The sequence below is a fragment of the Gloeomargarita sp. SKYB120 genome, from assembly GCA_025062155.1.
Lineage (GTDB): Bacteria > Cyanobacteriota > Cyanobacteriia > Gloeomargaritales > Gloeomargaritaceae > Gloeomargarita.
Genome location: JANXAM010000009.1, coordinates 12,091 through 67,154, shown reverse-complemented (window position 1 = coordinate 67,154; position 55,064 = coordinate 12,091). Strand labels below are relative to the sequence as shown.

63 protein-coding genes (1 of these 63 running past the window's edge) are annotated in these 55,064 nt (G+C 59.0%); 36 read left to right on the top strand and 27 right to left on the bottom strand.

The genetic code is table 11. The annotated features are described in order from the left end of the window. On the top strand, positions 1 to 456 hold the 3' end of the coding sequence (locus NZ705_05225) for a transglutaminase family protein (GenBank protein ID MCS7292363.1). Its footprint begins 1,197 nt before the window's first position; only the last 456 of its 1,653 coding nucleotides appear in the window; its start codon lies beyond the left edge, outside the window; the stop codon is at positions 454 to 456. Here NZ705_05225 and NZ705_05220 read toward each other — a convergent pair. Together NZ705_05220 and sat are read right to left on the bottom strand one after the other, a co-directional pair. Then, positions 437 to 2,251 (bottom strand): caspase family protein, encoded by a 1,815-nt coding sequence (locus NZ705_05220; GenBank protein ID MCS7292362.1) that lies wholly within the window; start codon positions 2,249 to 2,251, stop codon positions 437 to 439. The genes NZ705_05225 and NZ705_05220 overlap by 20 nt on opposite strands. A 4-nt stretch (positions 2,252 to 2,255) precedes the next feature. Then, the gene (gene sat / locus NZ705_05215; protein MCS7292361.1) at positions 2,256 to 3,419 is read right to left on the bottom strand and encodes a sulfate adenylyltransferase; all 1,164 of its coding nucleotides are present in this window, start codon (positions 3,417 to 3,419) and stop codon (positions 2,256 to 2,258) included. A 1,566-nt stretch (positions 3,420 to 4,985) separates the two neighbouring features. On the opposite strand from sat, the gene NZ705_05210 reads away from it, so the two are divergent. After that, entirely contained in the window at positions 4,986 to 5,486 is a 501-nt protein-coding gene (locus NZ705_05210; protein ID MCS7292360.1) for a hypothetical protein, read from the top strand. Between the two features lie 74 nt (positions 5,487 to 5,560). Here NZ705_05210 and NZ705_05205 read toward each other — a convergent pair whose 3' ends face one another. Genes NZ705_05205 through NZ705_05195 form a run of 3 tightly spaced genes read right to left on the bottom strand, consistent with a single transcriptional unit; the run spans position 5,561 to position 7,424 of the window. Next, complete coding sequence (locus tag NZ705_05205) at positions 5,561 to 6,577, bottom strand: ABC transporter ATP-binding protein (GenBank protein MCS7292359.1); 1,017 nt, start codon at positions 6,575 to 6,577, stop codon at positions 5,561 to 5,563. Further along, a complete protein-coding gene (locus tag NZ705_05200; GenBank protein ID MCS7292358.1) occupies positions 6,565 to 7,221 on the bottom strand; it encodes an SEC59/DGK1/VTE5 family protein in 657 nt (218 codons plus the stop codon). Before NZ705_05200 ends, NZ705_05205 begins: the two co-directional genes overlap by 13 nt. After that, positions 7,212 to 7,424, bottom strand: a complete 213-nt coding sequence (locus NZ705_05195) for an NAD(P)H-quinone oxidoreductase subunit O (protein ID MCS7292357.1) — start codon at positions 7,422 to 7,424, stop codon at positions 7,212 to 7,214. The genes NZ705_05200 and NZ705_05195 overlap by 10 nt, the downstream gene beginning before the upstream one ends. A 66-nt stretch (positions 7,425 to 7,490) precedes the next feature. Here NZ705_05195 and NZ705_05190 point away from each other — a divergent pair, with 66 nt between their 5' ends. From NZ705_05190 to NZ705_05165, 6 genes are read left to right on the top strand one after another with little or no spacing between them, the layout of a single operon-like run. Beyond that, on the top strand, positions 7,491 to 10,676 hold the full coding sequence (locus NZ705_05190) for an EAL domain-containing protein (protein MCS7292356.1): 3,186 nt from the start codon (positions 7,491 to 7,493) through the stop codon (positions 10,674 to 10,676). 24 nt (positions 10,677 to 10,700) lie between these two features. Further along, positions 10,701 to 12,086: a UDP-glucose/GDP-mannose dehydrogenase family protein gene (locus NZ705_05185; protein MCS7292355.1), complete on the top strand. Its 1,386-nt coding sequence runs from the start codon at positions 10,701 to 10,703 to the stop codon at positions 12,084 to 12,086. Then, on the top strand, positions 12,086 to 13,027 hold the full coding sequence (locus NZ705_05180) for an SDR family oxidoreductase (GenBank protein MCS7292354.1): 942 nt from the start codon (positions 12,086 to 12,088) through the stop codon (positions 13,025 to 13,027). Before NZ705_05185 ends, NZ705_05180 begins: the two co-directional genes overlap by 1 nt. After that, complete coding sequence (gene galE / locus NZ705_05175; GenBank protein ID MCS7292353.1) at positions 13,015 to 13,998, top strand: UDP-glucose 4-epimerase GalE; 984 nt, start codon at positions 13,015 to 13,017, stop codon at positions 13,996 to 13,998. The genes NZ705_05180 and galE overlap by 13 nt, the downstream gene beginning before the upstream one ends. A gap of 44 nt (positions 13,999 to 14,042) precedes the next feature. Continuing rightward, positions 14,043 to 14,498, top strand: a complete 456-nt coding sequence (locus NZ705_05170) for a DUF29 domain-containing protein (GenBank protein MCS7292352.1) — start codon at positions 14,043 to 14,045, stop codon at positions 14,496 to 14,498. Positions 14,499 to 14,503: 5 nt separating this feature from the next. Beyond that, a complete protein-coding gene (locus tag NZ705_05165; GenBank protein MCS7292351.1) occupies positions 14,504 to 15,649 on the top strand; it encodes a pentapeptide repeat-containing protein in 1,146 nt (381 codons plus the stop codon). A gap of 2 nt (positions 15,650 to 15,651) precedes the next feature. Here NZ705_05165 and NZ705_05160 read toward each other — a convergent pair whose 3' ends face one another. Beyond that, a complete protein-coding gene (locus NZ705_05160; protein MCS7292350.1) occupies positions 15,652 to 17,337 on the bottom strand; it encodes an AarF/ABC1/UbiB kinase family protein in 1,686 nt (561 codons plus the stop codon). Between the two features lies 1 nt (position 17,338). Then, positions 17,339 to 17,632: a hypothetical protein gene (locus tag NZ705_05155; protein MCS7292349.1), complete on the bottom strand. Its 294-nt coding sequence runs from the start codon at positions 17,630 to 17,632 to the stop codon at positions 17,339 to 17,341. 105 nt (positions 17,633 to 17,737) lie between these two features. Here NZ705_05155 and NZ705_05150 point away from each other — a divergent pair, with 105 nt between their 5' ends. The 6 genes from NZ705_05150 (at position 17,738) to NZ705_05125 (ending at position 22,587) form a co-directional block, all read left to right on the top strand. Continuing rightward, positions 17,738 to 19,609 (top strand): AMP-binding protein, encoded by a 1,872-nt coding sequence (locus NZ705_05150; GenBank protein ID MCS7292348.1) that lies wholly within the window; start codon positions 17,738 to 17,740, stop codon positions 19,607 to 19,609. A gap of 70 nt (positions 19,610 to 19,679) precedes the next feature. Continuing rightward, positions 19,680 to 20,849 carry a GuaB3 family IMP dehydrogenase-related protein gene (locus tag NZ705_05145; GenBank protein MCS7292347.1) on the top strand — a complete coding sequence of 390 codons (1,170 nt, stop codon included), beginning with the start codon at positions 19,680 to 19,682 and terminating at the stop codon, positions 20,847 to 20,849. A 253-nt stretch (positions 20,850 to 21,102) separates the two neighbouring features. Next, a complete protein-coding gene (trxA, locus tag NZ705_05140) occupies positions 21,103 to 21,426 on the top strand; it encodes a thioredoxin (protein ID MCS7292346.1) in 324 nt (107 codons plus the stop codon). A 9-nt stretch (positions 21,427 to 21,435) separates the two neighbouring features. After that, the gene (gene rpmB / locus NZ705_05135; GenBank protein ID MCS7292345.1) at positions 21,436 to 21,672 is read left to right on the top strand and encodes a 50S ribosomal protein L28; all 237 of its coding nucleotides are present in this window, start codon (positions 21,436 to 21,438) and stop codon (positions 21,670 to 21,672) included. Then, positions 21,669 to 22,178 (top strand): 2-C-methyl-D-erythritol 2,4-cyclodiphosphate synthase, encoded by a 510-nt coding sequence (ispF, locus tag NZ705_05130; GenBank protein MCS7292344.1) that lies wholly within the window; start codon positions 21,669 to 21,671, stop codon positions 22,176 to 22,178. Before rpmB ends, ispF begins: the two co-directional genes overlap by 4 nt. A 109-nt stretch (positions 22,179 to 22,287) precedes the next feature. Beyond that, positions 22,288 to 22,587: an HU family DNA-binding protein gene (locus tag NZ705_05125; protein ID MCS7292343.1), complete on the top strand. Its 300-nt coding sequence runs from the start codon at positions 22,288 to 22,290 to the stop codon at positions 22,585 to 22,587. A 2-nt stretch (positions 22,588 to 22,589) separates the two neighbouring features. Here NZ705_05125 and recJ read toward each other — a convergent pair whose 3' ends face one another. From recJ to gloB, 3 genes are read right to left on the bottom strand one after another with little or no spacing between them, the layout of a single operon-like run. Next, on the bottom strand, positions 22,590 to 24,845 hold the full coding sequence (gene recJ, locus NZ705_05120) for a single-stranded-DNA-specific exonuclease RecJ (protein MCS7292342.1): 2,256 nt from the start codon (positions 24,843 to 24,845) through the stop codon (positions 22,590 to 22,592). 4 nt (positions 24,846 to 24,849) lie between these two features. Continuing rightward, the gene (folB, locus tag NZ705_05115; protein ID MCS7292341.1) at positions 24,850 to 25,212 is read right to left on the bottom strand and encodes a dihydroneopterin aldolase; all 363 of its coding nucleotides are present in this window, start codon (positions 25,210 to 25,212) and stop codon (positions 24,850 to 24,852) included. Positions 25,213 to 25,214: 2 nt separating this feature from the next. Further along, on the bottom strand, positions 25,215 to 25,985 hold the full coding sequence (gloB, locus tag NZ705_05110) for a hydroxyacylglutathione hydrolase (protein ID MCS7292340.1): 771 nt from the start codon (positions 25,983 to 25,985) through the stop codon (positions 25,215 to 25,217). A 116-nt stretch (positions 25,986 to 26,101) separates the two neighbouring features. On the opposite strand from gloB, the gene pdxH reads away from it, so the two are divergent. The 3 genes from pdxH to ribBA all read left to right on the top strand — a co-directional run bounded on the left by pdxH (position 26,102) and on the right by ribBA (position 28,843). Further along, positions 26,102 to 26,740 carry a pyridoxamine 5'-phosphate oxidase gene (gene pdxH, locus NZ705_05105; protein ID MCS7292339.1) on the top strand — a complete coding sequence of 213 codons (639 nt, stop codon included), beginning with the start codon at positions 26,102 to 26,104 and terminating at the stop codon, positions 26,738 to 26,740. A 140-nt stretch (positions 26,741 to 26,880) separates the two neighbouring features. Then, positions 26,881 to 27,093 carry an NblA/ycf18 family protein gene (locus tag NZ705_05100; protein ID MCS7292338.1) on the top strand — a complete coding sequence of 71 codons (213 nt, stop codon included), beginning with the start codon at positions 26,881 to 26,883 and terminating at the stop codon, positions 27,091 to 27,093. Positions 27,094 to 27,208: 115 nt separating this feature from the next. Then, positions 27,209 to 28,843, top strand: coding sequence for a bifunctional 3,4-dihydroxy-2-butanone-4-phosphate synthase/GTP cyclohydrolase II (gene ribBA / locus NZ705_05095; GenBank protein MCS7292337.1), 1,635 nt, complete (start codon positions 27,209 to 27,211; stop codon positions 28,841 to 28,843). On the opposite strand, the gene mnmA is transcribed toward ribBA, so the two are convergent. The 3 genes from mnmA to NZ705_05080 form a co-directional block, all read right to left on the bottom strand. Continuing rightward, positions 28,806 to 29,885 (bottom strand): tRNA 2-thiouridine(34) synthase MnmA, encoded by a 1,080-nt coding sequence (mnmA, locus tag NZ705_05090; protein ID MCS7292336.1) that lies wholly within the window; start codon positions 29,883 to 29,885, stop codon positions 28,806 to 28,808. The genes ribBA and mnmA overlap by 38 nt on opposite strands. Before the next feature lie 407 nt (positions 29,886 to 30,292). Next, positions 30,293 to 30,694: a SaoD/DsrE family protein gene (locus NZ705_05085; protein MCS7292335.1), complete on the bottom strand. Its 402-nt coding sequence runs from the start codon at positions 30,692 to 30,694 to the stop codon at positions 30,293 to 30,295. A 570-nt stretch (positions 30,695 to 31,264) separates the two neighbouring features. Next, a complete protein-coding gene (locus NZ705_05080) occupies positions 31,265 to 31,744 on the bottom strand; it encodes a phosphomannose isomerase type II C-terminal cupin domain (GenBank protein ID MCS7292334.1) in 480 nt (159 codons plus the stop codon). Between the two features lie 116 nt (positions 31,745 to 31,860). On the opposite strand from NZ705_05080, the gene tpiA reads away from it, so the two are divergent. Next, the gene (gene tpiA, locus NZ705_05075) at positions 31,861 to 32,607 is read left to right on the top strand and encodes a triose-phosphate isomerase (GenBank protein MCS7292333.1); all 747 of its coding nucleotides are present in this window, start codon (positions 31,861 to 31,863) and stop codon (positions 32,605 to 32,607) included. On the opposite strand, the gene bchM is transcribed toward tpiA, so the two are convergent. The 4 genes from bchM to NZ705_05055 are packed head-to-tail and all read right to left on the bottom strand — an operon-like array spanning position 32,585 to position 36,473. Then, complete coding sequence (bchM, locus tag NZ705_05070) at positions 32,585 to 33,298, bottom strand: magnesium protoporphyrin IX methyltransferase (GenBank protein MCS7292332.1); 714 nt, start codon at positions 33,296 to 33,298, stop codon at positions 32,585 to 32,587. The genes tpiA and bchM overlap by 23 nt on opposite strands. 21 nt (positions 33,299 to 33,319) lie before the next feature. Then, on the bottom strand, positions 33,320 to 33,739 hold the full coding sequence (locus tag NZ705_05065) for an acyl-CoA thioesterase (protein MCS7292331.1): 420 nt from the start codon (positions 33,737 to 33,739) through the stop codon (positions 33,320 to 33,322). Beyond that, positions 33,736 to 34,299, bottom strand: a complete 564-nt coding sequence (locus NZ705_05060; GenBank protein ID MCS7292330.1) for an FHA domain-containing protein — start codon at positions 34,297 to 34,299, stop codon at positions 33,736 to 33,738. Before NZ705_05060 ends, NZ705_05065 begins: the two co-directional genes overlap by 4 nt. A gap of 14 nt (positions 34,300 to 34,313) precedes the next feature. Beyond that, a complete protein-coding gene (locus tag NZ705_05055) occupies positions 34,314 to 36,473 on the bottom strand; it encodes a CHASE2 domain-containing serine/threonine-protein kinase (protein ID MCS7292329.1) in 2,160 nt (719 codons plus the stop codon). 101 nt (positions 36,474 to 36,574) lie between these two features. Here NZ705_05055 and NZ705_05050 point away from each other — a divergent pair, with 101 nt between their 5' ends. Next, positions 36,575 to 37,231, top strand: a complete 657-nt coding sequence (locus tag NZ705_05050; protein ID MCS7292328.1) for a response regulator transcription factor — start codon at positions 36,575 to 36,577, stop codon at positions 37,229 to 37,231. Between the two features lie 271 nt (positions 37,232 to 37,502). Next, positions 37,503 to 38,201, top strand: coding sequence for an SDR family oxidoreductase (locus NZ705_05045; GenBank protein ID MCS7292327.1), 699 nt, complete (start codon positions 37,503 to 37,505; stop codon positions 38,199 to 38,201). Positions 38,202 to 38,218: 17 nt separating this feature from the next. On the opposite strand, the gene NZ705_05040 is transcribed toward NZ705_05045, so the two are convergent. Then, positions 38,219 to 38,737, bottom strand: a complete 519-nt coding sequence (locus NZ705_05040) for a thioredoxin domain-containing protein (GenBank protein ID MCS7292326.1) — start codon at positions 38,735 to 38,737, stop codon at positions 38,219 to 38,221. A 113-nt stretch (positions 38,738 to 38,850) separates the two neighbouring features. Here NZ705_05040 and acsF point away from each other — a divergent pair, with 113 nt between their 5' ends. After that, complete coding sequence (gene acsF / locus NZ705_05035; GenBank protein ID MCS7292325.1) at positions 38,851 to 39,927, top strand: magnesium-protoporphyrin IX monomethyl ester (oxidative) cyclase; 1,077 nt, start codon at positions 38,851 to 38,853, stop codon at positions 39,925 to 39,927. A gap of 39 nt (positions 39,928 to 39,966) precedes the next feature. Further along, positions 39,967 to 40,695 carry a PspA/IM30 family protein gene (locus tag NZ705_05030; GenBank protein MCS7292324.1) on the top strand — a complete coding sequence of 243 codons (729 nt, stop codon included), beginning with the start codon at positions 39,967 to 39,969 and terminating at the stop codon, positions 40,693 to 40,695. On the opposite strand, the gene NZ705_05025 is transcribed toward NZ705_05030, so the two are convergent. Then, complete coding sequence (locus NZ705_05025; GenBank protein ID MCS7292323.1) at positions 40,692 to 40,823, bottom strand: hypothetical protein; 132 nt, start codon at positions 40,821 to 40,823, stop codon at positions 40,692 to 40,694. The two genes, NZ705_05030 and NZ705_05025, sit on opposite strands and share 4 nt — an antisense overlap. Positions 40,824 to 40,882: 59 nt before the next feature. Beyond that, a complete protein-coding gene (locus NZ705_05020; protein ID MCS7292322.1) occupies positions 40,883 to 41,884 on the bottom strand; it encodes a glycosyltransferase in 1,002 nt (333 codons plus the stop codon). An 83-nt stretch (positions 41,885 to 41,967) separates the two neighbouring features. On the opposite strand from NZ705_05020, the gene NZ705_05015 reads away from it, so the two are divergent. Continuing rightward, entirely contained in the window at positions 41,968 to 42,633 is a 666-nt protein-coding gene (locus NZ705_05015) for a class I SAM-dependent methyltransferase (protein MCS7292321.1), read from the top strand. Next, on the top strand, positions 42,618 to 43,910 hold the full coding sequence (gene purD, locus NZ705_05010; GenBank protein ID MCS7292320.1) for a phosphoribosylamine--glycine ligase: 1,293 nt from the start codon (positions 42,618 to 42,620) through the stop codon (positions 43,908 to 43,910). Before NZ705_05015 ends, purD begins: the two co-directional genes overlap by 16 nt. 4 nt (positions 43,911 to 43,914) lie before the next feature. On the opposite strand, the gene infC is transcribed toward purD, so the two are convergent. The 5 genes from infC to NZ705_04985 form a co-directional block, all read right to left on the bottom strand. Next, positions 43,915 to 44,421 carry a translation initiation factor IF-3 gene (gene infC, locus NZ705_05005; GenBank protein MCS7292319.1) on the bottom strand — a complete coding sequence of 169 codons (507 nt, stop codon included), beginning with the start codon at positions 44,419 to 44,421 and terminating at the stop codon, positions 43,915 to 43,917. A 147-nt stretch (positions 44,422 to 44,568) separates the two neighbouring features. Beyond that, positions 44,569 to 44,784, bottom strand: a complete 216-nt coding sequence (gene rpsR, locus NZ705_05000) for a 30S ribosomal protein S18 (GenBank protein MCS7292318.1) — start codon at positions 44,782 to 44,784, stop codon at positions 44,569 to 44,571. A 3-nt stretch (positions 44,785 to 44,787) separates the two neighbouring features. Next, complete coding sequence (gene rpmG / locus NZ705_04995) at positions 44,788 to 44,982, bottom strand: 50S ribosomal protein L33 (protein ID MCS7292317.1); 195 nt, start codon at positions 44,980 to 44,982, stop codon at positions 44,788 to 44,790. Between the two features lie 53 nt (positions 44,983 to 45,035). Then, positions 45,036 to 45,392, bottom strand: coding sequence for a YraN family protein (locus NZ705_04990; GenBank protein MCS7292316.1), 357 nt, complete (start codon positions 45,390 to 45,392; stop codon positions 45,036 to 45,038). Then, entirely contained in the window at positions 45,385 to 46,107 is a 723-nt protein-coding gene (locus NZ705_04985; GenBank protein ID MCS7292315.1) for a pentapeptide repeat-containing protein, read from the bottom strand. Before NZ705_04985 ends, NZ705_04990 begins: the two co-directional genes overlap by 8 nt. Before the next feature lie 110 nt (positions 46,108 to 46,217). On the opposite strand from NZ705_04985, the gene NZ705_04980 reads away from it, so the two are divergent. From NZ705_04980 to NZ705_04945, 8 genes are all read left to right on the top strand, one after another. Then, positions 46,218 to 46,541 (top strand): AMIN domain-containing protein, encoded by a 324-nt coding sequence (locus NZ705_04980; GenBank protein ID MCS7292314.1) that lies wholly within the window; start codon positions 46,218 to 46,220, stop codon positions 46,539 to 46,541. A gap of 64 nt (positions 46,542 to 46,605) precedes the next feature. Continuing rightward, complete coding sequence (locus tag NZ705_04975; GenBank protein MCS7292313.1) at positions 46,606 to 46,785, top strand: hypothetical protein; 180 nt, start codon at positions 46,606 to 46,608, stop codon at positions 46,783 to 46,785. Between the two features lie 143 nt (positions 46,786 to 46,928). Next, the gene (locus NZ705_04970; protein MCS7292312.1) at positions 46,929 to 47,084 is read left to right on the top strand and encodes a hypothetical protein; all 156 of its coding nucleotides are present in this window, start codon (positions 46,929 to 46,931) and stop codon (positions 47,082 to 47,084) included. Between the two features lie 457 nt (positions 47,085 to 47,541). Next, positions 47,542 to 47,823, top strand: coding sequence for an N-acetylmuramoyl-L-alanine amidase (locus tag NZ705_04965; GenBank protein MCS7292311.1), 282 nt, complete (start codon positions 47,542 to 47,544; stop codon positions 47,821 to 47,823). Between the two features lie 91 nt (positions 47,824 to 47,914). Continuing rightward, positions 47,915 to 48,805, top strand: a complete 891-nt coding sequence (locus NZ705_04960) for a CapA family protein (GenBank protein ID MCS7292310.1) — start codon at positions 47,915 to 47,917, stop codon at positions 48,803 to 48,805. Next, entirely contained in the window at positions 48,708 to 49,376 is a 669-nt protein-coding gene (locus NZ705_04955; GenBank protein ID MCS7292309.1) for a CapA family protein, read from the top strand. Before NZ705_04960 ends, NZ705_04955 begins: the two co-directional genes overlap by 98 nt. A gap of 267 nt (positions 49,377 to 49,643) precedes the next feature. Then, the gene (locus NZ705_04950; GenBank protein ID MCS7292308.1) at positions 49,644 to 49,862 is read left to right on the top strand and encodes an SHOCT domain-containing protein; all 219 of its coding nucleotides are present in this window, start codon (positions 49,644 to 49,646) and stop codon (positions 49,860 to 49,862) included. Between the two features lie 11 nt (positions 49,863 to 49,873). Next, entirely contained in the window at positions 49,874 to 50,572 is a 699-nt protein-coding gene (locus NZ705_04945; GenBank protein MCS7292307.1) for a helix-hairpin-helix domain-containing protein, read from the top strand. On the opposite strand, the gene secD is transcribed toward NZ705_04945, so the two are convergent. Together secD and NZ705_04935 are read right to left on the bottom strand one after the other, a co-directional pair. Then, positions 50,569 to 51,960, bottom strand: a complete 1,392-nt coding sequence (gene secD / locus NZ705_04940) for a protein translocase subunit SecD (protein MCS7292306.1) — start codon at positions 51,958 to 51,960, stop codon at positions 50,569 to 50,571. The genes NZ705_04945 and secD overlap by 4 nt on opposite strands. 40 nt (positions 51,961 to 52,000) lie before the next feature. Beyond that, positions 52,001 to 52,447 carry a DUF2752 domain-containing protein gene (locus tag NZ705_04935; protein MCS7292305.1) on the bottom strand — a complete coding sequence of 149 codons (447 nt, stop codon included), beginning with the start codon at positions 52,445 to 52,447 and terminating at the stop codon, positions 52,001 to 52,003. A gap of 41 nt (positions 52,448 to 52,488) precedes the next feature. Between NZ705_04935 and NZ705_04930 the strand changes: the two genes are divergently transcribed. The 4 genes from NZ705_04930 to NZ705_04915 form a co-directional block, all read left to right on the top strand. Next, on the top strand, positions 52,489 to 53,433 hold the full coding sequence (locus NZ705_04930; protein MCS7292304.1) for a class A beta-lactamase-related serine hydrolase: 945 nt from the start codon (positions 52,489 to 52,491) through the stop codon (positions 53,431 to 53,433). Positions 53,434 to 53,474: 41 nt separating this feature from the next. Beyond that, complete coding sequence (locus NZ705_04925) at positions 53,475 to 53,702, top strand: 4Fe-4S dicluster domain-containing protein (protein ID MCS7292303.1); 228 nt, start codon at positions 53,475 to 53,477, stop codon at positions 53,700 to 53,702. Between the two features lie 6 nt (positions 53,703 to 53,708). Beyond that, on the top strand, positions 53,709 to 54,809 hold the full coding sequence (locus NZ705_04920) for a M50 family metallopeptidase (protein MCS7292302.1): 1,101 nt from the start codon (positions 53,709 to 53,711) through the stop codon (positions 54,807 to 54,809). A gap of 17 nt (positions 54,810 to 54,826) precedes the next feature. Continuing rightward, positions 54,827 to 55,064, top strand: a 238-nt coding sequence (locus tag NZ705_04915) for a phenylalanine--tRNA ligase subunit alpha (protein ID MCS7292301.1), incomplete at its 3' end; no start/stop codon positions are given.

Genomic DNA, 55,064 nt, shown 5'->3' with positions numbered 1-55,064 from the left:
ATGAAAGGCACCATTGACCCGCCGCACATTGTCCTGCAACGGGGCACGGGTTCCTGTGGGGAATACGTGGGGTTGTTGCTGGCGCTGCTACGGCTCAATGGCATTGCCTGCCGGACGGCGGGACGCTACAAATGCCCCCGAACGCCGGAGTTAAAACACGTTCCCTTGCTGCCCCAGTTCAACCACGTGTGGCTGGAGGTGTATTGGCCCGGGCGGGGCTGGTTGCCCTTGGAATCCAACACCGACCATCTGCAAGACCGGCCCTGGTTGCAGTTGCAGCGGTTTTTCCTGGGCTTGGGCTGGTTTCACCTGGAGTTGGGCCGGGGGATTCGCTTTGAGCGGATTCGTTTGGCGGATGGTTCGCGCCCCGACGTGGGATTGGGGGATTTGGCGATTAACTACATTCGCTGCGTCATTTACGAGGAAATTGCCCCGCCTACCCCACCCGATAAATAAACGTCAAACCGGCCCAGGTGCTGGTGTCCAAGCTGTAGGTGTCTTTGCTGGGGTTGCTCGGGTTGCTGACGCTGTGCAAGTGCTGGAGAACCGCTTGGGCCAGGGACAGGGGTTCAGGTGGGAGCGAAGCCGGCCAGGCCACCGGACTGAGGAGCAAACGGAGCTCGGCCAAGCCGGGGTGGGAAGGTGCGTTGACGGTCAAGGTGGTGGGCGTGTCCGGCAACAGCGTCTGCACAGGGTAGGTCTGGATGAACTGGCTCGGGTGAACAGTCAAAGGCAAAACGGCCAAGGGTTGTACCGCCCGGTGAGTGATCTGACAGGTTAAGGAGCTGCCAGCGGGCACAGTCGGTAAGGACAAAATGCCGTTGTTGGCCGGTGGGGTTGCGGCGGGAACCGAGGTCTGGCTGAGCAACAAGGTGTTATCCCGGCGCAGGTGAACCGTCGTGGCGAAGGGATGAGCCGGATTGTCAGTCAACGCTAGGAATTTGGCCGCCAGCAGCGTGTGGAAATGGGGAGTGAGTCGTTTGATAGCGGCTTTAACCGTTTCATCGGCGGCGCCTTCAGTTCCCGGAAAGAGGTCATGCCCCGGTGAAAACAACCCGTAGGTAGTCGGCGTCACCCGTCCAAACAAGCAGTCGGCGCTTTGTTCCCCAGCTTTCACCGTCCGCACATAACCCAAGTTATCCAAAGCGCTGGTGGCATCCACCCGTTCAATTCGCTCCAGATTGGTATCCAGGGCCACCGTCAGTTGGATGTGGCTGGGAATGACGCGCACCCGTTCCTGCACCCATTCCCCGACTTGCACCGGCCCTTGGGCTGTGGCTTTCACCAATAACCCCTGGCGCGTGCGCACCGTCAAAGGCGTTCCCTGCACTGTCACCAGTTGGGATTCCGGTGCGAGATGAGCCAGCAACCAGGGGGGGACCCCCGCCAGCACGCAAGCGACATCACTGTCGTTCACATCCACCACTCGTCCGGCTGCTCTAGGTGCCACCGGCAACCGCTGGGGGGAACCCACCACTTCCGGCGTTTGCTGGGAACCCACCGTCTGGGCAATTTGCGCCGCCACATCCACTAGCACCGAGCCGGAGGTACTTCCCCACAGGGTTTGGGTCAGGGCATAGGTCAGGGTCCCGGCGCTAAATCCTGGCCAGAGGGCTTCGGTGGCCACCGTACCGGGACGGGCGGCGCGAATCAACACACCTGGCGGTTTGGGGGCGTTGGGGAACTGGCGCGATTCATCCAGCGACACGATGGGGGGACAGGCCCGCACCCGCACATTCCCACAGGCAAAACTCCCCGGATAGTCGTAGCCGGTATCCAGCACCGTCATCACCTGGTCGGTAGGCAGTTGCCGCAACCATTCCAGCCATTCGGCTTCCGTGATCCAGGTAGGAGTTTGTAAGCCATCGTGGGGCAACAGCGCTGGTTGACCATCCCGACTGCCATAGCCGCTGAAATGCACCACCACTACGTCGCCGGGCCGGGCTTGCTGGTGCAAATGCTCCCGAAACGCCTGGGCAATCTGGTCGCGGGTGGCCTGCGCATCGGTCAACGTCAACACGTCCGCCGGCTCAAACCCGAATCGCCCGCACAGCAATTCCCGTTGCAACCACACATCGGTGACGCAGCCGGACAGGGATGGGGTTTTGGTGGCATTGGGGTACTGGTTGATGCCCACCAGCAACGCCAGCTTGCGGGATGTCGGAGCCGCCAAAACCCGTTGCGCCCGCCCAAGGGTGAATCCGATCCCTGCGAGCGCCGCCTGGATCAGTGACCGTCGGCTGTAGCCCATGGGTTTACTCCCGCATCGCGGCCATCAAAATCGCTGCCACTTCGGGCCGACTAAATTCCGGCGGCAAGGGTTCGCCCCGGCGCAACAACTCCCGCACCTTGGTACCCGATAGATGAATCCGCTCTTCGGGACGGCTAGGGCTGGTCTTGCTGGTGGCCATGCTCTGGGTGCGGGTGCAGTAAAACGCATGTTCAAAAAACAGGGGGGTGATTCCCAGCGCCTGCGGGTCAAACTCCCGGAAAATTTCCTGGGCTTCGTAGGTGCCGTAGTAATTGCCCACACCCGCGTGGTCCCGCCCAACGATGAAGTGGGTACAGCCATAGTTTTTGCGCACCAGGGCGTGGAAAATCGCTTCGCGGGGTCCGGCATAACGCATCGCCGCTGGATTCACCCCCAGCACCACCCGCTCCTTGGGGAAGTAATGCTCAATCACCACTTCGTAACAGCGCATGCGCACATCCGCCGGGATGTCATCACTTTTGGTAGCCCCCACCAACGGATGCAAAAACAAGCCGTCCACAATCTCTAAAGCGCATTTCTGGATGTACTCGTGGGCGCGGTGAATGGGATTGCGGGTTTGGAACCCCACAACGGTTCGCCAGCCCCGCTCCTGAAACACTTGGCGGCTCTTGGCGGGGGGCAAGTGATATTGGGGAAAGGGTGGTGCCGGTAATTCCCATACCCAGAGGGGTCCCCCCAGGTACACAGGTCCCTGTTCATACAATGCCTGGACGCCGGGATGAGCCATTTCCGTGGTTTTATAGACCTTTTGGGCTTCCCGTTCCCGGTCGGGGCGATAAATGTCTTGAATTTCCATCACGCCGACGTCCAGGCCCTGGGGACTGTGCAGTCGCACCCACATCCCTTCCCGCAAGGATGCAGCCAACGTTTCCGATACCCCCAACGTAATCGGCATACTCCAGGGCAACCCGCTGGGCAAGTGCATGGTCTCCACCACGGCCTGGTAATCCGCCTGGTTCATAAATCCTGTCAACGGGCTAAACCCCCCTGTGGCGATCATCTCTACATCCGACATGGCCCGCTCGCTCAAGGGGATACGGGGAGCCGCACGAGTACGTTCTTCCCACAGCGCCCGCTCTTGCCCTGACACCAGCCGATTGATCAACACCCCCCCATGGGGCGCAGGTCCTGCGTACACCGGTTCCACCAGCAATCCACCACTGCTTGTATCCTACCGGATTTTTTCAACGGTATAACCGGGTACAAATGCTTACCGCCCGTTTCATGAGTATAGCTAAAATCACAAAACTTAACACAATCTACGGATAGTTCCATTGACCAAAGATTGCAGATTTTTGATTGGACTTACCTGTAACTTACGCACCTTTTGCTCAATCAATCGGATGCGAATTTGGCGAATATCTGGGCAAATGTATCAGTTCACACCCAGCCGACTCCACCACTTGCTTGATGACCTTAGACCGATGGCAACTAGCATTATCCAACACCATCTTTCTACCGGGTCCAATGGCTGGTAGTAACCACTCACGTAACCAGGTTAAAACCACCTGTAAATTGCAGTTACCTATCCATGTCAATGGCTCAATTAATCTCCCCAAATATAGCAGGAAACATTTAGGTTGTCGCGCTTGAGAAGCAACCAATAGGAAAACATGTAGGTTTCCGGTTGCTGCCCATGTCAAGCATTCTGTGCTCAGCTATAGTAACCACCCATCATACTAACCCTTTCACGTTGTCTACCCATCTTTTTGCCATAGACTCTCTCCCCTTTTACACCCCAGCCATACGCATAAACTGCTCGCTGGTCAATGCCGGATTGGTCTACGGCTTCACATCCTTCATTCTCTCTAGATACGCCTGTCGCTCTTATTCGTCTTGCTCTTGGTAGGATTAAGCGTCCTACAAATCGTCATACTAGCCACCATTTCCTTCTGAGTCAGACTGGGATTTGCCCGGACAAACTTGCGAAATTTATGACTATGCCCCTTTTGGTAAACAATCACCGGTTTCAGAGTAACGTGCGATATCTCACTCCGACAAGTGTTGTACTCCCTACGACCGCTTCAATGGCTTTCTGACGCAGACCCGTGCTGTAAGGCATAGACATCGCTCCGTAACCGTTCAGCCTTATTTTACGTCAGACTGAATGTTTTTAGCTATAGCAAGTGTTGAGACTGGAAATGGTGTGGGGATGACTTAGTTTGTCAATAGAACTCGTCAGTGTATTCGGAGCATTTTACTTACTCAAGTAACCACAAACTTAGATTTTTATTGGTAAATGAGCCAGTTTGAGCATCTGTTTGCCAGTACTCTCAGTCCTAAGTCCTAACTTTAGGCTCTCTTTAGCGCATCCACAGGAGCTGTTTGATGAATCGCCTTGGGTTGGCTTGCCTTGCTGCCCTTGGAGCTGGGGGCATCATGGTGATTACAACCCAGCCCTGACATTTCACCAGAGTTATTGCGCAGCTTGGAACCAGCATCTTATCCAGCAACGTATAGAAATCTAGCGCCGAGGCTACAAATACAAAGCCAGCCTTACGCCGGTGTCGGGGCGTCCTCTATCCACCTTAACTGGCTCTGCACCGCACGATAAAGAATTCCAGCCATCAATCAACAAGCCTGCCGTATCTGTCAACTTTACTTCCAGGATTTACAACGGCGCAACATTTTGATAGGCCTCCCTGCGACCCCAAAGTGAAAACTTATGTCTATCATGACAAGGTCATTCTCCCGGAGACCAACGGACAGGGCTGTGGCGATTGCTGGGCGTGGGCGGCAACGGCTGTCGCAGAAAGCGCCAGTTTTTTCCATAGCTAATCTCTCTGAGCAGCAGATTTTGAGTTATTCTGGTGCAGATGTCTGTGAATTGCCTCCCGCTGATACAACATTAGGGGCCTTGCAGTGGATGGTGGCTAACAATCTCGTTCAGCAAGCAAACTATCCCTACGAGGGAGGTCAACAAACTCCCTGCAAAGGTGATGTGCAAAAGGGGCCTGTGCCGCCACTGCTAGCCTGGGGCTTCGTCACAGAGAAATCTTCAGATATTGCAGGGGGCAATCTCGTCGGTAACGGCACCTATGAGGAGGAGGTTCCTCAGTTGGGAGACCGAACCAATCATGCAGTGCAATTGGTTGGTTGGGATGACAAGCGTCAAGCCTGGAGAATCAAAAATTCCTGGGAGACAGGTTGGGGAGACGGCGGCTATGGTTCCAATAACGTTGGTTACTGGACTGTTTATGCAACGCCCCCTTAGAGCTACTGAGAAATATCAAGTTGGAGGTCGGTCTCCAACCATGCCGAAATCTATTCCAGCACCACCGTTGCAACCTAGACGCTCGTGAACAAGCGACTCTGCCCGGTGGCGACGTCAAAGTAATAGCGCTTGACCTCGGGAATGCGTAGCCCCAGCCATTCCTGAGGGCGCACTTCGCAGCGGGTTTTGAGCCACAGCGATACATCCCGCTCCAGCTCAACTTGCACTAAATTCACATCTCCCAGGGGTTCAACCACGCTGACCTGGCCTCGCAGGTGCCCTTGCTCTGGGGCGGTTACCTCCACCGCTTCGGGACGTACGCCGACCTCCACAGTGGAGGGCACGCCAGGGAAAAGCCAAGCCGGCAACAGATTCATGGGGGGATGGCCCAGAAACAAGGCCACGGTTTTATTCGCCGGTTGTTGGTACAACTGCTGCGGAGAACCCACCTGTTGCACGCGCCCCTGGTGCATCACCACCAGTTGGTCCGCCAGTGTCATGGCTTCGGTCTGGTCGTGAGTGACATAGAGCGTGGTGACGGGAAACTGCTGGTGCAATCGCTTCAATTCGGTGCGGGTTTGGTCCCGTAGGCGGCTGTCTAAGTTGGAGAGGGGTTCATCTAATAGGAACACCTGGGGTTGCCGCACCATGGCTCGCCCCAAGGCCACTCGCTGTTGTTGACCGCCGGAAAGTTGCCCCGGCTTTTTCCCAAGCAACGCCGTTAACCCCAACAACTCGGCGACCCATTGCACTCGCTGTTGCCGTTCCCGCGGAGCCACACCCCGCATCCGCAACCCAAACTCCAGATTCTCAGCCACGGTCAGGTGGGGGTACAGGGCGTAGTTTTGAAACACCATCGCTACATCCCGTTCGCGCGCTGGCACGTGGTTGACACACTGGTCTCCGAAAAAAATCCGCCCCTGCTGCACTGGCAATAATCCCGCCACTGTGCGCAAAATCGTGGACTTGCCGCAGCCGGACGGCCCCATCAACACCCAAAATTCCCCATCGGGGATGTGCAACGAGACGTCCGCTACCGCCACCAGCCGGCCAAACCGCTGCGTCACCTGTTCCAGAATCAATTGAGCCATGCCCGTTGCCACCAGAACGCTACACCCGCCGTTGCCAGGGGAACGGTGAGATTGTCCACGCCGTAGTAGGAAAAAATCTCTAAAACGGCGGCCACCAAGGCGACTACCAGCACCAAGGGCGTCCAGCCGAGCACACAGCCGGTCAATAGCCCAGCCACTCCCGCCATCGTCAAGGACCCTTCCCAGGTTTTGCAAATCCCTGCCAGGCGGTAAGGATGTTTGCCCCAGCGACGTCCCACCACAGCAGCCAAGCCGTCGCCCCAGCCCATCACCAGCACGCCTAAAACGGCGTATCGGTACTGCAAATTGGGCCAAAACCAAGCCATCAGCACCCCGATGCTCACCGCATAAAAAAATGTGCCCCAACTGCGGCGGTTCACGCTGTCAATCACGGACAAAAGGGGCACCCAGTGGGAAACTGCCGTGACAAGGGCCGCAGCGATGGCCGCCCCAATCCCTAGCCAGGTGGGGACTTGCCACCACCAGGCCAGCAGGATCACGTTGCCCGTGCCGATATGGACAATCTTGCGGATGGTTTCGGTGTCGGCGGTCGTCTGGCGTTGAATCGCTAGGGCCAGACCCAGCACCAGCGTCAACCACAGGGCTACCCCGGCGATGGCACCCCAGGGGATGGTTAGGCCCATTCCTCCACCTGGTCCAGCCGTAACCACACAGGGGGTGTGGGCACGCGGAATTTCAACTGCACGTAATCGCCGCGAATATCCAGCACTTCCGCCGGTGATTCAAACACGTAGGCCGACCAGCGGGTGTCGCTGGCCTGGGCTTCGAGGCTGTTTTCCAGGCGTTCCCGTTGCACCCGCACCAAACTCCCCTTTTTGATTGCCATCGCCATCCCGTCACACTGCCCTTTTACGCTTTTTATTATGACAACAACGGAGACGTCCTTCAGGATTTGTTAGGCTGGGTTCAGCGCATTGGCAGTCCAACCCCAGCGCTTTCGATGGCTTTCCCCACCGAGCTTCCCTACCCCCTGCTATGGGTGGAACAGCAGGCCGACGGGCAATACACGTTCCACGAGTTCAATCCCCAAGCCCACAATGGCTATGCCCCGCCGGCGTGGGAATCCCTGCATCCGTTGGCCTTGGCTTGCTTGCGGTACCAGTCGCCCCAGCATCAGCGGGTCACGGTGGGCGAGACGGCCTACATCGTGGAATTTAGCCCTTTGTCGCCCTGTCAGGCAGTGGGGTTGGCCATCCCCGAATCCGAACTGAGCCAGTTGGCAGCCACTGCGCCGGTGTTGCTGTGGCTAGCGGATCCCCAGGGGGCCATCCTTTACGTCAATAGCCAGTGGACCGCCATCACTCGGCAGTCCCCCCTCGAGGCCCTCGGGGATGGGTGGTGGCGCTGGGTTCACCCGGAGGACCAGGCGGACTTGCGGCGAATTTATCAGCAGGCGGTGGCGTCCCGGCAATCCTATCGAGTGGAATTTCGCCTGCGTAACGCCCAGGGGGAATACTTGTGGTTGGCCTGTCAAGGGCATCCCCGCTACAACGCGCAGGGGAAACTAGCGGGTTTCCTAGGGGCGGCGGTGGACATCACGGCCCGGCGTCAGGCGGAACAAACGACCCAGCTCCAGGGGATGTACAACCAATTTCTGGTCAACTTAAGTACGGAAATCCTACAGTCGTTTGACCTGGACCGCATCATGCAGTGCGCAGTGACCCAGTTGCAGGCGCTGCTAGGGGTCGATCGGGTGGCGATTGCGCCGGTGGCCTCCAATGGGGCCGTGACGTTTGCCGTGGAGGCAGTGGCGGACCCCCGCTGGCGGTTGTTGCACACCCAAATCTACGACCCCTGTTTTGATGAGCGGTATTTAGCGGCCTACCGGCAGGGACGGATTTGCGTCATCGAGGATGTGACCAGCGCCCCTTTACAACCCTGTCACCGGGCATTGCTGCAACAGTTCCATGTGCAAGCAAACTTGGTTGTACCCATTCGCCATCGGGATCACTTTTGGGGATTGCTCATTCTCCACCACTGTCAACAGCCCCGCCCTTGGGCGCAAGCGGAAACCCATCTGGTGCAACAGGTGGCCAATTATCTGGGACTGGCCCTGCATCGGGGGGAACTGTATGAACAACTCCAACAGCAGGAAACCCGCTACCGCCAGATTGTCGAGCAGCAAACGGAACTCATCTGCCGCCATACCCCCCAGGGGCAGATCACCTTTGTCAATCCGGCGTTTTGTGCCTATGTGGGCCAGACGGCAGCCGAGATTGCTCAACAGCCCGCCACGACCTTTGTGCTGGCGCCGGGTGAACAACCCCTGCGGCGGGCCGACGGCAGTTGGGGATGGGTGCAGTGGCAGGTGCAACCGATTACCAACGACCGAGGCGAAACTGTGGAATTCCAGTGGGTGGGACGGGACGTGACGGCGGCGCACCAGGCCCAGGAACAGTTGAAGCTCATGGAATCGGTGGTGGTTTGCGCCAACGACGGCATTGTGATTACTCGCCAGGGTCAGGTGATTTACGCCAATCCCACCTTTCTAGCCATGACCGGTTACACCCTGGCGGAGCTACAGGAGCGGGGGCTAGGGGAGCTGTGCGGTCCCAAAACCGACCTCACCCAGTGGGAGTACATCCAAAGTTCCGTTAAACAGCGGGCCTCGGTGCGGGTGGAACTGGTGCAGTACACCAAGGACCAGCGAGATTTTTGGGTCGAACTGACCGTGCTTTCCTTGACGACGGCCAGCGCTAAGGACGAGCGGGTATGGGTGTACCGGGACATCACGGCCCAAAAGGAAATTGAAGCCCGCCTGCTCTACGAGGCGACGCACGATGCCCTCACCGGCTTGCCCAATCGGAATTTCCTGATGGACCGGCTGCATCAGGCCCACCGGCGATGTCAACCCGCAGCGGGGCAGTATTACGCCGTGTTGTTTACCGACCTCGACCGCTTCAAGCTGGTGAACGACAGCCTTGGCCACACGGTAGGGGACGAAATGCTCCAGGAGGTGGCCCGGCGGTTGCGGCAACACCTGCGTCCAAGCGACACCCTAGCCCGCATCGGAGGTGATGAATTTGTGGTGCTGCTAGAACCCATCAGCGGTGTCCAGGAGGCGGTAGCCCAGGCCGAGCGGTTACTGCAGGTACTCCAGGAACCCTTTTTGTTGCAGGGGCAAGAGGTGGTGCTCAGCAGCAGCATTGGCATTTGTTTGAACGATGACCCCGACTACAGCCCAGCGGACATCCTGCGCAACGCCGACATCGCCATGTACCAGGTGAAACTAGCGGGCCGCTGCGGGGTGCAGGTGTTTCAACCGGGGATGCACGCCCAGGTGATGGGACAACTCGCGCTGGAAACAGCCCTGCGGCGGGGACTGGCCCAGGGAGAATTCGTTTTGTACTACCAGCCGGTGGTGCATCTGCAAACGGGCGATATTGTGGGCTTTGAGGCCTTGGTGCGCTGGCAGCAACCAGGGGTGGGTTTGGTGTCGCCGGGCGTGTTTATCCCCGTTGCCGAAGAATCGGGGTTGATTCACCCCCTGAGCGAATGGGTGCTGGAAACCGCCTGTCAACAACTGGCCCAGTGGCGCCAGCAACGACCGGATTTGACCCTAGCCATCAATCTCTCTGGGCGATTATTCCGGCGCACTTCAACCTTGGTGACCCAAATCACTCAGGCATTGGCTCGCTGGCAATTGCCCCCCCAGTCACTGGTGCTGGAAGTGACCGAGGGCATCCTGATGGCAGACCCCCAGACGGTGGGGCAAGCCCTGGGCGAATTGCGGCAACAGGGGGTGCAGGTGAGTATTGACGATTTTGGAACAGGCTATTCATCGCTGGCGCGGTTGCAACGCCTGCCGGTGGATTGCTTGAAAATTGACCGCTTGTTTATCCAGCAAATGACCCAACGGGGAGCGCTGGTGCAAGCCATTATCACGCTAGCTTTAACCCTGGAAAAGGATGTGATTGCTGAAGGGATTGAAACCCCGGAACAACTGGCCCTCCTGCAGAGCTTTAGCCCAGCGGACCGGATTTACGGGCAAGGTTACTGGTTTTCACCGCCTGTACCGGCAGCGGCAGCCACCAAACTCTTGCAGCAAGCGCCGCCTTGGCGAGCAGTGCGGGAGTAAACGTCACCCGAAACCGGTATATTAGTGGGGAAACTGGTGCAGGAGCAGCAGGTGCAGGTTGCAATTATTGGCACGGGTTACGTGGGGCTAACGACGGGGGTGGCGCTGGCCTACTTGGGCCATCAGGTGGTGGGGCTAGACGTGGACGCCCAAAAGGTAGAACGCCTGCAACGGGGCGACATTCCTATTTATGAACCCTATCTGGCCGAACTGCTGCATTTGGCTCGCCCTAACATCACCTTCACCACCGACTACGCCACCGCGATTGCGCCAGCCCAGGTGATTTTTATTGCGGTGGGGACGCCGTCGCTCCCTGATGGCAATCCCGACTTGACCTATGTGCGCCAGGCAGCCCAGGGGATTGGGTTACACTTGGCCCAGCCGTTTACCGTCATCGTCAATAAGTCCACGGTGCCCATCGGCAGCGGCAACTGGGTGGAAACCTTGATTGAAGAAGCGTTGCGGACGCGCCCCCAGCCGGTTCCTCGGTTTGCCGTGGCGTCGAACCCGGAATTTCTGCGGGAAGGGTCAGCGTTGCACGACACGTTTTACCCAGACCGGGTGGTGCTAGGCACGCAAGACCCCAAGGCGCTGGAAGTGTTGCACCAGCTCTATCAACCCATCCTGGAGCAAAGTTTTACGCCCCCCAGTTTTTTGCCCCGACCGGACGGGCTGGCGGCGGTGCCCCTGGTGACGGCAGACCTGGCGTCCGCCGAGTTGATCAAGTATGCGGCCAATGCGTTCTTGGCGCTGAAAATTAGCTTCATCAACGAAATTGCCCAGTTGGCGGAGCGGGTAGGGGCGGACGTGACTCAGATCGCGCGGGGGATTGGGCTGGATAAGCGCATCGGCAGCCAGTTTTTGCAGGCCGGCATTGGCTGGGGCGGCTCCTGTTTCGGCAAGGACACGGCGGCGTTGATTGCCACGGCGCGGGACTACGGGTTGGGGATGGCGATTGTCCAGGCCAGCCGGTTGGTGAACGCCCAGCAGCGCCAGTGGGTGGTGGAAAAACTCCTGCAAACCCTGAAGATTCTCAAGGGACGGCGGGTAGGGTTGCTGGGACTGGCGTTTAAGCCCCACACAGACGACCTGCGGGATGCGCCAGCCTACGACATTGCCCAGCAACTGTTGGAGCGGGGGGTGGCAGTGCGCGTCCATGACCCAGTGGCACTGGAGCGAGCGCGACGGGAATGGTCCAAGCTGGACGTGCAGTACTGCGATGACGTGACGGCCTTGGCCCAAGATGCTGACGCCCTGGTGCTGGTGACGGACTGGCCCCAGTACCGCGATTTGCCCTGGGAAACCCTGGCGGCGACCATGCGCCAGCCCCTGCTCATTGACGGGCGCAACTTCCTGGACCGGGAGCGGTTGCAACGGGCCGGTTTCACCTATCTGGGCATGGGGCGCTGATGCGGGGGACGGTTTTGCTCACGGGCGCGGCGGGGTTTGTGGGGAGCCATCTCACTGACCGGCTGGTGCAGGAAGGGTACCGGGTGATTGCGGTGGACAACTGCTGCACGGGTTCCTGGAGCAATCTGGCCCATTGGGACGGCCATCCCCAGGTGCAACGGGTGGAGCACGATGTGATTACACCCCTGGCGATTGATGAACCCCTCGATTGGGTGATGCACTTTGCCAGCCCGGCGTCGCCCCCCAAGTACCTGGCCATGCCAGTAGAAACCCTGCGCGTCAATGCCGAAGGAACGTATCACCTGCTGGAGTTGGCCCGGCGTCAAGGGGCGCAATTTTTTTTGGCCAGCACCAGCGAAGTCTATGGCGACCCGCTCGAGCACCCGCAACGGGAAGATTACTGGGGACACGTCAACTGTACTGGCCCACGTGGCGTTTACGACGAAGCCAAGCGCTATGCCGAAGCCCTGACCCTGGCGTTTCACCGGCAGTACGGGTTGGGCGTGCGCATCGTGCGGATTTTCAACACCTATGGCCCCCGGATGGATATGCACGACGGGCGGGTGGTGACCAACTTTCTGCGGCAGGCGCTGCAGGGCGAACCCCTGACGGTCTATGGCGATGGTCACCAAACCCGCAGTTTCCAGTACATTGACGATTTGATTGAAGGGATCGTGCGCCTGATGGGGGTGGATTATCCCTATCCCGTCAACCTGGGCAACCCCCAGGAGATGACCGTCTTGGAGCTGGCGCAAGTGATTCAGGAGTTAACCGGCAGCAGGGCAGGCATCACTTTTCAGCCGTTACCCCAAGACGACCCGAAACAACGCCGCCCTGATATCACCCTGGCGCAAACCAAGCTAAACTGGTCGCCCCAAGTGGACCTGCGCACCGGTTTGCAACGGACAATTACGGAGCTACGCCGACAATGGCAGTGTTAGTTACAGGGGGCGCGGGCTACATCGGCAGTCACACCTGCAAGGCGCTGGCGCAGGCGGGTTACACGCCGGTGGTGCTGGATAACTTCAGTACAGGGCATCCCTGGGCCGTCCGCTGGGGAGAATGTGTCACGGTAGACTTGGCTGAGCGAGATAAGCTCGTGGACGTACTGCGGCAGTACAACATCCGAGCGGTGATGCACTTTGCCGCCAGCGCCTACGTGGGGGAATCCATGACCAACCCCGCCAAGTACTACCGCAACAACTTGATTCACACCCTAAACCTGCTGGAAGCCATGGTGGCGGCGGGGGTGCCAACCATCGTGTTTTCCTCGACGTGTGCGACCTATGGTTTGCCCCAGTGGTTGCCCCTGACGGAAGACCATCCCCAGCAGCCGGTGAATCCCTACGGGGAAACCAAGCGGGCAATGGAGCAGGCACTGCACTGGTTTCGTCAAGCCTATGGGTTACGCTATGCGGCATTGCGGTATTTCAATGCGGCGGGGGCCGACCCGGACGGCGAACTGGGGGAATGCCACGACCCGGAAACCCATCTGATTCCCCGGTTGTTGTTGTCCTTGCTGGGGGGCGAGCCGGTGACCATCTTCGGCACCGATTACGACACCCCCGATGGCACGCCGGTGCGGGATTTTATCCATGTGACGGATTTGGCGGTGGCCCACGTGCAGGCGTTGGATTACCTCCAGACCCAGGACACCCATCTGATTGTGAATCTGGGAACGGGTCAAGGCTATTCCGTGCGGCAGGTGATCGAGACGGTGGAGCAGGTGACGGGCCAAAAACTGGCGGTTCAAGCAGGCCCTCGCCGCCCTGGCGACCCCCCGATTCTGGTGGCTGACGTGACACGGGCGCGCCAGACGTTGGGTTGGCAACCTCGATACTCGGATTTGCCCACTATCATTGAGACCGCCTGGCGCTGGCATCAAAAACGCCTGGCTCCCGCCGCTGTCTGATATGATCAACCAGAGACAACGATTGGTCAGGCTTTTAGGGACTCATGCCATCCCTGGTGGATCCTAAGCATTTGTATGAAACGGACTATCAACGCTGGCTGGAACAGACCATTGCCCAGTTGCGGGCGCGCGATTTCCTACACCTCGACTTGGAAAACTTAATTACCGAGTTAACAAGTTTGGGTAGAAGTGAGAAACACGCCCTGGCCAGTGATTTACGGCGGCTATGTGAGCACCTGCTAAAAATCAAGTATTGGGAAGCGGAACGAGCCCGTTGCCTGCGGGGTTGGGAACGAGAAGTCCTGAACTTCCGCCTGGAAATCCAAGACCTGCTGGAAAGCAGCCCCAGTCTCAGCAGCTATCTCCAGGAGATTTTTCCCAAGCAGTATCGCAATGGCCGGAAGCTCTTTTTGCAGGCCAGTCAGATAGACCCCCAGCGGGTGCCGGTTGAACCGGTCTTTACCCTCGCGCAAGCCCTCGACGAACAGTGGCTCCCCTGACGCCTATGACCTTCAAGACGCTGTTGTTGCCTTGGCGTCGCTGGTTTCGGAGAGTACAGGTGGTTCTGGCACTGCTGGTGCTGGGGTTACTGCTGGTGGCGGTGGCGACTGGCTGGCACTGGCTGGCGGGTTTGGTCACGGTACTGGCTTTTGCAGTGGCCTTGGCCTCCTGGTGGGAACCCCTGCAGCGGCTCTTCCAAGAAATTCCGCCGGAACAGGCGTCGCTGGTGTGGGGCGGGATAGCCGGATTAACGGGATTGATTGGCCTGGGCGTGTGGGTATGGGGCCAGCGGGGCTTGCCTATCAACTGGGACGCGGTTTCGGCTTTAGGAGAAAGTCTCGGATCCGTTGGGCAAATCCTAGTGGCGGTGGTGGCGGCGGTGATTTCCTGGCAACAGTACGTGATTTCCAAGGTCTTAACCGAGCAGCAGAACCGCATCACCCAGCAGCAAACCATTGACGCCTACTTCCAGGGCATTTCCGAGCTGGCCCTCGACGACCAGGGACTCCTGGAAGACTGGCCCCAGGAACGGATGATCGCCGAAGGTCGCACCGCCGCCCTGCTCAGCAGCGTCAACGCCGAGGGCAAGGCCAAGGTTGTGCGGTTTTTGTCCATGGCGAAGCTGCTAACGCCCCTTAAGCGGGACCAGCGCCTGGGACGCCCCATCCTAGACGGCAACGGTCTATACCAAGAAGACCGGGAAAACGGCGAGCGGGTGATCAATCTGGGCAATATGCTGGCGGGAGCCGATATGGCTGGCACCGATTTACGGCGGGTGGATTTCAGCGGCGCGGATTTAACTGGAACGAATTTCAGCCGCTGCGACCTTACCCGCACCAACTTCGCCATGAGTAACTTGCAAGGGGCGAAATTTGTAGGCGCCAATCTCCAAGGCACCATTTTCTTCTACGGCGACCCGGACAAGCTGGACTATGCCAGTCCCTGTCAACCCTGGGTCAAAGGCCGCCGCCCGAACCTACAAACCGGCGAATTCACAGGCGCGATTGTGGAAGGGGCGGATTTCACCGGTGCTATCAACCTCTCAGAAGAACAGCGGTTTTATCTCTGCTCCTGGGGCGGCCCCCGTACCCGCAGTACCATTCCCGGCGGCTGTCAGGGCATCCCCAGCAAGCTCTACGGCGACGGGTAACGCTAGAACATGCGCTCGATGCGCTCGTGGCGTTGCCAAGCTCGCCAGGCCCGCCAACCGGTGACCCCCGCGCCGAGAACCGCCACAGCCGCTAACCAGCCGTAGCCATGCACCAGCAAAATCGTCCCGCAGATGAGCAAGCTCCCCGTCAGGATGTGGTAATTCCCCGCTGCCTGCTGAGCGCTTAACCGGCGGAGTAGGCGTTCCGTTTCCAAAGAGCGGCTGCGCAGCACCAAGTCTCCTCGCTCCAGTTGGGTCAAGGTGGCTTCCACGCGCCGGGGCAAACTCAGAGCCGAATTGCCCATCTGCGCCGCCTGGCGTCCCAATTCCCCCAGTAAATCCAGGTCCCCGTTGCGATTGCGGTTGTCCATCAGTTGCAGCGCGTAGGGCGTCGCGACCGTGAAAAACTGGAAATTTTCGTCCAACCCCCGCCCCACCCCTTCCAGCGTGGAAAACGCCCGCATCACAAACGTGAAGGTCGCCGGAAACCGGAAGGGCTGATCATAGGCTAGCGCATACAAGTCTTCGCTGATGGCCGCCACCGATTGCATCTCCAGGGGTTTGTCCAGCAAATGGTCCAGGATGTACTGCAAGGAACGGCGCACCGGTCCCATATCCCCCTGGGGCACCAGCGCCTTCAACTCCACCAGCGCTTGGATCACCCCGTCGGCGTCCCGATTCACGATACTCATCAGGGTTTGGATGAGCTTCTCTTTGGTTTGGGGGTGGAGCCGCCCCATCATGCCAAAGTCATAAAAAATCAAACTCCCATCCGGGTCCACGGCGATATTGCCAGGGTGGGGGTCGGCATGGAAAAAGCCGTGGTTGAGTACCTGTTCCAAATAGGCGCGCGCATTCAATTCCGCCAGGCGTTTCCGGTCTAACCCCGCCGCTTCCAACGCGCTGTAATGGCTAATTTTAATCCCCGGCAAATACTCCAGCGTCAGCACCCGCAGCGAGCAATACCGCCAATAGACCCGGGGCACTTTCACCCACTCAATCCCCCGAAAATTGCGCCGGAATTCGTCGGCGTTGCGCCCTTCCTGCAAGTAATCAATTTCTTCATACAAAATACGGCGACATTCTTCATAAATGCCCAACCAATCCCGGCCAGGCCCCCACTTGGGATGGTTTTGGAAATAGCGAGCAATATCTTTGACAATCGCCAAGTCAATGTCAAAAAGCTGGCGCAAGCCTGGCCGTTGCACCTTCACCACCACCTGTTCCCCACTGGGCAACTCCGCCCGGTGCACCTGTCCCAAACTCGCCGCTGCCAGGGGTGTCGGTTCAAAGTTGAGAAACAGTTTTTCAATCGGTTTGCCCAGGTCAGTTTCGATGATTTGGGCCACCTGGTCCATGCCAAACGCGGGCACCTGGTCTTGCAGCTTGGATAGCTCCTCGACGTATTCCGCCGGAAAAATGTCCGCCCGTGTGGAGAACAATTGCCCCACTTTGATAAAGGTTGGTCCCAAATCCAGTAAGCTCTCGCGCACCCAAATGGCTATCCGTCGCCGCCGAGCTGCGCGTTTTTCCGGGGTGGGTCCCCCTGGGTAGCTCCAGCTTCGTTCGTACCACCACTGGGCCGCCAAAAACCGCAGGACGAATAGCCAAATATCCACGGTGCGACGCCAGCGGGAGTAGCGTTCCCGATTCCAGCGGTACTGTCTGGTGCGGACGTGGACAGTCACCCTAGTTCTGCTGGCGATAACGTTTTAGTTCCGTCCGTAAACGTGCAATTTCAGCCCGCAATTCGTCAATAACGGTTTGCAAATCAGGTGATGGCGCACTACCGGCACGCGCCTGGGCCACTCTCTGTTCTTCTTGAGCCGCTCGTTCCAGGATGGTTTGGATCTGCTGGCGTAGGGCTTCCCGCTGCTGGGCATCCCACCGTCCCACACCGGCCAACACTTCTCCGACGAGATGACCCACCTGCTCCGTCAAGGCTTGGGCCAGCGCTCGCCCCACGAAAAATGCCCGTACCACGACACTGCTCCCTTCCATTCCGCCCAAATTATAACGCTTTACCATCGGCGATGGCCTCCATCCAGGCTACCCTAGGGAATAACTGGTGTTGCCTCCCCCTTGCCTATGTCTCCCTGGTCTTGTTTACCCGCCATGTGGCCCGAGCTGGCGCAGCGGTTTCCCACCCTCATCGCCCTGGACGAACCCCACCGGCAACCGCCTGTGCGCCTGACCTACCCGGAAGTGGCGCAACAGATTCAACGCTTCGCCCAAGGCATGCAAGCGCTAGGGCTACAGCCGGGAGAACGCGTGGCCCTATTTGCCGATAACAGTTCCCGCTGGATGATTGCCGACCAGGGGATTATGATGGCGGGGGGCGTGGATGTGGTGCGGGGCGCCCAAGCACCAGTGGACGAATTGGACTACATTTACCGCCATAGCGAAAGCAGCTTTCTGGTGGTGGATACCCCGGAACTCCTGCAACGGTTGACGCCCTACCTTCCCGACTGGCAACCGCGGGCGACGATTCTCCTGTGGGGCGACGGGGGCAATGGCATCCTCAGCTTTAGCCAAGTGATGCAGCGCGGGGAAGCGCACCCATTTAAAGCCCCCCATCTCCAGCCGGATTCCCTAGCGACGTTGCTGTACACCTCCGGCACCACCGGCAAACCCAAGGGCGTGATGCTCAGCCACGGCAACCTGCTGCACCAGTTGGAAAACCTGCGCGTCGTCTTTACCCCCCGCCCGGGCAACATTGCCTTGAGTCTGCTCCCCACCTGGCACAGTTACGGGCGCGCCTGCGAGTATTTCCTGCTCTCCCAGGGCATTCACCAGATTTACAGCACCCTGCGTCATTTCAAACAGGATTTGACCCGCTTTCGCCCCCACCACATCGTTGGCGTGCCTCGCCTGTGGGAGTCCATCTACGAAGGCATCGAGCGCGAATTGCGCAAACAACCGGCCAACAAGCAACGCCTGGTACAACGGCTGCTAGGCTTCAGCAAGCGCTATGTCTATGCCAAGCGGGTCTGGGAGAATTTGTCGCTCGAACCGCTGCGTCCGTCGCTCCTGCAGCGGCTGGTGAGTGGCGTGGTGGCGTTGGCGCTCTGGCCGGTGCATCGGCTGGCGGACGCGCTGGTGTATCGCAAAATCCGGCAAGCAGTGGGGGGACGCCTGCGAGAGGGTGCCAGCGGCGGTGCAGCTTTGGCTCGCCACCTGGACGACTTCTACGAAATAGTGGGAATCACGATTGTAGTGGGCTATGGACTAACCGAAACCTCTCCGGTGCTGACTGCCCGCCGAGTGACCCACAACTTGCGCTACTCCGCCGGTTTGCCTTTGCCCCAGACAGAAATCCAGATTGTGGACCCGGAAACCCGGCAACCCTTGCCCGTGACCCACAAAGGTCTGGTGCTGGCGCGCGGCCCCCAGGTCATGAAAGGCTACTACCGCAACCCAGAGGCGACCGCCAGCGTGCTGGATGACCAGGGCTGGTTCGATACGGGAGACTTGGGCTGGTTGACGCCCCAGGGAGATTTGGTGCTCACGGGCCGGGCCAAAGACACGATTGTGCTCAGCAGCGGCGAAAATGTCGAACCGGAGCCGATTGAAACCGCCTGTTTACAAAGCCCCTACATCAGCCAAATCGTGCTGGTGGGTCAGGACGCTCGGCAACTGGGGTGTTTGATTGTCCCCAACGAAACCGCCTTGCAAGCCTGGGCCGAAGCGCAGGGGCATCAGTTGCGCTTGTCCCACGAACCCCCTGTCCCTGGCGTTTACACCCTGGCTAGCCCCGAAGTGTTGGAACTCTACCGACACGAAATCCAAGTGCATTCCCAAAACCGCCCGAGCGTCCGCCCTTTTGAACAGATTGGTCCCTTCCGGTTGCTGGCAGAACCCTTCAGCGTCGAAAACGGCCTGCTGACCCAAACCCTGAAAATCAAGCGCAACGTGGTGGTGGAACGCTACCGCGACCTGATTGAACAGATGTACGCCTGAGCTGCTGTCAGCCTTTTGACAGAAACGCCGGGGATTTGTTAAGTTAAATAAAATTTAAGGAACGGCGGCTATGGAGGCATCTATCCCGATTGGACGGGGCAAGCTGGCACGGCGGGCCTATGGGATTGACGAAATTGCCTTAGTTCCCGGCACAGCTACCCTTGACCCGGCGTTAACGGATACCCACTGGACGATTGGCGGCATCACCCGCGAAATTCCCATCATCGCCAGCGCTATGGACGGGGTTGTAGATACCAAAGTGGCGGTGAAACTGACCGAACTGGGGGCGCTGGGGGTGTTGAATTTGGAAGGACTCCAGACCCGCTACGAAGACCCCGACCCGGTACTGGCGCAAATTGCACAGGTGGGCAATGACGAGTTTGTGGGCCTGATGCAGCGGCTGTACCAGGAACCCATCAAACCAGAGTTAGTGCTGGCCCGCATTCGGGAGATTAAGCAGCAGGGGGGCATTGCGGCAGTCAGTTGCACGCCAGGACGCGCTATGACCCTGGGTCCTCTTGCCGCTGAAGCCGGTGCCGATTTGTTTTTCGTTCAAGCCACAGTGGTCTCGCCGACGCACTGGGCGGCGCCGGGTCACCAAGCACTGGATTTGGAACGCTTTTGCCAAGACATGCCGATGCCGGTGGTGTTGGGCAACTGCGTGACCTATGAAGTGGCGTTGAACCTGATGCGAGCAGGCGCAGCGGCGGTTTTAGTGGGAATTGGACCTGGCGCAGCCTGTACGTCTCGGGGTGTCTTGGGGGTAGGCGTGCCCCAGGCAACCGCCATTGCCGATTGCGCGGCGGCGCGGGAAGACTACCAGGCGGAAACGGGACGCTATGTGCCGGTGATTGCGGATGGGGGATTGGTCACCGGTGGCGATATTTGTAAAGCCATTGCCTGCGGCGCGGATGGGGTGATGATCGGGTCTCCTTTAGCGCGGGCGCAAGAAGCCCCTGGACGGGGGTATCACTGGGGTATGGCGACGCCCAGTCCGGTTCTACCCCGGGGCACCCGGATTCGCGTGGGCACGACCGGTACGCTCGAGCAAATCCTACGGGGTCCGGCGCTACTCGACGACGGCACCCACAATCTCCTAGGGGCGTTGAAAACCAGCATGGCCACGGTCGGGGCAAAAAACCTGCGAGAGATGCAAAAGATTGAAGTGGTGATTGCGCCGTCGTTGCTCACCGAAGGCAAGGTCTATCAGCGGGCGCAGAAATTGGGGATGGGCAAGTAGTCGTGACGTACTGCTGTCCCCGATGCGTCAGGCTTTGGATGGGATGCTTAAGACATCCGAACGTCCCCTTCCCCGACTCCCTAAAAGTTTGTTTATAATAAGCTAGTGCGGAGACGCAAGTTTCCGTTCACTCCTCACACCACACTCTGGCCTAAGCTGGTGCTTAGGTCTTTTTTTAGGGGCGCGCGGGCATTTTGTGATAAGATAAACAGTGCGAACAATTAACGATTGCCCAGGCAAAGGATGGAAGCTTATGTCTGACGCAGCCGCAGTTACCGATGCGACCTTTGAACAGGAAGTGCTCAAGAGTCCAATTCCTGTTCTGGTTGACTTTTGGGCGCCCTGGTGCGGGCCGTGTCGCATGGTGGCTCCGGTCGTGGATGAGGTGGCGCGGGAGTTTGAAGGCCGGGTCAAAGTGCTCAAACTGAACACGGACGAGAATCCCAAAACTGCCAACGAGTATGGTATTCGCAGCATTCCCACCCTGATGATTTTTAAGGGTGGGCAAAAGGTGGACGTAGTAATGGGGGCGGTGCCCAAAAGCACCCTAGTGAAGGCGTTGGAGCAGCATCTCTAGGGGGTTCTGATGGCGCGGCATTGTCAACTGACCGGCAAGCGGGCCAACAATGCTTACAGGGTGTCCCACTCCCACCGGCGGACAAAGCGGTTGCAGGAAGTGAACTTGCAGTGGAAGCGGGTCTGGTGGCCGGAGGGGCGCAAGTGGGTACGGTTGCGCTTGTCTACCCAGGCGCTCCGAACCCTGCAACGGCGGGGTCTGGCGGCCTTAGCGCGTGAGCAGGGTCTCAATCTGCACCAACTGTGAACCCACCGTTTCGCGTTGGCAACGGTTACGACATCCACCGGCTAGTACCGGACCGGCCTTTGATCCTGGGGGGTGTCTCGATTCCTCACTCCTTGGGTTTGCTGGGTCACAGCGATGCAGATGTCCTGACCCACGCGATCATGGACGCCCTACTAGGGGCCTTGAGTCTCGGGGATATTGGGCATTACTTCCCGCCGGAGGACCCTCGGTGGGCAGGTGCTGATAGTTTGCAATTACTGCAGCAGGTGCGGGCCTGGGTAGCCGAACGCGGGTGGCAAGTGGCCAACGTGGATGCGGTGGTGATTGCAGAGCGCCCCAAACTCAAGCCCCACATCCCTGCGATGCGCCAGCGGCTGGCGGCGGCGTTAGCGGTCACCCCGGAACAGGTAGGGGTCAAAGCCACAACGAATGAGCGGTTAGGCCCCATCGGTCGGGAGGAGGGAATTGCCGCCTACGCGGTGGCCTTGCTAATGCCCTGTCCAGTTGACGAATCCGAGAAAGTTTGATTAAGCTGGGAAGCGTCAAACTATGGCTTTATCGCCGTTTGGGGCCTTGATTTTTTCACAAGGACACGCCAGATAAAATCTTCGGTTTGGTTTCGATGGGGCGTAACCTATGAACAAGGAAGAGTTGGTCACGGAAGTTGCCTCGAAGGTGGGGACAACCAAAAAAGTGGCGGAGTCGGTTCTGGATGCCACGCTGGAAGCAATCATTAACTCGGTGGCCCAAGGGCAAAAGGTGACGCTAGTGGGCTTTGGCTCCTTTGAGGCCCGCAAACGTCAAGCGCGTGAAGGGCGCAATCCCGGTACCGGGGCACCGCTCCACATCCCAGCCAAGACGGTGCCCATTTTCTCCGCCGGCAAGTTGTTCCGGGAGAAGGTCGCCGACGGGGCGGCAAAACAGCAGCAGAAGTAGCGTCAGGGTTGGAGATGGGCGGCCAGGTCCTGCCAGGAGGTGCGGTACCAGGCGGCTAAGTTAGCCAATTCCGTCTCTAGGGAGGTGCTTGTTGGCCAGTCGGGGGCCTCGTAGCCCAACTGGCGTAGCCCGGCTATCCAGACAGCGGGGCTGACCCAGTACTTTTGCCCCAGTGCCAGCAGGTTCCAGGGCTTGCCGTCGGCTTGGGCAAGGGTGGTCTCAACCCAGGTTAGGACTTGGGCGGCGGTTGGCACAGGTGGACGGTGGGGCGCCACATAGATGGTTTGCGGTCGCGCCTTTGCCACGAGCCAGCGCAGGTGAAGGGGGTGTGGCGGGAGCGTCCACAGAATCAGGGCGTCGTGTTCGCCGTTGGGTCGGTCGTAGGTCAGGTGGGAGTAAGCCGGCATTGTGGGCCGTCGGTAGCCGTACAGCAAAAACCGAGCGGTGGGCCGGCTCGCCAGTAGGGTGTCCAGATGGAACAGGGGTTGGCAGGTGGGGGGATGGGTCACTGGTGGCGGCGGCGGTATCTCCAGCGTGGGGATCGGATAACGCACACCCAGCAGCTCCAAATTCACAGCGATTTGGCCCTGGAATTCGTTGCGCCGCAGCGTGTAGGCAATGTCGAGGCAATCCGGCAGGGGCAGGTAATCCGCCCAGCCCCAGGCCAGCACCTCTTTCTCGCCCGTGTCGTCTCGCACTCTCAACTTGGCGTGTTGCCGGTCCTTACCCACTGTGGCCTGTTCCACCACCCGCACCCGGTGGCTCCAGAGCTGGGGGGTCGGGTTTGCGACCCCAAACGGTTGCAGCCGTTGCAATTCGTCATGCACCTCCAGCGTTAATTCCCCCAACCGCGCCTGGGCGTGCAACTGCAAGGCGGGGCGCAGATGGTGGGGCTGTAAACAGCGCCGTCCAAAGGCTTGTAACCGCTCCCGCCACTGGGGGAAATGGGCAGCAGCCAGCGTAAATCCTCCCGCCGCCCGATGCCCGCCGTAGCGGTCGAGGAACTCCCGGCTGTCGTGCAACGCTTCATACACGTGAAATTCGGGGATGCCCCGCGCCGAACCTCGGATCACCGTTTGAGCCGCATCTTCGTAGGTCCCCAAAAACACCGGCAGCCCATAACGTTCCACCAGGCGCGACGCCACAATGCCGACGACCCCGTGATGCCACCCCGGTTGCACCAGCACCAGGACTGGCTCCTGGGCCAAATTGGGAGACTGTTGTTCATACAGGGCGATGGCCTCCCGTTCCATCTGCTCGCACAACTGACGGCGCTGTTGGTTCGCAGCTTCGCATTCCCGCGCTCGCTGGTAGGCCACCTGGAGGTCGTCGGTGGTCAACAGTTCGATCACCACCTGGGGGTCGCCAAGGCGGCCAATGGCGTTGATGCGCGGCCCCAACTGAAACCCAATGTGGTTAGGGTTGAAATCCTGCACCTGGGCCAGCCCGGCTACCTCAATCAGCGCCCGCACCCCTAGCAGGCGAGAGTTGGTCAGCAAGCGCAACCCCTGTTGCACCCAGCGACGATTGACCCCCGTCAAAGGCGCCAAGTCGGCAATCGTGCCCAAGGTAAAAAGTTCCAACAGGGGTTCAGCCAAGGCGGGGTCCTGCCCCAGCCGTTGGAGCAATGCTTGTCCCAACAGGTAGGCCACACCGACGCCAGCCAGTCCCCGGTAGGGCGAATCAGGGGGCACGAGACGGGGATTCAAAATCGCTTGGGCCGGCGGCAGTTCCGGCGGTGGTTCGTGGTGGTCGGTGACGATGACGCGCATCCCCAGCGCCACCGCCAGCGCAATCGGGCCAGGGGCCGCAATCCCATTGTCCACCGTGATCACCAGGTCAACGCCCTGGGCGTGAAACTCCCGCACAATCCGCTCGTTGATCCCGTAACCCTCCTGCATCCGGCTGGGGATAGCGTAGTCCACAGGGATCCCGACCCCCCGCAGTAGCCGCAAAAGTAGCGCCGTGCTGGTCATCCCATCGGCGTCGTAGTCTCCGCAGATGGCCACCTTTTGCCCCTGGTGCGCCGCCTGCGCCAGCAGCTCCACCGCCAGCGGCAGGTCTGGGAAATCCTGTTCTGGCGGCGGCAGGGGGTCCTGGTGCGGGTCGAAAAAGCGCCGGATGTCCGCCTCCGTCTGGAGTCCCCGCTCCCACAAAATCTGCACCGTCAAGGGCGATAACCCCAGCTTTTGGGCTAGCGCCGCCGCTGTTGAGGCGGGCGTTGGGAGCAACCAGCGGTGCAACGGCCAGGACGGCATTCCCTTACTCCCGGCGGCGATGGAGTTCGACGCTGACCTGGCCCGAGAAATCCGGAATTGGCGGCGCAACCTTCGTCACCCGCACCGTCACCGCCTGCACCAGGGGAAACGCCAGGACCTTTTCTGTGAGAACGTAGGCCAGCCGTTCCAGCAGGTTAAACCGCGACCCGGCAATCGTGGCTTGCACCTGGGCAATCACCCCCCGATAGTCCAGTGTGTCGCTCATTTCATCGGTTTGCCCCGCTTTTTCCAGGGACAGCTCCAGCTTCAGGTCCACCGCAAACCATTGCCCGAGCGCCCGTTCCTCCGGCAAGAAACCAGTGTACCCATAGGCGCGGATGTTGTGGAGATAGATGGCATCGCGCATGGTTAGAAGTGGTCCTTGCGGGCACGTAAGCGGGCAAAAACCGTAACGGGGTCTGTGCTCCCCACCGCCCGTTGAATCGCTGGCACATCCCAGCGCAAAAACGGGTTGATTTGCTTTTCAAGGCCCAACGTGCTGGGGATAGTCGCTTCCCCCTTTTGGCGTAGGGCTTGCACCTGTTGGGCGTAATTTCTTAGGGCGGTATTGTCCGGTTCAACGGTCAGGGCAAACCGCAGATTGTTCTGGGTGTATTCGTGGGCGCACCACACGCGGGTGTCGTCAGGCAAGGGTCTCAGTTGGGCTAGAGAATTCAGCATCTGCGCGGGCGTCCCTTCAAACAGTCGCCCACAGCCCCCGGAAAACAGCGTATCCCCAATAAACAAATCACCCGGTTGGTCCGCCGTCGGCAAGAAATAGTAGGCAATGTGGGCTTTGGTGTGACCAGGGACAAATAAAATTTCGGCGCGTCGCCCGGCAAATTGCACCGTATCCCCTGCAGCTAAATACACTGTCTGTCCCGGAATCCGGCCCTGGTCCTGGGCACCGCCGTAAACGACGGCGTTGGGGAAATGGGCCAGCAAGTCGAGATTGGCCCCCACGTGGTCCCCGTGATGATGGGTGTTGAAAATCGCCGTTAATTCCAGTTGGTGGGCTTGCAAAAAATCCAAAACCGGTGCAGGTTCGGCGGGGTCCACCACCGCTGCTTGGCCCCCCCGTTGGTCCCAGAGCACGAAGATATAGTTATCCCGCAACGCCGGTAACCGGCTAATGTGCATGGCAATGGGGTGAGGCGTTCTCCGGTTGAACCCGTAGCATTTTAACACATCGGGTCGGCAGGACCGCCGGTGGTCTGGGATTTGCCATAATAGCGGTCGGTGAATGCTTCACAGCCATGAACGTGGATGTCGCCAACCTCCGGCAGGACTACAACCAAGACACGCTGTTGACGGCTGACCCCGACCCCTGGGTGCAATTTGAACGCTGGTTTGCCGACGCCTGCGCGGCGCCGATTCGGGAACCCAACGCCATGACGCTGGCGACGGTGGATGCTCAAGGGAACCCGGATGCCCGCATGGTGCTGCTCAAGGGGTTTGACCGCGAAGGCTTGCAGTTTTATACCAACCTGACCAGCCGCAAGGGCCAGGATTTAGCCCATCATCCCTACGCCGCTGTGGTGTTTTGGTGGGAACCGCTGGAGCGCCAGGTCCGGTTTCGGGGGCGTGTGACGCTTTTGCCCGCCGAAGAATGCGACGCCTACTTCCGCCAACGTCCTCGCGAGAGTCAACTAGGCGCCTGGACCTCACCCCAGAGTCAAGAGATTCCCGACCGGCGCGTGCTGGAGGAACGCTTTGCCCAACTGGCGCAGGAATACGACGGCAAAGACATACCCCGACCTCCCTACTGGGGCGGCTACCGGTTGACCCCCCACTGGGTCGAGTTCTGGCAAGGGCGCCCGTCCCGCCTGCACGACCGCATCGCCTACGACCGTCAACCCGACGGCACCTGGCGGCAATACCGCTTGGCCCCCTGAATGGTTCACAGCGAACGGTCTGGCCCGAACCACTCCTGTTAAAACTCTCTTAACCCGGTTTTCGTAATACACACTTGGCACTTTGTCAAGAAATTGTTTATATTTCTTAACTAAGTGTCATATTCATTTGCCGGGGTTTCGTGGACCTGGAGGAGATGAACATGGAAGAACAACCGTTTGAGTTGTCGTTAGAGCAGGAGTTCAGCCTGCGGTCGTTTGAAACCCAGGTGCGGCAGATGAGCCGCGAGCAAGCCCAGGAGCTTCTGGTCAAGCTCTACCACCAGATGCTGCTCAAGGAGAAGATGTACCAGCATTTTCTCAAGTTCCAGTGGGGGATTGAGCCTGGGGTGTAGGACGACGGATGGGCCGCGATTTCTTGTCGGATTCCCTAGGGGGAATAGGGCTGGGAGTCGGCGGTTACCATCGCGGAAGGGCTAGAATTGAACAGCATGGGTTGATGCTGCATGGGTGGTTGAAGACCGGTTTGCCAGTATTCCAGAAGCGTTAGCGGCTCTGCGCGCGGGCCAAGCCATTGTTGTAGTCGATGACGAGCAGCGGGAAAACGAAGGGGATTTGGTGTGCGCTGCCCAATTTGCCACCCCCAGCATGATCAATTTCATGGCGGTCGAAGCGCGGGGGTTGATTTGTCTGGCCTTGACGGGCGAACGACTGGACGAATTGCAATTGCCCTTGATGGTGAGCAACAATACCGACCCCAACCAGACCGCCTTTACAGTGAGCATTGACGCGGCACCGGAGTTTGGGGTTACCACGGGGATTTCTGCCGAGGACCGGGCCAGGACTATCCAGGTGGTGTTGGACCCCCGCACGCGACCTCAGGATTTGCGACGACCGGGGCATGTGTTTCCGATTCGAGCCAAACCGGGAGGTGTCCTAGAGCGGGCTGGTCATACCGAAGCGGCGGTGGACTTGGCGCGGCTGGCTGGTCTTTACCCAGCGGCGGTGATTTGCGAGATCCAAAACCCGGATGGTTCGATGGCACGGCTGCCGGAACTGTTTGCCTACGCCCGCAAGCACAACCTGCTCATCGTTAGCATCGCTGATTTGATCCAGTACCGGTTGCAGCACGAGCGGTTTGTGGTGCGGGAGACGGTTGCCGACTTGCCCACAGAATTTGGGCATTTTCAAATCTATGGCTATCGCAACCAGCAGGATGGAACAGAACACGTGGCGATTGTCAAGGGCGACCCGCGCCACTTTTCCCATCAACCGGTGCTGGTGCGGGTGCATTCGGAATGTCTCACGGGAGACGCGCTGGGGTCCCTGCGCTGCGATTGCCGACGCCAGTTGCAGGCGGCCCTGAAGATGATTGACCACGCAGGCCAGGGGGTGGTGGTCTATTTACGCCAGGAAGGCCGGGGCATTGGGTTGATTAACAAGCTCAAAGCCTATGCGCTCCAGGACCAGGGGTTTGACACGGTAGAGGCCAACGAACGACTGGGCTTTCCGGCGGACTTGCGCAACTACGGGGTGGGCGCCCAGATTCTGCACGATTTGGGGGTACGGCAGATTCGGTTGATCACCAACAATCCTCGGAAGATTGCGGGCTTGCGGGGCTACGGATTGACTGTGGTCGAACGGGTGCCCCTGATTGTGGAGGTGACCCACTACAACCTGCACTACCTGGCCACCAAAGCCGATAAGTTGGGGCATCTGCTGCTGCAAACCCATTTGGTGACCCTGGGCCTGCATTGGCGAACGCCGCCGACGCCCACCGAACGCTACACGTATTTAGAAAAGCTGCGGCACTTGGCCGCCCTGCAAGACCTGCGATTGCGGGAGGTGACGCGTTCCGTAGCAGTGGCGGTGTTTGACCATGCGGAATTGATCGTGCATCTGGGGTTTGACCAGCCGGATTTGGCACCCCCCGATTGGTACCGGCAACCGGAACACCCCTATACCCAGGCCATCATGGGCATTTTGCACCAGGTACATACGTGGCCGGGGCTCAAGTCCCTGGAGTTTCTGCTAGCGGCGGGCAAAGACCCCCTGGTGAACCTGCAGGTGCAACTAGACCGGCGTCCCTACCCAACCGATGAACCGCTCAGGACTCAAGTGATTTATCAGTGGCGCTGCGAATGATGCCACCGCCTAGCAGCAGGTCGTCGCGATAAAAAACGGCGGCTTGTCCAGGCGTCACGCCAAATTGGGGTTCAGCAAATTTTACTTCCACCGTGTCATTTGCTTGTGGCACCACCCAGCAGTCCACCGCCGGCGCTTGATAACGGATTTGCACCTGGGCAGCCAGGGGCGTCGTGGGCGGGGCAATGCTCACCCAGTTCAGGCGATGCACCAGACAACCTGGCGATAAGGCTTCTTCCCGCGTGCCCACGATCACCCGGTTATTGGGGGCATCCAGCGCCAGGACGTACAGGGGTTCCGGCGCGGCAATCCCTAAGCCTCGCCGTTGCCCAATCGTGTAGTGATGCACGCCCGTATGATGACCCAGCACTTGCCCCTGGCGATTGACAATTTCCCCTGGCTTGGGCGGCAAATACCGGTCCAAGAAAGCCCGCATGGATCCGTAGGCTTCAATGAGACACAGATCCTGGCTCTCTGGCTTTTCCGCCGTTGCCAACCCGTATTGCGCCGCTAGCGCGCGGGTTTGGGCCTTGGTGAAGTCGCCCAGGGGAAACAGGGTAGCCGCCAGATGCTCCTGCTCCAGCGTGTAGAGAAAGTAGGACTGGTCCTTGCGGCGGTCCACCGCGCGGCGGAGTTCGTAGCGCTTCGTGTCGGCGTTGTAGGTGATGCGGGCGTAATGACCGGTGGCGATGCGCTCAATCCCCCAGGTCTCCCGCGCGTATTGCAACATGGGGCCAAATTTCACCCAGCGGTTGCATTGGGAACAGGGCAAGGGCGTTGTACCCTGGCTGTAACCCTGCACGAGATAGTCCATGATCTGGCCCCGGAAGACCTCGCGCATATCCACCACGTGGTGGGGAATGTTCAACTGGGCGCAAACGCGGGCTGCATCCACCAGTCCTTCGCTACAGCATTGCCCCTTGCCCGGCATCAACCACAGGGTCAAGCCAATGACCTCATAGCCCTGGTGGACCAAATAGGCGGCAGCGGTAGAGCTATCCACGCCCCCCGACATGCCGACCACGACCCGTTCTTTCGTCATGCGCCCCTAAAACAACAAATCCCTTGCTTTATCTATTATGGCAGGGGGAAACGGCCAGTCTTTGCGCGGTAATGCAACGCTTGATACCAATCAGGGAAACACCCCACGTTCACGCCAGATACGGTGTCTTTGGGTTTACAGGCGCCCGGTTCTCGGCAGTCAGTGCCTGTCCAGGTTCCTTCGGCCAAATGCCGCTCCAGGACATATGGGTTCCATTGGCAAGGCGCTCCCCGATGGGATGTCTTTTGCGGAGCACAAAGCAATTGCAATTGTCGTCAAAAAAGAACATCCCCACGACCCGCATCCCATGGCTGCTTCTAATTGGGGGAGAATCATTTGCCCCAGTTTGTAGGTGCCATTGCAGGAATCATTGAAGACGTAAGCCACCTTTGGCATCGTCCTTGGCCCTACAACGTAATCACTTGGTCCGGGGGATTGCCCTGTAACGCTGCGTACAGGTCTGGGAAACATCCCACCGTGACGCCGGCAACGGTATCTTTGGGTTTGCAAACTGCCGGTTCTGTGCGACCCGTCCCATCGGAGTTGCACCAGCGCGGTTCCCCTTCGGCCAGATTTCGCTCCAGAGCGCACATATCGCGCATCATCAGCAGGATGTTTTGTTCCTGGGCAATTTTGGCGAGCCGTTCCCCAATTGGGTCCCCTTTGCGTAGGACAAAGCAGTTGTCATCAAAGAAAAACATCCCCACCACCTGCACCCCATGCACCCCTGCTTCTAGTTGGGGAAGAATCATTTGCCCCAACTTGTAGGTCCCACAACGGGGATGGGTAAACACGTAGGCAACCTTCATCCGAGCGCTCCCTAACCCTTTGTCCCTGCATGATAATGATTCTCATTACCGGCGTCAACCGCTGAAGCCATCGTTGATAGCTCAACCGCCTTCGTGTGTCACAGAGGGAACCAACAACGAGGTTGCGCCCTGAAGGATGACCGGTGAGCCAGATTTCTTGCGCCTAGGACTCCAGCTACTCTGGCACCTTCGTTATAGCTAAGCCATCGCTGCTTGTTATATCTTGGGGGTCGCAGAGCGCAACTTCGTCTTGGGTTTTCCTACTATCGCCCTGACAAACTGAAGCGGCTCAGCTATAAAACATCTTCCGCTGTAGCGGTTGGCGAAACCATCTCGGCAATCAGAGAAAAAGTCCCCGAATTGAGCCGCCTGTTCGGGTGTCAAGACAGCGGACCTGTTCCGTATTTCCGTGTAAACCTAGCCTCCCTGCTCGTAATTGCGTCCCGTTTTCGCAGTCATCTCCGGTTTTGCAATCCCTTGCCCAGAGACGTCTATTGCAACGGCTGTCCTGCTTCACCTCGGGCGATAAACCGTACTGGAAAGGGAGTGAGCGAGTGCAATTGGCGGCGATTAACTGGTTGGCGGGTGGCTCGTATTGGCTTCGGAGCTGGTGTTGGGCACGCGGGCATAGTCATCCTGAAAGCGCACAATGTCGTCCTCGCCTAGGTACTGACCGTTTTGTACTTCAATGAGCACGAGGTCAATCAATCCTGGATTTTCCAAACGGTGCGGGGTGCAGGGGGGAACAAAGGTGGATTCGTTGGTATTGAGCAGGATTTCCTTATCGCCGCAGGTGACTTTCGCCGTGCCGGAGACTACAATCCAGTGCTCGCTGCGATGGTAGTGCATTTGCAGACTGAGCCGGTGACCTGGCTTGACCTCGATGCGCTTGATTTTGTAGTTTTTGCCCTCCTCCAGAACAGTGAAGCTCCCCCAGGGACGTAGCTCAGTCGCAGGAGCTGGTGGTAAACCAGCAGCCGTGGGCACTGGTGGGACAGTGGTACGCGTGCTAGGAAGCGGGGGCACCGTTTTTCGAGGGTTAGGGTTCATGCCCTCATCTCCTATGGGACAGGACACTCTGATTATACCCAGGCGCAATTATCGCACCAGCACCCAATTGGCGTACACTAGCTAGACGTGGTTTTTTGTAAGGATTGACGCGAACGATGGCGGTCATCGCGGGCAACTGGAAGATGTACAAAACCCGAAGCGAAGCGCTGGCCTACGTGCAGGAATTCGGGCCGCTGGTGGCGGATACGGACCGGGAAGTAGTCCTGTGTGCGCCCTTTACGGCCTTGGCGGCGCTGGTGGACCAATTGCCCGCCAGGATTGCTCTCGGTGCCCAAAACGTCCACTGGGAGGCAGAAGGGGCTTACACGGGTGAAATCAGCCCGCCTATGCTGACGGATTTGGGGGTGCAGTACGTCATCATTGGCCACAGCGAGCGGCGGCAGTATTTCGGGGAAACGGACGAGCGGGTCAATCTCCGGCTCAAAGCGGCCCAGCGCTTCGGGCTGATTCCCATTCTCTGCGTCGGTGAGACCCTGGAGCAACGGGAGCAGGGGCTAACGGAAGCCCATATCCTGGCGCAACTGGCCCAGGCGCTGGTGGGGGTGAACGTCTCGCGCTTGGTTATCGCCTACGAACCGATTTGGGCCATCGGCACCGGCAACACCTGTCCCGCTGAAGAGGCCAACCGGGTAATTGGCCTGATTCGCAAGGAAGTCACCCTGCTGCAACAGGTGGCTCAGCAAACGCCCGAGCGAGTGCAGATCCTCTACGGCGGTTCGGTCAGGCCCGACAATATTGATGAGTTGATGGCCATGCCGGAGATTGACGGCGTGCTCGTCGGCAGCGCCAGTTTAGACCCCCACAGCTTTGCCCGCATCGTCAATTACCAGCCCCTCGGGTGAAATCCAACAGCCGGGCGAAGTAAAAGCGCGTGCTGATTTGAGCGCGATTCTGCAATTGCCAACCCTGTTCCGTCAGGGTTTGTGTCATCAGGGGTTCCGGGTGCAAATAAGCACGGGTGGTTTTACTGGCGCCGGGGAAAAGGCCGCCAATTTTTTTGAGCAGACTGTAGAAGGGGGTCTGGGGCGCGAAGCTGAATATCAAACGCTGGCGGGCACACCGGGCCAAGTGCTGGAGCATCTGCTGGGCGCGCGGCGCTGGGTAGTGAATCAGAACGTCTAAGCAAATGACCACGTCGTAGGTGCCCCGTAAGTCCTCCAAATCCGCCACAGCAAACTCGATGTTTTGGTCGAGAAAGCGTCCCTGGGCACTGCGGTAACGCCGGGCTTGGTTTTGGGCTTCTTGTACCATCTTGACCGAGATATCGCCGGCCCAGACCTTGGCGCCCCGTTCGGCAAGCGGCAACGCTAGACTGCCAACCCCACACCCGACATCGGCAATGGTGATTCCCGTTAAATCCTCGGGCAACCAGCGGAGCACTGTGTCAATCGTCTGTTGATGCCCAACGCGAATGTCCGCCTGGACCCGGTTCACCTGGCCGGTGCCGTAAATGTTGCGCCAGCGCTCAAAGCCCACCCCCTCAAAGTAGCTCTTGACAATTGCCTTGTCCTCCATAGGCGGCAACGAGGTCATCACCAGGTAAACCACGTAACACTATATCGCATGGGTTTCTAACCGGCTGGGAAAAACCTGGGCCAGCGGTGGAGGCAACCGGCGGTAGAGCTTGCCGGTGGTGCGATTCAAGGGCGCCAGAGTTACGACGGCTGTACAGACTAGTTCGGCCTGGCGGGTGAGTTCGTAGTCCCACACCAAGCGAACCCCTTGACGCGGGCGGGGCCGAGCTTTGATGCACACCTGGTCCCCTAGATGCACTGGCTTGTGGTAGCGGATGGACAGCTCCACCACCGGCAGGTCGCAGTCGGCGGCCACCAAATCCCGAAAACGCACTCCCTGGGCCTCCAACCAGGCCACCCGCGCCTGCTCTAGCCAGTACAGGTAGCGTCCATGCCAGACGACGCCGCCGTAGTCCGTGTCCTGGGGATACACCTGCACCGGATACACAAACCAGGTCATCGGGCCAGATGGATAAACAGGTAGGACATGGAGGTGGGCTTCGGTCGAAAGCGCTCCAACAGCGTGGTCACGAGTGTCAGAGCTGCCGCCGCCGCCACAATGACCAGGGCTAACGCCAGGAGAATCATCAACCCCGAATACTGAACCGACCGTTTGGGGACGACAGTGACGGGAGCAGCGGTCGTTGGGGCATGGATGTGGGTGGCGTCGGGGTCACTGGTGGTGGTCAAGGTCACCGTGATGCGATGGCTGCCAAGGCGCAGAACATCCTGGCTCTGCAGGACGCGACTGGTTTGGTGGAGCCGTTCCCCGTTGAGTTCGGTGCCGTTGGCGCTGCGGTCAGTCAAAATCACCTGGCCGCCGCTGCTGGTAATCAGGGCGTGATATCGCGAAACTTGGGGGTCCGGCAACACCACCCGGTTCACCGCTTTCCCCCCCACATGACTGGGCATCTGCTCGTACTCCCGTCCAAGGGCAATCGGCGGGCTGTAGGTGTGCTGGGTCACCGCACCCGTTTGGGGGTCGTTCCAGGTCAACCGCACGTAGATGGTTTCTTCCATGTTTTCACCATAGCTCAAGGCAGCGCTCGCAAATCCCGCAGGACATCCAAGGCGGTAGGATAGCGCTCCGTGTAGAAGTAGGCCACCATTTTGTCTAGGATATCGGCCAGGCGCGGGTCCACCTGGGCATGGGGCCGCCACACGGGCAAGCCCGTATTCGCATCAAACTCCAAATCGCGGGGGTGTATCCCGGTCAGGGCCTGAATGGCAATCATCCCCACCGCATAGATGTCGCTATTTAACTGGGGCCGTCCGCCCATTTGTTCCACTGGCGCGTATCCCCGCGTACCGACAGCCACGGTGTATTCCGTCTCTCCCGTCACCGGTCGCATCTGTTTGACCGCCCCAAAGTCAATCAACACCAATCGCTGGTCCTTGGCCCGCCGGATGATATTGGCCGGTTTGATGTCCCGGTGGATGACCTTGTGTTCGTGGACAAAGGCCAGCACCTCCAAAATCCCCCGCAGCAGGGCCAGTGTGTAGGTCTGGTCTCGCTTTTGGCCGAGAACCAATTCCTTATCTAAACTGGTGCCTTCGATGTATTCTTGCACCAGGTAGAACTCCTGGTTCTCCTCGAAATAGGCCAGGAGCTGGGGAATCTGCCGGTGCCGCCCCAACACCTCGAGAATTTCCGCCTCCGTCTGGAACAACCGCCGAGCCACCTGCAGAAATTGGGGGTCGGAACGACCGGGTTTGAGCTGCTTGACGACGCATTGGGGCTGCCCGGGTCGCTGGGTATCCTGCGCCAAATAGGTGCGGCCAAAGCCTCCTTCTCCCAGAATGCGCACCACCTGATACCGCCCGGCCAAACGCCTCGTCTCGCTACGGGTAGGCACGACAACCGTCGCCCCGAGATACCCCTCTCCCGTTAGCTGGGTGGATTCCAGCATGGTTTGCAGCAGGGTGATCTGCTCCTGTTGCTGGGCTACTTTAGCCGCCACCAGCCGATGTTGCCGGTCGGTTTCGTAGACGGTGTAGGCAAGCACGCCCATGCCGCTAGCCAGCAGGCCCAATACCGGCGGCGCCAGGGGAATCCAACCCCCGAAACGGAACCAAACCAGGGCCATGACCGTAACACCTAGCCCAGCACTAGTCAGACTCAGCAGCAGCGGGACGGGATGCCGCCACCGCCGCGCCAGGAAGCCTCCCACGCCAGCCCACAGAAAAATCCACAGGATTTCCACGCCCTCCGGCCAATCCCAAATCAAGGTGCGACCATCCAGGGCGGCGCTGAGAATCTGGCTGGCAATTTGGCCGTGGATGACCACCCCCGCCATCTTTTGGTCCTCGGTCAAACCCGCGCTGTAGGGGGTGTAGAAGTCATCCTTGGCGCTGGCAGCGGTAACCCCAATCAGGGCAAGGCGGTCTTGAATCAACGCCGGTGGCACCTGCTGGGCCAGCAATTCCCCCAGCGTCACTTGCTCAACGGCTCGCCGTGGACCCCGGTAGTTCAACCACACCTGGTAGCCCCGGTCATCGAGACCCTGGTACGGCCCGCTGTGGGAGGTCAAGCGGTGAAAAGTCGCCCGTCCCAAGCGAATCGTGCCATCGGGCGCTTGCTGGGGTTGGATACCCTCGGCTGCCAGAAACCGGAGCGCCGTCTGCACCCCTAGGGCATTGGGCGTCGGACAGGGCGACCCCGCTTCAGGCTGTACACCTAGCAAGGCGCGGCGCACGGTGCCGCCAGGGTCCACCACCATATCGGCAAATCCCACCCGCTGGGCGATGGCTCCGACGGGAATCACCGGGGGCGGTTTGATCCCCGGACTCCTGGCATCCCCCAACTTACACACCGTGATCACCCGTGGTTCCCGTGCTAGCAGCGCGTGCAAGTCCGCCGTGCCCGGTTCCTGAGGAATGTCGCGGTACAGGTCCACCCCGATCACTCGAGGCCGAGCCGCCAAAAGCAACCGCAGCGCCTCGACTAGCACTCGGTCCCGCAGAGGCCATTGCTTGAGCCGTTGAATATCTGTCTCGGTAATTTCCACCACCACCACCCGTTTGTCAGGGGGCTCTGCCGGACGCCAGCGCACCATCTGGTCGTAGAGAGCTAACTCCAGGTTCTGAAGGGCGCCAGCCAAACGGATGCCGGTCACCAAGGCCCCAGCCACTATGCCGCCGACAACAGCAGGCCAACCCCACCAGCGACGCCAGGCTTTTCCCTCGACCAGCATTCCCTGTCTCCTGTCGGTTGGTTGCCAGTTTATCACGGTTGACGAATCCCCCCCGCACCGCCTAAGGTAATAGCCAGGCCCACCTCTGCAGCGTTGGCGTCATGGCTCCCCACGTGCTTTTGGTGGACGACGAACCCGGTCTCCGGCAAGCAGTGCAGGCTTACCTGGAAGACAGTGGTTTTGTCGTAACCACGGCCCCCAACGCCCAAGTCGCCTGGGAGCTGTTGCAACAGCAGCGGCCTGACATTGTGGTGTCCGACATCATGATGCCCCAGGTGAACGGCTATGAATTTCTCAGGCAATTGCGCGATGACCCCCGTTTTCACCACCTGCCGGTGATTTTTTTAACGGCGCGGGGGCTGACCAAGGACCGGATTGCTGGGTTTCGGGCGGGTGTGGACGCCTACATTCCCAAGCCCTTTGACCCGGAGGAACTGGTGGCAGTCATTGAAAATCTGCTGCGCAAGCAGGAAACCCCGCCGCCGGATGTCGCCCAACAACTGGCGGAAATCAAGGCGCTGTTGACCCAGCAGGGAAATCTTCCCCGCAAGGAACCCCTGGATATTGACCTGACGCCCCGCGAGCGCAGCGTGTTGGAACTTCTGGCCCAGGGCTTGATGAACAAGGAAATCGCCCACCGGTTGGATACCAGCGTCCGCAACGTGGAGAAGTACGTGAGTCGCCTGTTTAGCAAAACCGGCACCAACAGCCGTACGGAACTGGTGCGTTTCGCGCTGGAGCATGGGCTGGCGAAGTAGCGCAAGTGGGTAAAAGACGGGGCTACGCCCTGCGACCCCAAGGCATGACAAGCGGAGATGGCTTGGCTATGGGACAATGACGCCAGCGGATGCCAGCTACGGCAGACCAATCCCTACAACAGCCGCGCAAATATCCGTTTTTTAACCACCTTCCTGCTCAGCAGGAACACCAGGGTCCGCGCATCGATTGCCGGCCACGCCCGAGGAATGCTAATCGTTGTAACACGCTCAGCGGTTTGCTATAGTGGGAGAAGTTTTAAGAAATGTAACAATGCTACAGGGCAAGGTTGTAGTGGTTGTCGGAGCAACTGGGGGAATTGGTCGGGCGGTTGTGCAGCGGTTGCAGCCCCTGGGCGCCAAGTTGGTGCTGGCGGCGCGACACAGCGAACGGTTGCAGGCGCTAGGGGTGCCAGGAGCCTTGTGCATTCCCACCGACATTACGGTGCCGGTCCAGGTAGAGCAACTCATGTCCCAAGCTGTTCACACCTTTGGCCGGATTGACGTACTGGTGAATGCAGCGGGAGCGGGTGTATTTAAGTCTTGGGACAAGCTAACGCCGGAGGATTTGGCAAGTCAATTGGCGGTGAATTTGCAAGGGAATTTCTATGCAATGCAGGCAGCCGCCCAGGTGATGAAAACCCAACGCTCCGGTCACATTTGCAACGTGATTGGTATTTTGGGCAAACACACCATGCCGTTGGCGGCGGCCTACTGTGCGTCCAAGTTTGGGGCGGTCGGCTTCAGTAAAGTCCTAGCAGACGAACTGCGCCGCTACAACATCAAAGTCACTCTGTTTTACTTTGGCGGTGTGGATACCCCCTTTTGGGACAACATTACGCTCAAGGTGGACCGCAGTAAAATGCTCCGGCCTGAAACCGCCGCCGATGCGATTGTTTATGCCCTGCAAATGGAGCCGGCTGCTGTGCCGATGGAGGTGAACATTCAACCGGAAAGTCATCTGTTCATTTGACGTGGGGTGTGTCTTCCCTACTGAACGGGCATCCCATGGGTTAGGGGTTCTACTACTGGCTTGGGCGCTGAGGGGTTCAGGGGGGACACATGGCCGGCGCGCACAAAGGGCAAGGGTTGATGCTGGACCAGGGCGGATAGGTTCGCGTTCATGACGGTCAAGGGTTGCAAACCGACCGCATCTCCGACCACGTGGTTCTCTCGGTCGAGAAAAATAAAGCGCGGCACGCCCTCTACTTCGTACTGCAATAGCTCGGGAAGCCAGCGGGGATTATCCACGTTCAGGAAGACAAAGTTCACCTGCTCGCGGTACTGGGTCTCCAACGCCTGTACCTCCTTGGCCATCTGCTGGCAGGTCTGGCACCAATCGGCGTAGAACTCGATCATCGTGGGCCGGTCATTGGCCAGGGCCACCTCCAGGGGAACCGATTGGGCAGCCAGCGTAGCCAGGGAAACCGCCGCCTGCTGTCCCCGCATAGCCCAGAACAGGACACTCGCTAGCAGTACGGCTGCGACCGCCAACACCCACCGCACCATATATCGCCAACTCGGACTCACCCCTCCAGTCTATCAAGAAATGTAACGCTTCCTGGGCGGGGGGTGGTTCGCGATACCATACTAGGCAGATGAGTGGTTCTAGGTAACGCGGTATGGTGACGACGCCTTCAGCTCAGACCTTGGCGGAATTGCGACCCGGGATCAAGGCGCCTGCGAAAGAGACGATTCTCACGCCTCGGTTTTACACCACGGACTTTGAGGCGATGGCGGCGATGGACATCCGGGCCAATGAAGCAGAGCTGCGGGCCATCCTAAGCGAGTTTCGGGCGGATTACAACCGCTATCACTTTGTGCGGGATGAGGAGTTTAACCGGTCCTGGGACCACATTGACGGGGAAACGCGGCGCCTATTTATCGAATTTCTGGAGCGCTCCTGCACAGCAGAGTTCTCTGGTTTTCTCCTGTACAAAGAACTGTCGCGCCGGCTCAAAGACCGTAACCCGGTGCTGGCGGAATGCTTCAGTTTGATGTCGCGGGATGAGGCGCGCCACGCGGGTTTCTTGAACAAGGCAATGGCGGATTTTGGCCTGAGCTTGGATCTAGGGTTTCTCACCAGTCACCGCAAATACACCTACTTTGCGCCGAAGTTTATCTTTTACGCCACTTATCTATCGGAAAAAATTGGTTACTGGCGCTACATCACGATTTACCGGCATCTAGAAAAGCATCCAGAACACCGGATTTATCCCATCTTCAAGTTTTTTGAAAGCTGGTGCCAGGACGAGAACCGCCATGGAGATTTCTTTGACGCGATTTTGCGGGCCAATCCCCAGTTTTTGAACGACTGGAAGGCGCGGTTGTGGTGCCGGTTTTTCCTGCTGTCGGTGTTTGCCACGATGTATTTAAATGACCACCAGCGGGCCAAGTTCTACGAAGCCATTGGCCTCAATGCCCGCGACTACGACCTGCACGTGATCCGCAAGACGAACTGGACGGCGGGGCGGGTGTTTCCGGTGGTGTTGAATGTGGACCATCCCGATTTTGAGAAGTTAATGGATGCCTGCGCGCGGGACCATCTGCGGATTGCTCGTATCGGTGAAGGCCGAGGGCCGCTGTGGTGGAAACGGTTGCGCCAGTTGCCATATATAGTGCGGATTGTGGTCAACCTGCTGCGGTTGTACCTGATGCGACCGGTGGATATGGAGGCGCAACGGGGGATGGTTTACTAGTCGCTATAATAGGCTTGTCAGTTGCCGGGGGACAGGGTTATGGGTTTGTTTGACCGTTTGAGCCGGTTGTTGCGCGCCAATTTAAACGCCGCCATCAGCGCCGCTGAAGACCCAGAAAAAATCCTGGACCAAGCCCTGCTCGATATGCAGGAGGACCAGGTGCAATTGCGGCAGGCGGTGGCGCAGGCGATGGCCGCCCACAAACGGGTTGAGCAGCAGTACAACCAGAATCTGGCTCTGGCGGAGGAGTGGTATCGCAAGGCCCAGTTGGCTCTCCAGAAAGGGGAGGAGGAACTGGCGAAACAAGCCCTGGCCCGGCGCAAGAGCTATGCAGACACGGCGGCGGCCCTGAAGACCCAGTTGGACCAGCAGTCGGTGCAGTTGGAGAACCTGCGTCGCCAGATGACGGCCCTGGAGAGCAAAATCGCCGAGGCCCGTACCAAGAAGGACATGCTCAAAGCGCGACTGCGGGCGGCCAAGGCGACAGAACAGGTGAATCAAGCCCTGGGCAAAGTGGGAACTAGCGGCGCCATGGCGGCCTTCGAGCGGATGGAAGAAAAAGTGCTCACCCAGGAGGCACGGGCACAGGTGGCGGGAGAATTGGCTGCGGACACGCTGGAGGAGCAGTTCAAGGCGCTGGAGGGAAATACCGACTTAGACGCCGAGTTGCTGGCCCTTAAGGCGCAAATGGGGATGTTACCCAGCCCCAGCGCGTCACCCCAACCCTTGCCCCAGTCCGTGCAGCAGAGCGAGTTGGAACCATCCTAGTAGGCGTATTTCAGGGCCAAGAGCACTAGCGCTGCTACGCCGCTTAGGATAAGCAATCCGCTGGTTAATACAACCACGGGGTCATCGGCATTGTCAAACCGCATCGGTCCCTGGTTCATTTCGTTCATCGGCGCTTCTCCCACAAACTCCCCCTTTTCACCTTAGCGAACCCGGGCCGGCTAGTTTCTCATCTCGACCATTTTTTTAACAGTTGCCTGGCTCGGCGGCCCCAGTGCTGCCATCGTTGTCGCCAGAGACGTAGCGGCGTGAGGGGGGCAATGTCGCCGGTAGGGTGCTGCTGCCGGTAGTCGAAGAAGTCCTCTAGGGCTTGCCAAATCCGTTGCAGCTTGCGGCGGACCTGCGGGGCGCGGTACTCGGCCAGGCACTCGGGGGGCAGCGGCGGCGGTGGTTCCCGCAAAACCCGCAGGATGCGCTGGACGTCGTAACCCGTGTCGTAACAGCCGATTTGCTCGCAGTTGGCGCCCGGGTCGAGATAATCGGCCAAGCCGCCGTTGACGCTGGAAAACACGTAACAACCGCAAGCGAGCGCCTCCAACGGTTGCAACCCGAATCCTTCACTCACACCCTGCACTGCCCAGTAGGCGGCTGAGTCGTACAGATAGACCCGGCTGCGGTTAAACCAGTCCGCCAGGCTCGGGACAAACCAATCAATGACTTCCACGCGGCAATGCTGGCGAAGTTGGGGAGCCAGTTGCCGGAGTAGGTAGGTCGAGGACTTGCGCGCCAGGATCAGCACGTCAATATCGCGGGGCTGGTGGCGGTTGGTGAACTCGTCGCTGAGCACGTTGGGCAGGTAGTAGATGGGAGCGTGGGGTGCCCTTTGCCCCCAATATCCCAGGCTGTGGCGGCTGACCGTGACAATGGGCACGCCAGGCGGTATCCGAAACCCATAACCGACGCTGTGGGCGTGATAAACCACCGGATAGGCCCGCAGTCGCCCTAACAGGCGCGGCACGTGAAACCCCCAACTGACCACGAAGATCCCGTCTGCTGGGGGTTGTTTCAGCAGGTCAGCCAGAAACAGGTGGCCGGGTTCGCGTTGGCGGTAAGTCACCAGCGCCGCTGGACCCAGGGATTGTGCCAATTCCAGGGTGCGTAATTCCGCCCAAAGACCGCCGCAGTGATAAGGCTTGCCGGTGCCGGGAACCAGAAAGTACAACGTCCGCATCCTACCGCTCCAGGCCTGCACTGTTTCCCCACTGTACAGAAAACTGGCATGATGGGAGAAAGAATGTTTGTTACGACGGACCTGTGTCACTGCAGACCCTCCCCCTGACACCAGACCTCCACGCCTATCTACTGGCGCATTCGCTGCGGGAACCGCCCCTGTTGCAACAACTGCGCGCAGAGACCCAGGGGTTACCAGGCGCGGCGATGCAGATTGCCCCTGAACAGGGCCAGTTTATGGCGTTGCTGGTGCAGGCGATGGGCGTGCGGCGCGCTATTGAAATTGGAGTGTTCACCGGCTACAGCAGCCTAGTGGTGGCCCTGGCCCTGCCGGCGGACGGGTACTTGCTGGCCTGCGACATCAACCCAGAAACCACTCAAATTGCCCGTCGCTACTGGGAAAAAGCCGGGGTGGCCGCCAAAATTGACCTGCGCTTGGCCCCAGCCAAGGATACGCTGGCGGCACTGCTAGCCCAGGGACAAGCCGGACAGTACGACTTTGCCTTCATTGACGCCGACAAGGAGAATTACCTGACCTACTACGAACAGTGCCTAGCCCTGCTGCGACCAGGGGGTCTGCTGCTGGTGGACAATGTGTTGTGGGGCGGGCGGGTGGTGGACCCCCAAGCCCAGGATGCCGCTACAGAGGCAATACGCGCCTTCAATCGCCGGGTTTATCAGGACGAGCGGGTGGTGCTGAGTATGCTGCCGCTGGCGGACGGGTTGACCCTTGCGTGGAAACGGCCATGAGGGTGCTAGTAGTGGGAAGCGGCGGACGGGAACACGCGCTAGCTTGGAAGCTGGCCCAGTCTTCCCAGGTGACCAAGGTGTTCTGCGTGCCAGGCAATGGGGGGACGGCAACCCACCCCAAATGTGTGAATATGCCGATGCTGCCGGTGGACCTGGAGGGCATTGGCCGGTTTGCCCTGGTGCAGGGAGTGCAGCTGGTGGTGGTAGGACCAGAGGCCCCCTTGGCCTTAGGGCTAGCAGACCACCTGCGGGAACAGGGGCTGCTGGTGTTGGGACCCGGCCGAGCCGGCGCCCAATTGGAAGCCAGCAAGGTGTGGGCCAAGACCCTGATGCAAGCCGAGGGGATTCCCACCGCCCCCGCCCAAGTGTTCCGGGAGGTGGCTCCAGCCCAAGCCTACATTGAGCAGCAACCTCTGCCGGTCGTGGTGAAGGTGGATGGCCTAGCGGCGGGCAAGGGCGTAACGGTGGCCCAAACCCACGCGGAGGCGGTGCAGGCGGTGCAGGCGGCTCTGGTGGAGGGCAAGTTTGGCGCTGCTGGCCAGCAGGTTCTGGTGGAGACGTTTTTGCCAGGGGAGGAGGTCTCCATCCTAGCGCTGACGGATGGCAAAACCCTCTACCCGTTGCTCCCGGCCCAAGACTATAAGCGGGTGGGCGTGGGCGACACCGGGCCGAACACGGGGGGAATGGGAGCCTGTGCGCCAGTGCCCTGGATGACGACCGCGCTCCAGCAACGGGTAGAGCGGGAGATTTTTCAGCCCCTACTGGCGGGGTTGCAGCGGCGCGGCATTGACTACCGAGGCGTGATCTACGCGGGATTGATGGTCACCCCAGCGGGCGACCCTGTAGTGGTGGAATTTAACTGCCGCTTTGGCGACCCCGAGACCCAAGCCATCCTACCCCTGTTGGACTCCTGCCTGCTGGAGCTGGCGGTGGCCTGCGCCCAGGGACGGCTGGCCGAGGTGCCTCCTCCCGTCTGGAAACCCGGCTATACCGCGACGGTAGTGCTGGCCTCGGGCGGATATCCCGGCGAATTCGTCAAGGGCTATCCGGTGCGCGGCTTGGATTTAGCGGAAGCCACCGGCGCGCTGGTCTTCCACAGTGGCACCCGCCGGGAGCGCAACCAGATTTTCACCGATGGGGGACGGGTCCTCAGCGTCACAGGCTACGGCCCTACCCTCGAGGCGGCACTGGCCCAAGCCTACGGCGCCGTAAAACACATTAGCTTCACCGACTGCTACTACCGAGACGACATTGGCTGGCGCTTGCGGCGAGCCTAGACCCCTAGCCTTTTTTGGGCATGAGCACCATAATCATATTGCGGCCCTCCTTTTGAGGCACCTGCTGTACCTGCCCCACCTCTTGCAAATCGGTGGCCAGGCGTTTGAGTAAGTCCTCCGCCAGCTCGCTGTGCTGAGATTCCCGTCCCCGGAACGTGATGGTCACCTTGACCTTGTCCCCCTCTTTCAAAAACCGGCGCGCCTGGTTCACCCGCACCTGGTAATCGTGCTCGTCAATGTTGTAGCGCATTTTCACTTCTTTGACCTCTATCGTCTGCTGTTTTTTCTTGGCCTCACGCGCCTTTTTTTCCTGCTGGAACTTGTACTTGCCGTAATCCATGATCCGGCACACGGGCGGGTCCGCCTTCTCACTGATCAGGACCAAGTCCAATTCCCGCTCCTGGGCCAAAGCCAATGCCTCCCGAGGCGACATGATCCCCAGTTGCGTACCGTCCACATCAATCAGGCGAATCTTGGGATACCGAATCCGTTCGTTAATGTTCGGTAGCATGCGGTGGTTCGGATGCCTAGGCGGGGGAGTAGCGGTCACGAATCCCTCAAGCCGACGACAACAGACAGCAACAAACGTTTAAGAGTATCCCCTTGCTTCGGGGAGGCATGGGTTGCCCCCAGTTTAGCACAGGCCACAGCGACCCCCCTAGCCTTCTCGGTTGACAAACGGTAACAGAGCCAGAATCCGCGCTTGCTTGATGGCGCGCGTGACTTGCCGCTGCTGCTTGGCGGTCAGACCCGTCACTCGCCGGGGTAGAATCTTCCCCTGCTCGCTGATAAACTTGCGCAGCAGGTCAATGTCCTTGTAGTCAATCGGATCGCTGGGCTTGATTGGAGAAACCCGCCGCCGGTAAAACGTCATAGCCTACTTTGTCTCCCGATGCAGAGTGTGCTTGTTGCAATAGGGGCAGTATTTTTTCAATTCCAGGCGCCCGGTCGTATTGCGCCGATTCTTGGTCGTAGTGTACCGAGAGACCCCCGCTGAGCGCTTGTTCGGATTCGTGCGGCACTCGGTACACTCCAAGGTGATAATCAAGCGCGCGCCCTTGCTCTTGGCCATAGCCGCCCTAGTTCAAAAACGGTGACTTTTTCAAACATACCGCAAACACCACCCTAGCACAAGGCCCCTGGCAGGTAAGCCTGGAGAGAGTAATGCCGTCCCCGTCGCCGCACTAAGGCTACATCGAACCGGCAGGGTGCATTTTGCCACTGGGGATGCTGGCTCAGAAAGAACGCCGCCGCTTGCCGCAACCGTTCCTGTTTGGTGGGTGTAACCGCCGCTGCGCCGTCTGCGTCCCAATTGCGGTCCCGCCGGGTTTTTACCTCCACAAATACCAGCGTATCGCCGGCCCACATCACCAAATCCAGTTCTCCCCACGGGCAGCGCCAGCGCTGGGCCACGACTTGCCAGCCCCGTTGTTGCAAAGCAGCCGCCAACCAGTTCTCGCCCGCCGCACCGGTATCACGCATGGAGCGCCGACGTTTCTGGCAAGCGGGTGTCCACCAAAATCGCCCGGTCGAAGATGGCGCCCGTCAAGTCTGCACCCGTCAAATCCGCTTCCCGGAGGTTGGCGCTGCTCAGGTCGCACTGGATCAAACTCGCGCCGTCGAGCTTGGCCTGGCGCAAATTGGCCCCATTGAGAATGCAGCTTGAGAGTTTCGCCCGGCTCAAAATCGCTCCCTGGAGAACGGCCCGCGAGAGATCGGCGCCCCGCAGGGATGCTTCCGTTAAATTCGCTTGCCGCAAGTTAGCCCGGCTCAAGTCCGCGTCCCACAGATTGGCCTGGCTCAGGTCGGATTGGGTTAGATTAGCGCCGCTCAGGAGCGCCCGGCTCAGGTCCGCCTCCACCAAGCGAGCATGGCTCAGGTCCCCCGTGCATAGGTTAGCGCCCCCCAAATCGGCTTGGGTCAAATCTGCCTGCCACAGGATCGCGCCGCTGAGTTTGGCCATCACCAAGCCCGCGCCCTTGAGAAACGCGCCGCTCAGGTCGGTTTCCCGCAAGATGGCTTGGTTCAAAATCGCCCCCTCCAGGTTGGTGTTGGTCAGGTAGGCGCCGCTCAGTTTGGCCGCCGTCAGGTCAATCCCCCGCAAGTCCGCCCCCGACAGGTCCACACCGCTGAGGTTGGCGCGGCTAAAATCCCGTTCACCCTGAGCGTAGAGCGCGAGCAATTCAGCAGCATCCATAGAGTTCTTCAGCCAGGTTGGTGGACCAAACGGTGACGGGAACATTCGCCAGCTTTCTCCATCTTACCCCAAGTCAGGGTGCCCCGCTGCTTGATACGTGCAGGCGTGCCATGCCCAGCCGCTGGGGAATGATGATTTGTGTGCTGGTTGCCGGTCTAGTGTCGCCAGCGTGGTCGCAAGCGACCCTGCAATTTTGGCGCTATAACCCCCAGACCCAAGGTCTCGAATTCCAGACCGACCAACCGACGCAACCCCGTATCCAGGTGGTGGATTTGCCAGGCACCCGCTGGCCGCAACTCCCCATCACCCAACATGTCGGCCCAACTGCAGTGCGTATCGCCCAGTACTGCCCGGATACGGTTCGCCTGGTGGTGGCTCTCTCTGGGGTGTTCAGCCCAGAGCAGGTGGAATTGTCGTCGCAGGGCAACCGCTAGCTGGTTCGTTGCTCCAGGCGGCCCAACGCCAGGGTTAGAGGATTTTTTCCACCTGCGCGGCCCGGTGGTGCTGGGACGGGTGGCTCGTTCCCACGACCGGCAGTGGCTGTACGTGGAGTTACCCCACACAGCGCTGGCTCCTGATTTTCAAAACCAGACCCGTCCATACAACCTGCAGGTGGCAACCGGATTCAATGGTCATCTGCGACTCTCGCTGGAAATTAGCGCCAGCGACCCCGATTAGCAATTACAGCCCGTGTCCCAGGGTCTGTGGCTCCGACCTGCACCGATAGTTGTCACCCCACCAACTTGCTCCCGTTACGTTGTGCTTCTCGACCCAGGCCATGGGGGCGGCGACCCTAGCGCCATATCCAGGAAAAAGAAATCGTGCTGGATATCAGCCGCTGGGTTGCCCGCTTGTTGCAGGCCCAGAGGATTTGCACAGCGCTGTCCTGTACCCCTAGCACCGCGAGTGGCCTTGGCAAACCGGTGAATGCGACGGTATTTGTCAGCATCCATGCCAACGCCCTGCATTTGGGGTAGGCAACTGTTGAACCCTTTATGCACTCTTATAGCCAGAAATGAACATCTGTCCTAGGCCACTGGGCAGACAATAGCGGCTTTGGCCATAATGGTATTATGCCCAGGTGAGAAGCCAGCCTGCCAAGCGCTCCTTGGCGCAATCTCCACGGCACCTTCTTTCTACCTGTAAGGAATCGAGAGAAGCATGTGTGGAGGTTGTGGCTGCTTCTTACCCAGGTACTAGCGGCAGTTGTACTGCAGTCACTGTGTCGGGACTGTCTCTAGCTACCGCCGGTTAGAGATGGCCGGCCACCTACCACCCCGAGCGCGTGGTCTGAGTGCAACAGTGACTTGCCGGTGGGAGTCCGGCACGCTCCGCCTCCGTTGGCGGCGGAGGAAGTTGTTGGGAGAGCCGTTTGCCCAGCAGCCTGTGGAGAATTGTCCATAGTTTTAGGAACGGTATCCTGAGGTCAACGGCGTGGAAACCTACTACTACCGAACCGGGCAATGGCTGGCCCGCCGTATCCATAAAAACCTGTTGCGCACGACCCAAGCGCAGGACCGCGGTGTGCGTCAAACGCCCTTTTATGTGTTGCGCCGGAGTTCGATGCGGGCAACGCTGGTGGAGGTGGGGTACGTGACCGGCGCCAAAGATGCGCCCCGATTAGCAACGGCGTCCTATCGTCAGCGCGTTGCGGAAGGAATTGTCCAGGGCATTCACCGCTACCTCGACAACTTGGCCCGCTCCCCAGTAAAGTAGCATCAGGTCGCATCAGCGGAATTCACGTGGTTTTTAAGGCCCAGGGTTCGGTTCCTCACGGTATCACTCGATTTGCAAGCGTGGGGAACCGATGCCGTCTTGCTTGTGGTCTCAGGCTCAGCGTGGACAGCCCCAGGCACTGGAGAATCTGATAAACCGGGCCTTGGCGCCCCGAGGCTTACGGGTACGGGTGCAACGCCGCGCTCGACAATTGGTGATTTACTGCGACCCCCAAGCCTCCATCACACCGGCCCAGTGGACGCGCTTTGTCCAGCGGGGATTACAGCGCTTAGCCTACCGTTCGCCGCAGCCCGTCTGGTTACAGGGGGACAACTGGCAAGCAGTGGTGTACACGGGAGCGCGGTCGGCTCGGCCTTGGTTGCCCTGGTTGTTGGGGAGCGTAAGTGGGGTATCGCTGTTGGTAGGAGGAGGATTGGCCTACCGCTGGCCGCGTCCCATCGCCGAGACGGATCCAGCCCTAGCGCCAGCAACGCCAATGTCTCCGCCCCCGGTGATCGTCCTCAAAGCCGTCGGAGATGTAATTTTGGGAACCGACTATCCTGAGCGCCGTCTCCATCCCGCACCCCAACAGTTATTACAGCAGGTGCGTGCAGAACTGGCAGGAGCCGATGTAGTATTCGGGAATTTGGAAGCGCCTTTAACCACCCACCCCTGCAGCGCTAAGGTTCCCAACCAGCGGTCGGTCTTTGCCTTTCGGATGCCGCCGGCCTACGCCAGTCTCCTGCGGGATGCGGGGTTTACCCTGTTCCACCTGGCTAACAACCACACTGGCGACTTTGGTGAGGTCGGTCTGCGGGACTCCGATATCCTCGCGGAGTGCCTGACGGCGCGCGGCGAAGCGAACGGTGCGTTACCTGGAGCAGGTGGGCATTCAGACGTTGGGTCACCGGCGGGGTCAGATTCTCTACCAAACCGTGCGGGGGGTGCGCCTGGCTTGGATTGGGTTCAGTCCTTACCCTAACCACAACTCAGTGCTGGACCTGACCACCGCCCGAACGTTAGTACGGCAGGCGCGCAACCAGGCGGATGTGGTCATCATTTCCGCCCACATGGGCGCTGAGGGCACCAGCGCGCTCCATGTCCATGACCGCAATGAAGTGTTTTTCGGCGAACTGCGTGGCAATCCCATCCATTTCAGCCGGGCGATGGTCGCTAGCGGCGCCGATTTGGTGTTGGGACATGGCCCTCACGTTCCTCGAGCCATTGAGGTCTATCGGGGCAAATTGATTGCCTACTCCCTAGGCAATTTCATCGGTTACGGCGCCCTGAGCACTGCAGGCGAGATGGGCTACTCTCTGATCCTGGAGGTGCGGCTACGGGCCGATGGACAACTGGTGGGCGCGCGGGTCATTCCGATTGTGATTTCCCCCAACGGCATTCCCCTTCCCGATAGTCGAAAACGCACCATCCACTTGCTCCAGCGTCTCAACCGCCAAGACATGCCCCACAGCGAATGGCTCCTGGGGGACGACGGCGTTTTCCGACCCCGCGTTTATCCCAACAGTGCGAACTTGACCCGTTCTGGGTCATGAAATATCCTATCGGGTAGGGGTATCGGAACGATTGTGTATCGTGCGATGCTTCAATCAGCCCAAAGGGCAAAGGCTTGCTTACCAGGGGGTCATTTGTAGGAGGTTTTGCTTGTGAAAAATAGGGGTGTTGCGATTTTGCTGTGTTTTTTTCTGGGATGGCTAGGGGTTCATCATTTTTACTTGGGCAATGGGGGTGCTGGAGTTTTGTATCTACTAGGGACTACGGTGGGCTAGTGTTTCATCATTCCGCCGATAATTGTTGGCATCTTGACCCTTGTTGATTTTTTCGTGTTACTTTTGATGTCGGATGCGGACTTTGACCGGCGGTATAATGCCACGGCAACGCTACCGACGGCTTCAGGGACAACAGTTGGTGTTAGAGATATAACCCTTGCATTGGCAGACCTGAAAAAGCTTTACGAAGACGGCGTCATTACTGCTGAAGAATACGAACAAAAGCGCCGTGATCTGCTCCGCAGGCTCTAGGTGTTTCATTCATGTGGCAAGGTCGTGACGACTGGTTCCAGCGCTATCCCACTTGGGTTTATCTGTCATTTATCCCGTGGGTTGGTGGCATAGCCCAAATTTGGGCGGGTTGGGTCATACGAAACTACCGGTTACTGGGGGCGGGATTAGCCTTTACACTTGTGCCGCTGGTTTTGACGGACCTGCTTCCTTTGGCCTGGCTAGGTCAAATCGTTCTGGCCTTTGTTTATCGTACTGAGTTTCTCGTTCGTACCTACCCCCAGCATTTGCCACCACCTGCCGACCCTAAGTTGGCGGCCAAAATACTGGCTCTGCGGGGCAAATTTGACATTAATACCTGCTCAAAAGAGGTGTTAGTTCATCAGCTAGGGTTGCCGATTGCCTACGCCAATGACATCATTGCGATGCGAGAAAGTGGCCACCAGTTTACTCACCCGGAAGAACTGACGGAAATTGTTGGTATTCCTGAAGCAACGGTGCAACGCATTGCGCCCTATCTGACGTTTAGTTACGATATTCGTCAAGAGAGTTATGTATCCTGGCGGCGGGCCAATCATTTCGATGCAGAGCGCTTGGTTGCTGTTGGTTTAGAGCCGGATGTAGCTGCTCAAATTGTGGCGGAACGCAACCGCCGGGGTCCCTATCGCTCGGTCGTAGATATCGTCAAACGCACTGGCCTGTCAACCCATCAATTGCGGGCGCTGCTTTAGTGGGAAGTCAGCAGGGATTTGGGCACGTAAAACTCGACCCGCCGCAGGGCTGGAATCGTCAGCACAAACAGCAAAAATGTCCGGCTGCAGGTAATCGCGGTAAACATGCTGACAAGCACCCCAATGGCTAAGGTCACGGCAAACCCTTTCACCATGCCGGTTCCAAGCCAAAACAGCGCTGCACAGGCAATCAACGTCGTCACATTTCCATCCAAAATGCTACTGAAGGCCCGATAGAAACCGGCTTCGACAGAGCGATATAAACTTTTACCAGCTTGCAGCTCTTCCCGCGTGCGTTCAAAGATCAAGATGTTGGCATCCACGGCCATCCCAATACTGAGAATAAATCCAGCAATGCCCGGTAACGTCAGGGTCACACCTAGCAGCAAAAAAGCCGCGTAGGTCAACAGCGCATAGATCATCAAGGCCACATCGGCAATCAACCCCGGCAAGCGGTAGTACCACACCATAAACAGCAGCACCAGCGCCAAACCGCCGGCAAACGCCCAATAACTACGTTGGATACTGTCTTGGCCCAAAGTCGCCCCCACCGTGCGGTTTTCCACAATTTCCACGGGCACCGGCAACGCCCCACCCCGCAACTGCACCGCTAAATCATTGGCCGATTCCGCCGTAAAATTGCCGGTAATCACCGCTGCACCCCCAGTAATCCCTGTGGCGGCAAATTCTGGCCCCACGGTGGGGAAACTGATGAGCTGGTTATCTAAAAAAATCCCGAGCGTGCGGCCTGTACCGGCGATGGCTTTGGTTAATTCCGCAAATTTTTGGCCCCCTGGCCCATCAAACCGAATCGCCACTTGCCACTGATTCCCAGCGGGCAGCGGTTGGGCAAAGGCATCCTTGAGATTTTTCCCGGTCAACCCTGTCGGTTCGTAGAACGCAGCCAGGGCTTCATTGGCTTTTTGCAAGTCCTTTTTGACTTGTTCGGGGTCGGACAGGTTCTGGGGTTGCTTGAGCAAAGCGGCCAGTTGCTCCCGCACCGTATAAAGCTGTTGAATTTGTTGGGTATCGGTGCCGGGCTTTTGCAAGCGAAATTCTAGTTGGGCCGTACCGCCGAGCACCCGTTCTGCCTGTTGGGGGTCGCTCACACCGGGAAGTTGTACCAGCAGTTGACGGTTGCCCACTGTTTGCACCACGGCTTCAGCGACGCCTAACCCATTGATCCGGTTTTCGACCACCCGCTGTACCGCTTCCAACACCTGGGGCGTGATTTGTTTGACTTCGGCGGTAGTTTTCACCTGTAGTGTCAACTGCGCCCCACCCTGCAAATCCAGCCCCAAGCGCACGGGGATACGGCTAATCACCAGCAAAGCCCCCAGCACCAGGGCAATCACCACCAGAAGAATCAACCGCTGCCGACCGACCATAGACCCACAAAATGGGCGATTTTTTTATGATACGCCAGGCCTACCACACCACGCGCCCCGGCAATTCCCCCCGTTGATACCAGGTCGCCAGTCGCCACAGATAATAGCCCAGAAACAGCCCTAAAATTCCCCAGTGAACCCGGTGCCGTGCCAACCAGCGCCAGTAGGGGAGCACAATCGCCCGGTTCAGGACCAATTCCAACAGCAAGTGCAGCGCTAGCAGCAGGAATACCCCGTACAGCAGCGGGCCAAAGGCATGAAATTGCACCGCTCGCAACACGTCCCCCCGCGCCATCGCCATAAACGACCGAGTTAACCCGCAACTGGGACAGGGGATGCCGGTGAAGTGATACAGGGGACACACCAGCCCGGGAATTTGCCACCCCCGGTTGTAGACAAAAGACCCGATAATCGGCGATAGCAAAATCCCCAGGATGATCCACCGATCCCGGCGTTGCGTGGGGGTTAACGGCGCGCGACCGATCATAGGATGATGAATAGGCAACTGGCGATTTTTATTCTACGCCTATGACTTTTTACCAGCCCCATCCGCAACTGGCCCAGTGGGGGGAAACCCTATTGCAGGACATCTGCAGCCGTCATGCCGTTCGTCCAGAGCAGATGGGCATTGTTTGGTTGGTGTATGGGGGTGGCGTGCGGGTCAACACCGGCGGCGCGCTGGAACCCCAAACGTTTTGGCAACAGCGACCTTGGGGCTGGAGTCATCGCGGTGATGTCAACGTTTATCCCGCCAGCATCGTGAAATTGTTTTATCTCGTGGCGACGCACGAGTGGTTAGAGCGGGGCATGATTCCCCCTGACCCGGAAATTGACCGCGCCCTGCGCGACATGATCCAGCTCTCAAGCAATGATGCCACCAGCTACATTGTGGATGTCCTGACCGGCACCACCAGCGGGCCCGATTTAGCGCCGGGACCTTTCAGCACCTGGCAATACCAACGCAATATCGTCAACCGTTATTTCCAGTCCTGGAACTGGCCCGAATTCGCCGGCGTGAACATCAACCAGAAAACCTGGTGCGATGGACCCTATGGACGGGAACGGGCGTTTTTGGGACCGAATCAAGAAAACCGCAACCGGTTGAATCCTTTGGCTACTGCGCGGCTGTTTCATGCCATCTTGGGGGGAATTGCTGTTTCACCACGCCGTTCGCAACAGATGGTCGAGCTATGCCGTCGTTCCCTGGACCCAGCCGATTGGCCAACCGACCCCGCCTACAACCAGGTCAAAGGTTTTTTGGGGGAAGGTCTGCCAACAACGGCACGGCTTTGGTCTAAAGCAGGGCACACCAGCCAGGTTCGTCACGACTGCGCCTACGTGGAATGGGGCGATGACCAGGCCTACATGCTGGTGGTGTTTACCGTTGGGGAAGCCCAAAGCCGCAACGAACAACTTTTGCCCGACATCAGTCGCTGGGTGTTTGCACGGCTGCAACAGGAACCCCTGTCCTGACGCTCTGTTAACCTAGAACTGTGTATCCACTGTGAGTACGTATGGCCCACACGATTGTGACCGATGTGTGCGAAGGCGTGGCCGATTGCGTCGCCGCCTGTCCCGTTGCCTGCATTCACCCTGGCCCTGGGAAAAACGCCAAAGGCACCGACTGGTACTGGATTGATTTTGGGATTTGCATTGACTGTGGGATTTGCCTGCAGGTGTGTCCAGTAGAAGGGGCCATTCTGCCGGAAGAACGTCCTGATTTGCAACGCACACCGAGTTAGTGGGCAATGGCATCGGAGTCGTCCGTACCGCTTTGGCAACGGGTGCAACAAGGCGATCCCCACGCTGTTCAAACCGTCTTGGAACGGGCATTGGCTCACACCCATAGCCAGGTCATTCATGTGCAAAAAAGGAGCGACCACTGGTCTATTGCAGTCAGCGCCCCATCATCGCTTGCACCTGCTCGCTTGCCAACGCTCATAGCCCAAGAATTACGCCGTTACCGGATGCCCCTGGCGACGACCATCCGGCTCAGGGTACAGGGGTCCACCTCCACCTGGGAAACGGAATTCACCCTGGCAACTGTCCTGGAGACATCCCGGCCCGCGGCAACCCGCGCATCCACTCGCCCGGTGGACCTACCCCTTCATGGGCTCGATGCCACCCAAAGGCGCATCCTGCTGATTGGCCTTATCACAGCTTTTGTCCTGTGTGCCATACCGTTTGTCCGGTTCGTGCTCAGTTATCTGGTGATCATCATTCACGAATTGGGGCATACTGCGACGGCCTGGCTCATGGGGTATCCGGCGATTCCAGCGTTTGATTTTATGCATGGGGGCGGCGTGACTTTGCAACTGGGGGAACGGTGGGCCTTGATTCCCCTGGTTTTCTACCTGGCAATCGGTGGGTTGATGTATTCCTTCCGGCGCAACTGGCTTACGCTCACGGTGTTGATAACGCTGGCGTTGATGTACACCTGGATTTATTTCACCCGCTGGCATGAATGGTTGGTGGTGGCGATGGGACATGGGATGGAATTGGTGTTTGCGGTTATGTTTCTCTATCGCGCGATGACGGGTTGGGCTTGCCAGCAACCAGGGGAACAAACGCTCTACGGTATCCTGGGATTTTTTATCCTGCTTTATGACCTGAATTTCACCCGCCAACTGCTGTTTGACGCCACCATGCGAGAGCTGTACTTGCTGGGCAAGGGGGACGTGCTGGACCACGATTTTGTGCGTATCGCGCGGGAGTTTTGGCACGTGCCGTTCGCCTGGGTGGTGAGCCTTTTTGGTTTGAGCTGCCTGCTGACGCCGCTAGTAACCTGGGGGTTGTACCGCTACCAGAGCTACTGGCTCTACGGTTGTGTACGATTGTTACGCAGGTAGGCGCAGGAGAACGATTGATGGCGGATTTGGCCCAAGCGTTGCAGGAATTGGAAGCCCAGGGTTTGGCGGCGATTGCGGCGGCGACGTCCCTAGCGGCGCTGGAACAGTTGCGCGTGGATTACCTGGGCAAAAAGGGGGAGCTATCGCAAGTGTTGCGGGGCATGGGACAACTGCCGCCAGCCGAACGACCGCGTATTGGGGCGCTGGCCAACCAGGTGAAAGACCGCCTACAGGAAGCGCTGGCCCAACGTATCG

Excerpts from the sequence above, each read along its gene's own strand:
- NZ705_05030 (MCS7292324.1), top strand. The coding sequence starts at position 39,967 with ATGGGTTTGTTTGACCGTTTGAGCCGGTTGTTGCGCGCCAATTTAAAC.
- pdxH (MCS7292339.1), top strand. The coding sequence starts at position 26,102 with ATGAACGTGGATGTCGCCAACCTCCGGCAGGACTACAACCAAGACACG.
- NZ705_05195 (MCS7292357.1), bottom strand. The coding sequence starts at position 7,424 with ATGGCAATCAAAAAGGGGAGTTTGGTGCGGGTGCAACGGGAACGCCTG.
- mnmA (MCS7292336.1), bottom strand. The coding sequence starts at position 29,885 with ATGACGAAAGAACGGGTCGTGGTCGGCATGTCGGGGGGCGTGGATAGC.
- NZ705_04925 (MCS7292303.1), top strand. The coding sequence starts at position 53,475 with ATGGCCCACACGATTGTGACCGATGTGTGCGAAGGCGTGGCCGATTGC.
- NZ705_04930 (MCS7292304.1), top strand. The coding sequence starts at position 52,489 with ATGACTTTTTACCAGCCCCATCCGCAACTGGCCCAGTGGGGGGAAACC.
- trxA (MCS7292346.1), top strand. The coding sequence starts at position 21,103 with ATGTCTGACGCAGCCGCAGTTACCGATGCGACCTTTGAACAGGAAGTG.
- rpsR (MCS7292318.1), bottom strand. The coding sequence starts at position 44,784 with ATGACGTTTTACCGGCGGCGGGTTTCTCCAATCAAGCCCAGCGATCCG.
- infC (MCS7292319.1), bottom strand. The coding sequence starts at position 44,421 with ATGCTACCGAACATTAACGAACGGATTCGGTATCCCAAGATTCGCCTG.
- bchM (MCS7292332.1), bottom strand. The coding sequence starts at position 33,298 with ATGACCTCGTTGCCGCCTATGGAGGACAAGGCAATTGTCAAGAGCTAC.
- NZ705_04985 (MCS7292315.1), bottom strand. The coding sequence starts at position 46,107 with ATGGATGCTGCTGAATTGCTCGCGCTCTACGCTCAGGGTGAACGGGAT.
- NZ705_05025 (MCS7292323.1), bottom strand. The coding sequence starts at position 40,823 with ATGAACGAAATGAACCAGGGACCGATGCGGTTTGACAATGCCGATGAC.
- NZ705_05045 (MCS7292327.1), top strand. The coding sequence starts at position 37,503 with ATGCTACAGGGCAAGGTTGTAGTGGTTGTCGGAGCAACTGGGGGAATT.
- NZ705_05020 (MCS7292322.1), bottom strand. The coding sequence starts at position 41,884 with ATGCGGACGTTGTACTTTCTGGTTCCCGGCACCGGCAAGCCTTATCAC.
- NZ705_04990 (MCS7292316.1), bottom strand. The coding sequence starts at position 45,392 with ATGCGTGATACCGGTGCGGCGGGCGAGAACTGGTTGGCGGCTGCTTTG.
- NZ705_05065 (MCS7292331.1), bottom strand. The coding sequence starts at position 33,739 with ATGACCTGGTTTGTGTATCCGGTGCAGGTGTATCCCCAGGACACGGAC.
- NZ705_04920 (MCS7292302.1), top strand. The coding sequence starts at position 53,709 with ATGGCATCGGAGTCGTCCGTACCGCTTTGGCAACGGGTGCAACAAGGC.
- NZ705_05180 (MCS7292354.1), top strand. The coding sequence starts at position 12,086 with ATGCGGGGGACGGTTTTGCTCACGGGCGCGGCGGGGTTTGTGGGGAGC.
- NZ705_05040 (MCS7292326.1), bottom strand. The coding sequence starts at position 38,737 with ATGGTGCGGTGGGTGTTGGCGGTCGCAGCCGTACTGCTAGCGAGTGTC.
- NZ705_05125 (MCS7292343.1), top strand. The coding sequence starts at position 22,288 with ATGAACAAGGAAGAGTTGGTCACGGAAGTTGCCTCGAAGGTGGGGACA.
- tpiA (MCS7292333.1), top strand. The coding sequence starts at position 31,861 with ATGGCGGTCATCGCGGGCAACTGGAAGATGTACAAAACCCGAAGCGAA.
- NZ705_05205 (MCS7292359.1), bottom strand. The coding sequence starts at position 6,577 with ATGGCTCAATTGATTCTGGAACAGGTGACGCAGCGGTTTGGCCGGCTG.
- NZ705_05200 (MCS7292358.1), bottom strand. The coding sequence starts at position 7,221 with ATGGGCCTAACCATCCCCTGGGGTGCCATCGCCGGGGTAGCCCTGTGG.
- gloB (MCS7292340.1), bottom strand. The coding sequence starts at position 25,985 with ATGCACATTAGCCGGTTACCGGCGTTGCGGGATAACTATATCTTCGTG.
- NZ705_05085 (MCS7292335.1), bottom strand. The coding sequence starts at position 30,694 with ATGAAGGTTGCCTACGTGTTTACCCATCCCCGTTGTGGGACCTACAAG.
- NZ705_05060 (MCS7292330.1), bottom strand. The coding sequence starts at position 34,299 with ATGGAAGAAACCATCTACGTGCGGTTGACCTGGAACGACCCCCAAACG.
- NZ705_04945 (MCS7292307.1), top strand. The coding sequence starts at position 49,874 with ATGTGGCAAGGTCGTGACGACTGGTTCCAGCGCTATCCCACTTGGGTT.
- secD (MCS7292306.1), bottom strand. The coding sequence starts at position 51,960 with ATGGTCGGTCGGCAGCGGTTGATTCTTCTGGTGGTGATTGCCCTGGTG.
- NZ705_05080 (MCS7292334.1), bottom strand. The coding sequence starts at position 31,744 with ATGAACCCTAACCCTCGAAAAACGGTGCCCCCGCTTCCTAGCACGCGT.
- NZ705_05165 (MCS7292351.1), top strand. The coding sequence starts at position 14,504 with ATGACCTTCAAGACGCTGTTGTTGCCTTGGCGTCGCTGGTTTCGGAGA.
- recJ (MCS7292342.1), bottom strand. The coding sequence starts at position 24,845 with ATGCCGTCCTGGCCGTTGCACCGCTGGTTGCTCCCAACGCCCGCCTCA.
- acsF (MCS7292325.1), top strand. The coding sequence starts at position 38,851 with ATGGTGACGACGCCTTCAGCTCAGACCTTGGCGGAATTGCGACCCGGG.
- NZ705_04980 (MCS7292314.1), top strand. The coding sequence starts at position 46,218 with ATGCCCAGCCGCTGGGGAATGATGATTTGTGTGCTGGTTGCCGGTCTA.
- NZ705_04935 (MCS7292305.1), bottom strand. The coding sequence starts at position 52,447 with ATGATCGGTCGCGCGCCGTTAACCCCCACGCAACGCCGGGATCGGTGG.
- rpmB (MCS7292345.1), top strand. The coding sequence starts at position 21,436 with ATGGCGCGGCATTGTCAACTGACCGGCAAGCGGGCCAACAATGCTTAC.
- NZ705_05220 (MCS7292362.1), bottom strand. The coding sequence starts at position 2,251 with ATGGGCTACAGCCGACGGTCACTGATCCAGGCGGCGCTCGCAGGGATC.
- NZ705_04960 (MCS7292310.1), top strand. The coding sequence starts at position 47,915 with ATGCCGTCTTGCTTGTGGTCTCAGGCTCAGCGTGGACAGCCCCAGGCA.
- NZ705_05170 (MCS7292352.1), top strand. The coding sequence starts at position 14,043 with ATGCCATCCCTGGTGGATCCTAAGCATTTGTATGAAACGGACTATCAA.
- rpmG (MCS7292317.1), bottom strand. The coding sequence starts at position 44,982 with ATGGCCAAGAGCAAGGGCGCGCGCTTGATTATCACCTTGGAGTGTACC.
- NZ705_05145 (MCS7292347.1), top strand. The coding sequence starts at position 19,680 with ATGGAGGCATCTATCCCGATTGGACGGGGCAAGCTGGCACGGCGGGCC.
- galE (MCS7292353.1), top strand. The coding sequence starts at position 13,015 with ATGGCAGTGTTAGTTACAGGGGGCGCGGGCTACATCGGCAGTCACACC.
- NZ705_05050 (MCS7292328.1), top strand. The coding sequence starts at position 36,575 with ATGGCTCCCCACGTGCTTTTGGTGGACGACGAACCCGGTCTCCGGCAA.
- NZ705_05055 (MCS7292329.1), bottom strand. The coding sequence starts at position 36,473 with ATGCTGGTCGAGGGAAAAGCCTGGCGTCGCTGGTGGGGTTGGCCTGCT.
- folB (MCS7292341.1), bottom strand. The coding sequence starts at position 25,212 with ATGCGCGATGCCATCTATCTCCACAACATCCGCGCCTATGGGTACACT.
- NZ705_05150 (MCS7292348.1), top strand. The coding sequence starts at position 17,738 with ATGTCTCCCTGGTCTTGTTTACCCGCCATGTGGCCCGAGCTGGCGCAG.